Annotated in this window: 55 protein-coding genes (2 of these 55 cut by a window edge); 19 read left to right on the top strand and 36 right to left on the bottom strand. The window is 62.6% G+C overall.

The features are described from left to right. The 7 genes from H620_RS0123905 to H620_RS0123875 all read left to right on the top strand — a co-directional run. Positions 1-31: the final stretch of a sugar ABC transporter ATP-binding protein gene (locus H620_RS0123905; protein WP_027908172.1), read on the top strand. 1523 nt of this gene lie to the left of the window's left edge; only the last 31 of its 1554 coding nucleotides appear in the window; its start codon lies off the left edge, out of view; it ends in the stop codon at positions 29-31. Beyond that, positions 28-1023 (top strand): ABC transporter permease, encoded by a 996-nt coding sequence (locus tag H620_RS0123900; protein WP_027908171.1) that lies wholly within the window; start codon positions 28-30, stop codon positions 1021-1023. Before H620_RS0123905 ends, H620_RS0123900 begins: the two co-directional genes overlap by 4 nt. Positions 1024-1027: 4 nt before the next feature. Continuing rightward, positions 1028-2050, top strand: a complete 1023-nt coding sequence (locus H620_RS0123895) for a LacI family DNA-binding transcriptional regulator (protein WP_023381245.1) — start codon at positions 1028-1030, stop codon at positions 2048-2050. A gap of 9 nt (positions 2051-2059) precedes the next feature. Beyond that, positions 2060-2965 (top strand): ribokinase, encoded by a 906-nt coding sequence (rbsK, locus tag H620_RS0123890; protein ID WP_023381244.1) that lies wholly within the window; start codon positions 2060-2062, stop codon positions 2963-2965. Next, positions 2962-3354, top strand: a complete 393-nt coding sequence (gene rbsD, locus H620_RS0123885) for a D-ribose pyranase (RefSeq protein ID WP_023381243.1) — start codon at positions 2962-2964, stop codon at positions 3352-3354. Before rbsK ends, rbsD begins: the two co-directional genes overlap by 4 nt. A 71-nt stretch (positions 3355-3425) precedes the next feature. Then, positions 3426-4532, top strand: a complete 1107-nt coding sequence (gene zapE / locus H620_RS0123880) for a cell division protein ZapE (RefSeq protein ID WP_023381242.1) — start codon at positions 3426-3428, stop codon at positions 4530-4532. A gap of 12 nt (positions 4533-4544) precedes the next feature. Then, positions 4545-5126, top strand: coding sequence for a DinB family protein (locus tag H620_RS0123875; RefSeq protein WP_023381241.1), 582 nt, complete (start codon positions 4545-4547; stop codon positions 5124-5126). 131 nt (positions 5127-5257) lie between these two features. Here the strand turns inward: H620_RS0123875 and H620_RS0123870 are convergent, their stop codons facing one another. The 4 genes from H620_RS0123870 to trhP form a co-directional block, all read right to left on the bottom strand. After that, on the bottom strand, positions 5258-6256 hold the full coding sequence (locus H620_RS0123870) for an alpha/beta fold hydrolase (protein ID WP_027908170.1): 999 nt from the start codon (positions 6254-6256) through the stop codon (positions 5258-5260). A gap of 75 nt (positions 6257-6331) precedes the next feature. Further along, positions 6332-6769 carry a YqaA family protein gene (locus H620_RS0123865; RefSeq protein WP_023381239.1) on the bottom strand — a complete coding sequence of 146 codons (438 nt, stop codon included), beginning with the start codon at positions 6767-6769 and terminating at the stop codon, positions 6332-6334. Then, positions 6769-7197, bottom strand: a complete 429-nt coding sequence (locus tag H620_RS0123860; RefSeq protein WP_023381238.1) for a DUF411 domain-containing protein — start codon at positions 7195-7197, stop codon at positions 6769-6771. The genes H620_RS0123865 and H620_RS0123860 overlap by 1 nt, the downstream gene beginning before the upstream one ends. A 118-nt stretch (positions 7198-7315) precedes the next feature. After that, complete coding sequence (gene trhP / locus H620_RS0123855) at positions 7316-8650, bottom strand: prephenate-dependent tRNA uridine(34) hydroxylase TrhP (protein WP_023381237.1); 1335 nt, start codon at positions 8648-8650, stop codon at positions 7316-7318. Between the two features lie 130 nt (positions 8651-8780). Here trhP and H620_RS0123850 point away from each other — a divergent pair, with 130 nt between their 5' ends. Next, complete coding sequence (locus H620_RS0123850; protein ID WP_023381236.1) at positions 8781-9845, top strand: AI-2E family transporter; 1065 nt, start codon at positions 8781-8783, stop codon at positions 9843-9845. An 11-nt stretch (positions 9846-9856) separates the two neighbouring features. Here the strand turns inward: H620_RS0123850 and H620_RS0123845 are convergent, their stop codons facing one another. Next, positions 9857-11917: a TonB-dependent receptor family protein gene (locus tag H620_RS0123845; RefSeq protein WP_027908169.1), complete on the bottom strand. Its 2061-nt coding sequence runs from the start codon at positions 11915-11917 to the stop codon at positions 9857-9859. 229 nt (positions 11918-12146) lie between these two features. Between H620_RS0123845 and H620_RS0123840 the strand changes: the two genes are divergently transcribed. From H620_RS0123840 to H620_RS0123835, 3 genes are read left to right on the top strand one after another with little or no spacing between them, the layout of a single operon-like run. Further along, the gene (locus tag H620_RS0123840) at positions 12147-12395 is read left to right on the top strand and encodes a response regulator transcription factor (RefSeq protein WP_023381234.1); all 249 of its coding nucleotides are present in this window, start codon (positions 12147-12149) and stop codon (positions 12393-12395) included. 24 nt (positions 12396-12419) lie between these two features. Beyond that, on the top strand, positions 12420-12782 hold the full coding sequence (locus H620_RS26800) for a head completion/stabilization protein (protein ID WP_371919607.1): 363 nt from the start codon (positions 12420-12422) through the stop codon (positions 12780-12782). Further along, a complete protein-coding gene (locus tag H620_RS0123835) occupies positions 12779-13141 on the top strand; it encodes a hypothetical protein (protein ID WP_023381232.1) in 363 nt (120 codons plus the stop codon). Before H620_RS26800 ends, H620_RS0123835 begins: the two co-directional genes overlap by 4 nt. On the opposite strand, the gene H620_RS0123830 is transcribed toward H620_RS0123835, so the two are convergent. Next, complete coding sequence (locus H620_RS0123830) at positions 13138-13530, bottom strand: helix-turn-helix domain-containing protein (protein WP_027908168.1); 393 nt, start codon at positions 13528-13530, stop codon at positions 13138-13140. The two genes, H620_RS0123835 and H620_RS0123830, sit on opposite strands and share 4 nt — an antisense overlap. A gap of 201 nt (positions 13531-13731) precedes the next feature. Between H620_RS0123830 and H620_RS26130 the strand changes: the two genes are divergently transcribed. Next, positions 13732-14037: an Ogr/Delta-like zinc finger protein gene (locus tag H620_RS26130; RefSeq protein ID WP_238546528.1), complete on the top strand. Its 306-nt coding sequence runs from the start codon at positions 13732-13734 to the stop codon at positions 14035-14037. A gap of 43 nt (positions 14038-14080) precedes the next feature. Here the strand turns inward: H620_RS26130 and nuoN are convergent, their stop codons facing one another. From nuoN to H620_RS0123745, 16 genes are all read right to left on the bottom strand, one after another. Further along, entirely contained in the window at positions 14081-15550 is a 1470-nt protein-coding gene (gene nuoN, locus H620_RS0123820; protein ID WP_023381229.1) for an NADH-quinone oxidoreductase subunit NuoN, read from the bottom strand. Between the two features lie 7 nt (positions 15551-15557). Continuing rightward, positions 15558-17090 carry an NADH-quinone oxidoreductase subunit M gene (gene nuoM, locus H620_RS0123815; RefSeq protein WP_023381228.1) on the bottom strand — a complete coding sequence of 511 codons (1533 nt, stop codon included), beginning with the start codon at positions 17088-17090 and terminating at the stop codon, positions 15558-15560. 40 nt (positions 17091-17130) lie between these two features. Beyond that, positions 17131-18984 (bottom strand): NADH-quinone oxidoreductase subunit L, encoded by a 1854-nt coding sequence (gene nuoL, locus H620_RS0123810; protein WP_023381227.1) that lies wholly within the window; start codon positions 18982-18984, stop codon positions 17131-17133. Further along, a complete protein-coding gene (gene nuoK / locus H620_RS0123805; RefSeq protein ID WP_008096201.1) occupies positions 18981-19289 on the bottom strand; it encodes an NADH-quinone oxidoreductase subunit NuoK in 309 nt (102 codons plus the stop codon). The genes nuoL and nuoK overlap by 4 nt, the downstream gene beginning before the upstream one ends. Before the next feature lie 3 nt (positions 19290-19292). Continuing rightward, entirely contained in the window at positions 19293-19793 is a 501-nt protein-coding gene (gene nuoJ / locus H620_RS0123800) for an NADH-quinone oxidoreductase subunit J (RefSeq protein WP_023381226.1), read from the bottom strand. A 10-nt stretch (positions 19794-19803) separates the two neighbouring features. Next, complete coding sequence (nuoI, locus tag H620_RS0123795) at positions 19804-20352, bottom strand: NADH-quinone oxidoreductase subunit NuoI (protein ID WP_003251442.1); 549 nt, start codon at positions 20350-20352, stop codon at positions 19804-19806. An 11-nt stretch (positions 20353-20363) separates the two neighbouring features. Beyond that, positions 20364-21371 (bottom strand): NADH-quinone oxidoreductase subunit NuoH, encoded by a 1008-nt coding sequence (gene nuoH, locus H620_RS0123790; RefSeq protein WP_023381225.1) that lies wholly within the window; start codon positions 21369-21371, stop codon positions 20364-20366. Beyond that, positions 21368-24082 carry an NADH-quinone oxidoreductase subunit NuoG gene (gene nuoG, locus H620_RS0123785; protein ID WP_027908167.1) on the bottom strand — a complete coding sequence of 905 codons (2715 nt, stop codon included), beginning with the start codon at positions 24080-24082 and terminating at the stop codon, positions 21368-21370. The genes nuoH and nuoG overlap by 4 nt, the downstream gene beginning before the upstream one ends. Positions 24083-24212: 130 nt before the next feature. After that, positions 24213-25577, bottom strand: coding sequence for an NADH-quinone oxidoreductase subunit NuoF (gene nuoF, locus H620_RS0123780; protein WP_023381223.1), 1365 nt, complete (start codon positions 25575-25577; stop codon positions 24213-24215). Continuing rightward, on the bottom strand, positions 25574-26071 hold the full coding sequence (nuoE, locus tag H620_RS0123775) for an NADH-quinone oxidoreductase subunit NuoE (RefSeq protein WP_003251433.1): 498 nt from the start codon (positions 26069-26071) through the stop codon (positions 25574-25576). The genes nuoF and nuoE overlap by 4 nt, the downstream gene beginning before the upstream one ends. A gap of 2 nt (positions 26072-26073) precedes the next feature. Then, a complete protein-coding gene (gene nuoC / locus H620_RS0123770; protein WP_023381222.1) occupies positions 26074-27855 on the bottom strand; it encodes an NADH-quinone oxidoreductase subunit C/D in 1782 nt (593 codons plus the stop codon). 79 nt (positions 27856-27934) lie between these two features. Then, complete coding sequence (locus H620_RS0123765) at positions 27935-28612, bottom strand: NuoB/complex I 20 kDa subunit family protein (protein ID WP_027908166.1); 678 nt, start codon at positions 28610-28612, stop codon at positions 27935-27937. 10 nt (positions 28613-28622) lie between these two features. Next, positions 28623-29036, bottom strand: coding sequence for an NADH-quinone oxidoreductase subunit A (locus H620_RS0123760; RefSeq protein ID WP_011534614.1), 414 nt, complete (start codon positions 29034-29036; stop codon positions 28623-28625). 393 nt (positions 29037-29429) lie between these two features. Further along, a complete protein-coding gene (locus H620_RS0123755; RefSeq protein ID WP_027908165.1) occupies positions 29430-30083 on the bottom strand; it encodes a lysoplasmalogenase in 654 nt (217 codons plus the stop codon). 307 nt (positions 30084-30390) lie between these two features. Next, the gene (gene aceA, locus H620_RS0123750; RefSeq protein WP_023381219.1) at positions 30391-31716 is read right to left on the bottom strand and encodes an isocitrate lyase; all 1326 of its coding nucleotides are present in this window, start codon (positions 31714-31716) and stop codon (positions 30391-30393) included. A 495-nt stretch (positions 31717-32211) separates the two neighbouring features. Then, positions 32212-32976 (bottom strand): secretin N-terminal domain-containing protein, encoded by a 765-nt coding sequence (locus H620_RS0123745; protein ID WP_238346386.1) that lies wholly within the window; start codon positions 32974-32976, stop codon positions 32212-32214. 135 nt (positions 32977-33111) lie between these two features. Here H620_RS0123745 and H620_RS0123740 point away from each other — a divergent pair, with 135 nt between their 5' ends. Further along, positions 33112-34554 (top strand): SulP family inorganic anion transporter, encoded by a 1443-nt coding sequence (locus tag H620_RS0123740; RefSeq protein WP_023381217.1) that lies wholly within the window; start codon positions 33112-33114, stop codon positions 34552-34554. Between the two features lie 111 nt (positions 34555-34665). Here the strand turns inward: H620_RS0123740 and fusA are convergent, their stop codons facing one another. Further along, a complete protein-coding gene (gene fusA / locus H620_RS0123735) occupies positions 34666-36780 on the bottom strand; it encodes an elongation factor G (protein ID WP_023381216.1) in 2115 nt (704 codons plus the stop codon). 73 nt (positions 36781-36853) lie between these two features. Next, positions 36854-37279, bottom strand: coding sequence for a hypothetical protein (locus H620_RS0123730; RefSeq protein WP_023381215.1), 426 nt, complete (start codon positions 37277-37279; stop codon positions 36854-36856). A gap of 207 nt (positions 37280-37486) precedes the next feature. Here H620_RS0123730 and H620_RS0123725 point away from each other — a divergent pair, with 207 nt between their 5' ends. Further along, positions 37487-37789: a hypothetical protein gene (locus H620_RS0123725; protein ID WP_023381214.1), complete on the top strand. Its 303-nt coding sequence runs from the start codon at positions 37487-37489 to the stop codon at positions 37787-37789. Between the two features lie 3 nt (positions 37790-37792). Here the strand turns inward: H620_RS0123725 and H620_RS0123720 are convergent, their stop codons facing one another. Next, positions 37793-39043, bottom strand: a complete 1251-nt coding sequence (locus H620_RS0123720; protein ID WP_027908163.1) for a 2-aminoadipate transaminase — start codon at positions 39041-39043, stop codon at positions 37793-37795. Between the two features lie 423 nt (positions 39044-39466). On the opposite strand from H620_RS0123720, the gene H620_RS0123715 reads away from it, so the two are divergent. The 3 genes from H620_RS0123715 (at position 39467) to H620_RS0123705 (ending at position 42223) form a co-directional block, all read left to right on the top strand. Continuing rightward, positions 39467-40849 (top strand): amino acid permease, encoded by a 1383-nt coding sequence (locus H620_RS0123715; protein WP_027908162.1) that lies wholly within the window; start codon positions 39467-39469, stop codon positions 40847-40849. 107 nt (positions 40850-40956) lie between these two features. Next, positions 40957-41454 (top strand): PaaI family thioesterase, encoded by a 498-nt coding sequence (locus H620_RS0123710; RefSeq protein ID WP_023381211.1) that lies wholly within the window; start codon positions 40957-40959, stop codon positions 41452-41454. A gap of 73 nt (positions 41455-41527) precedes the next feature. Continuing rightward, positions 41528-42223, top strand: coding sequence for a glutathione S-transferase N-terminal domain-containing protein (locus H620_RS0123705; protein WP_023381210.1), 696 nt, complete (start codon positions 41528-41530; stop codon positions 42221-42223). A gap of 113 nt (positions 42224-42336) precedes the next feature. Here H620_RS0123705 and H620_RS0123700 read toward each other — a convergent pair whose 3' ends face one another. Further along, the gene (locus tag H620_RS0123700) at positions 42337-43953 is read right to left on the bottom strand and encodes an inorganic phosphate transporter (protein ID WP_027908161.1); all 1617 of its coding nucleotides are present in this window, start codon (positions 43951-43953) and stop codon (positions 42337-42339) included. A 128-nt stretch (positions 43954-44081) separates the two neighbouring features. Between H620_RS0123700 and H620_RS0123695 the strand changes: the two genes are divergently transcribed. Then, positions 44082-44468 (top strand): DUF488 domain-containing protein, encoded by a 387-nt coding sequence (locus H620_RS0123695; protein WP_027908160.1) that lies wholly within the window; start codon positions 44082-44084, stop codon positions 44466-44468. Beyond that, on the top strand, positions 44458-44889 hold the full coding sequence (locus H620_RS0123690; RefSeq protein ID WP_023381207.1) for a GNAT family N-acetyltransferase: 432 nt from the start codon (positions 44458-44460) through the stop codon (positions 44887-44889). The genes H620_RS0123695 and H620_RS0123690 overlap by 11 nt, the downstream gene beginning before the upstream one ends. A gap of 103 nt (positions 44890-44992) precedes the next feature. Here the strand turns inward: H620_RS0123690 and H620_RS0123685 are convergent, their stop codons facing one another. From H620_RS0123685 to H620_RS0123640, 10 genes are all read right to left on the bottom strand, one after another. After that, positions 44993-45394: a hypothetical protein gene (locus H620_RS0123685; RefSeq protein ID WP_027908159.1), complete on the bottom strand. Its 402-nt coding sequence runs from the start codon at positions 45392-45394 to the stop codon at positions 44993-44995. A 163-nt stretch (positions 45395-45557) separates the two neighbouring features. After that, the gene (locus H620_RS26125) at positions 45558-47012 is read right to left on the bottom strand and encodes a right-handed parallel beta-helix repeat-containing protein (RefSeq protein ID WP_023381205.1); all 1455 of its coding nucleotides are present in this window, start codon (positions 47010-47012) and stop codon (positions 45558-45560) included. Between the two features lie 3 nt (positions 47013-47015). After that, on the bottom strand, positions 47016-48143 hold the full coding sequence (locus H620_RS0123675) for a polysaccharide lyase (protein ID WP_027908158.1): 1128 nt from the start codon (positions 48141-48143) through the stop codon (positions 47016-47018). Further along, positions 48134-49534, bottom strand: a complete 1401-nt coding sequence (locus H620_RS0123670) for an alginate O-acetyltransferase AlgX-related protein (protein ID WP_023381203.1) — start codon at positions 49532-49534, stop codon at positions 48134-48136. Before H620_RS0123670 ends, H620_RS0123675 begins: the two co-directional genes overlap by 10 nt. A gap of 28 nt (positions 49535-49562) precedes the next feature. Further along, the gene (locus H620_RS0123665; protein WP_023381202.1) at positions 49563-50201 is read right to left on the bottom strand and encodes an alginate O-acetyltransferase AlgF; all 639 of its coding nucleotides are present in this window, start codon (positions 50199-50201) and stop codon (positions 49563-49565) included. An 18-nt stretch (positions 50202-50219) separates the two neighbouring features. Then, positions 50220-51314: an alginate O-acetyltransferase gene (locus tag H620_RS0123660; RefSeq protein ID WP_023381201.1), complete on the bottom strand. Its 1095-nt coding sequence runs from the start codon at positions 51312-51314 to the stop codon at positions 50220-50222. A 9-nt stretch (positions 51315-51323) separates the two neighbouring features. Further along, a complete protein-coding gene (locus H620_RS0123655) occupies positions 51324-52751 on the bottom strand; it encodes an MBOAT family O-acyltransferase (RefSeq protein ID WP_027908157.1) in 1428 nt (475 codons plus the stop codon). A 14-nt stretch (positions 52752-52765) separates the two neighbouring features. Then, positions 52766-54220: an alginate export family protein gene (locus tag H620_RS0123650; RefSeq protein ID WP_023381199.1), complete on the bottom strand. Its 1455-nt coding sequence runs from the start codon at positions 54218-54220 to the stop codon at positions 52766-52768. Next, positions 54217-55668, bottom strand: a complete 1452-nt coding sequence (locus tag H620_RS0123645) for an SEL1-like repeat protein (protein ID WP_027908156.1) — start codon at positions 55666-55668, stop codon at positions 54217-54219. Before H620_RS0123645 ends, H620_RS0123650 begins: the two co-directional genes overlap by 4 nt. A gap of 19 nt (positions 55669-55687) precedes the next feature. Then, positions 55688-55728, bottom strand: partial view of a PilZ domain-containing protein gene (locus H620_RS0123640; RefSeq protein WP_027908155.1) — the 3' end only. The gene runs 1123 nt beyond the window's last position; the window shows 41 of its 1164 coding nt (coding positions 1124-1164); the start codon falls outside the window, past its right edge — the gene reads right to left on this strand; its stop codon occupies positions 55688-55690.

Raw genomic sequence — 55728 nt, 5'->3', positions numbered from 1 at the left:
GCACGACGCAGCTCCCAGGACTGATGCATGAAAACCACCCCCCTCGATACCCCGGGCAGCACACCAGTGCGCCGCGGCGGCAGCTACTTCGGCCTGGGCAGTTACCTGGGCCTGGCCGGCGCCTTGCTGGCGATGATCGTGCTGTTCTCGTTGCTGAGCAGCCATTTCTGGTCCTATGCCACCTTCAGCACCCTGGCCAACCAGATTCCCGACCTGATGGTGCTGGCGGTGGGCATGACCTTCGTGCTGATCATCGGCGGCATCGACCTGTCTGTGGGCTCGGTGCTGGCGCTGGCGGCGTCGACGGTCAGCGTGGCGATCCTCGGCTGGGGGTGGTCGGTGCTGCCCGCCGCCTTGCTCGGCATGGCCGTGGCCGCGCTGGCGGGCAGCATCACCGGGGCCGTTACCGTGGCCTGGCGGATCCCCTCGTTCATCGTTTCCCTTGGCGTGCTGGAGATGGCCCGTGGGTTGGCCTACCAGTTCACCGACTCGCGCACCGCCTACATCGGCGATGCCTACGCCTGGTTCTCCAACCCGATTGCCTTTGGCATTTCGCCGGCGTTCATCCTGGCCTTGCTGGTGATTCTGGCGGCCCAGCTTGTGCTGACCCGCACGGTGTTCGGGCGCTACCTGATCGGCATCGGCACCAATGAAGAGGCTGTTCGCCTGGCCGGCATCGACCCACGCCCTTACAAAGTCGTGGTGTTCGCCTTGATGGGGCTCTTGGCTGGTCTGGCCGCGCTATTCCAGATCTCGCGCCTCGAGGCGGCAGACCCCAACGCCGGCTCGGGCCTTGAATTGCAGGTGATTGCCGCTGTGGTCATCGGTGGCACCAGCCTGATGGGCGGGCGTGGTTCGGTCATCAGCACCTTCTTCGGCGTGCTGATCATCTCGGTACTGGCCGCGGGGCTGGCGCAGATCGGCGCCTCAGAGCCCACCAAACGAATCATCACCGGGGCGGTCATCGTCATCGCCGTGGTGCTCGACACCTACCGCAGCCGGCGCGCAACTCGGCGGAACTGAATTTATGGCAACCATCAAAGACGTCGCGGCACTCGCGGGTATTTCCTATACCACGGTGTCTCATGTACTGAACAAGACCCGCCCGGTCAGTGAACAGGTGCGGCTGAAGGTCGAGGCGGCCATCGCCGAGCTCGACTATGTACCCAGTGCGGTGGCCCGCTCGCTCAAGGCACGTAGTACGGCGACCATCGGCCTGCTGGTGCCCAACAGTGTCAACCCGTACTTCGCCGAGCTGGCGCGGGGTATCGAGGATGCCTGCGAGCGCAATGGTTACTGCGTGATCCTGTGCAACTCGGATGACAACCCACAGAAGCAGCGCAGCTATCTGCGCGTGCTGCTGGAAAAGCGCATCGATGGCCTGGTGGTGGCGTCGGTGGGCGAGGACAGCGACCTGCTGCAGAGCCTTGCCGGTGTGCGGACGCCAATGGTCATCGTCGACCGCGAACTGGAGGGGGTCGATGCCGACCTGGTGCGCATCGATCATGAACAGGGTGCCTACCTGGCGACCGTGCACCTGCTCGAACTGGGCCATCGTGATATTGCCTACATCGGCGGCCCCGCGCAGACCGGTGTCAGCCAACTGCGCCTGGCCGGTTTTCGCCGGGCCATGGCCCAGGCGCAGGCGCCGGTGGAGCCCGGCCGTGTCCTGCACTGCGACTTCACCAGCCCCGGTGGCCATGCGGCGGCGGCGACGCTGCTCGATGGCAACCGACCCACGGCGATCTTCGCCGGCAATGACATGATTGGCTTCGGCGTGCTGCGTGCCGCCGCCGAACGCAACATCAACGTGCCAGGCGAGTTGTCGGTGATCGGTTTCGACGATATCGAACTGAGCCGTTATGTGTACCCACCGCTGACCACCGTGGGCCAGTCGATCCGCGAGCTGGGCGAAAGCGCTGCGGCGCTGCTGCTGTCGCGCATCGCCACACCGCGCCTGGGGGCTTCGGAGCAGCGTATCGTTGCACCGCGTATCGTTGCCCGCGAGTCCACCGGGCCACGCCCGGACCTGTTCAATGATTACCGCTAAGGAGCAGCCATGAAGGCCAAGGTAGTGGTGGTCGGTAGCCTCAACATGGACCTGGTGGCCCGCGCCGAACGCCTGCCGCGTCCGGGCGAAACGCTGGCCGGCGAAACCTTTTTCACCGTGCCTGGGGGCAAAGGTGCCAATCAGGCGGTGGCCGTCGCCCGACTGGGCGGCACTGTGGCGATGGTCGGCAACGTTGGCGATGACGCCTATGGCCAGCAGCTGCGCCAAGCGCTGGAGGTCGAAGGTATCGACTGCCAGGCAGTCAAGGTATGCGAGGGCGTTTCCAGCGGCGTGGCGCTGATTACCGTGGATGCCGCCAGCCAGAACTGCATCGTCATCATTCCCGGTGGCAACGGCCTGCTGACGCCACAGGCCGTGCAGCAGTTCGATGGGTTGTTGCAGGCGGCCGAAGTGATCATCTGCCAGCTCGAGGTGCCGGCCGACACCGTGGCCTGGACCCTGGCCCGGGGGCGTGAGCTTGGCAAGACCGTGATTCTCAACCCCGCGCCGGCCACCGGCCCTTTGCCGACACAATGGCTGGCCCACATCGATTACCTCGCCCCGAACGAAAGCGAGGCCCAAGCGCTGACCGGCGTGCCAGTCAGCGACCTCGACAGCGCCCGGCGTGCGGGTGAGCGCCTGGTGCAACTGGGGGTGCGCAAGGTGATCATCACGCTGGGCGCGCACGGGGCCCTGCTGGTTTGCGCGCAAGGCAGCCGGCACTTCCCCGCGCCCAAGGTCAAGGCGTTGGATACCACCGCCGCCGGCGATACCTTCATTGGCGGGTTCGCCGCCGCGCTGGTGCGTGGCCTGACGGAGGATGCCGCCATCGCTTTCGGCCAACGCGCCGCAGCGCTGTCCGTTACCCGCGCGGGTGCGCAGCCGTCCATCCCGTACCTCAAGGAGCTGCCATGAAGAAGACCGCACTGCTCAACATCGCCTTGTCACGCACCATTGCAGGCCTGGGGCATGGCGACATCCTGGTGATCGGCGATGCCGGGTTGCCGGTACCGCCGGGCGTCGAGCTGATCGACCTGGCGGTGACGCCAGGCATTCCGGATTTCGCCAGTGTGCTACGTGCCGTGCTGAGCGAGATGCAAGTTGAGCGTTATGTGGTAGCAGAAGAAATGCTGGACGTGTCGCCACCTGCGCTGGCGGAAGTGGCACGCTTGCCGCTGGAACGGCGTGAGTTGATGCCCCACGAACAGTTCAAACGCCTCAGCCGTCAGGCCAAGGCCGTGGTGCGCACGGGGGAGTGCAAGCCTTACAGCAACATCGCCCTGATAGCCGGCGTCACCTTCTAGCTGTACGAGCCGGCTTGCCGGCGATGAGGCCGTTGCGGACAATGCTCGCTGACCGTCCAGTGCGATGAACCATGCACCCAGATCCGCAAACGCTCTACCAACAGGCCCTTAGCGACCAAGGTTACGTTCCCGACGCTGCCCAGGCCCAGGCTGCCATCGCCCTGCAGGCGTGCTTCGACAGCCTGCGACAAGGCAGACACGCCCAGGGTATCTACCTCTGGGGGCCAGTCGGGCGTGGCAAGACCTGGCTCATGGACCTGTTCCACCGTTGCCTGCAAGTGCCTGCCCGACGGCAGCACTTCCATCACTTCATGGCCTGGGTGCACCAGCGGCTGTTCCAGCTCAACGGCACTGCCGACCCGTTGCATGCACTGGCACGTGAGCTGGCCGGGCAGATCCGCGTGCTGTGCTTCGATGAACTGTTCGTCAGCGACATAGGCGATGCGATCATCCTGGGGCGCTTGTTCCAGGTGCTGTTCGATGAGGGTGTGGTCATCGTGGCCACCTCAAACCAGCCGCCGGACCAGCTGTACCGCGACGGCTTCAACCGCGAGCGCTTCCTGCCGGCGATAGCCGCCATCGAGCGGCACATGAAGGTGCTCTCGGTGGCCGGCGAGCAGGATCACCGCTTGCACCCAGGGGCTGCGCGGCAACGCTACTGGGTGGCCGAGGCGGGCGGCAGCACTGCCCTTGCGCGGGTTTTCGAACAGCTCAGTGCGCACGAGCCAGGCACGGATCAACCGCTGACGCTGGGCAGCCGCCAGATTCACGTGGTACGCCGTAGCGAGCAGGCCATTTGGTGCCGCTTCGCCGACTTGTGCGAGCAGCCCCTGGCAGCCATGGAGTTCATGGCATTGTGCGATCGCTTTTCGGCCATTTTGGTGGAGGGCATCCCGGCCCTGGGTGGAGAGCAACGGGCAGGGCGTATCGCTCGCGGTACCGAAGATGCAGCGGCCCGGGTCGAGGCTGGCGATCGCCAATTGCCGATGCTGTCGCCCAAGGACGATGCGGTGCGCCGCTTCATCGCCCTGGTCGATGAGTGCTATGACCGCAAGGTGGCTTTGTACCTGGAAGCGCAGGTACCGCTCGAAGCACTCTACACTCAAGGGTATCTGGCGTTCCCGTATCAACGGACCCTCAGCCGGCTACGGGAGATGCAACTGCAACGCTTCGCCTGAAGGAGCCGAATCATGGAGCCGCTGTCGCATCATCTGCTGACCCAGGCCTACAACAATGCCTGGGCCAATCACCGCCTGTACAAGGCTTGCCTGCAACTGACCCAGGACGAATTCGTCGCCCCGCGTTGCAGTTTTTTCCCATCGATCAAGTCCACCCTCAACCATCTGTTGACGGTGGACTGGTTCTATTTGCACATGCTCGAATGCGAGCAGCGCGGGGAAACACCTACCCCGGATGCAGAGCGCTTTTTCGAGCCGGAACAGCCGTTCGCCACCTGCGCTGACCTGCATGCCGAGCAAGCCCAGGCAGACCATCGGTTGATCAGCTATTGCCAGGGATTGCGTGATGACCAGTTGGCCCGGTATGTGAACATTGCCCGTCCTCAGCGCATGCAACGCGAGCCTCGGTTGCGCCTGCTGGCGCATTTGTTCGAGCACCAGATCCATCACCGTGGCCAAGTGCACGGGATGCTCAGCAACACCTCGGTGAGACCGCCCCAGCTGGACGAGTTCTTCTGCGAGGAGGAAGCCGGGTTGCGGGCGGAGGATTTTGCCGAACTTGGCTGGACCGAAGCACAGATCTGGAAGAACTGAGCCGCCCGTGGGAGGGGCCTCGCATCGCGAAAGGCCCGCCCGGCAGCCCCACGGCGTAGCGGGCGGAGTGAGAATCCTTGCCGCTCGATCGTGACAGTTAGCCACTCCCACAGGCGTCTGCGTTTACCGGGTCAACGCCCCAGCCATTCGATCAACGCCTTGTGAAACTGCGCCGGCTCCTCGATCTGTGGCGCGTGTCCCAGCCCGGCGAAGGTCACCAGTTCGCCTTGGGGGATCATCTTGGCCACCTGCGGCCCCAGCACTTTGTACTGGCCAAGCTTGGCTTTTACATCCGTTGGCGCGATATCGCTGCCGATGGCCGTGGTGTCCTGATCGCCGATCAGCAGCAACGTCGGCATCTTCAGGTCCTTGAACTCGTGATACACCGGTTGGGTGAAGATCATGTCGTAGATCAGCGCCGAGTTCCATGCCACACGTTCATGCCCAGGCCCTGTGTTCAACCCCACCAGCATCTGCACCCAGCGTTCGTACTCGGGCTTCCAGCGCCCGGCGTAATAGGTATTGCGCTCATACTTGCGCACACCGTCGGCATCGAGCTTCAGCTCTCGTTGGTACCACTGATCGACCGTCCGGTAAGGCACGCCTAGGGCTTTCCAGTCCTCCATGCCAATGGGATTGACCATGGCCAGGCGTTCGACTTGCTGTGGGTACATCAAGGCGTAGCGGGTGGCGAGCATGCCGCCTGTGGAATGACCGAGGATGACCGCCTGCTTGATGCCTAACTGGGCGAGCAGCGCCTGGGTGTTGTCGGCCAGTTGCTGGAAGCTGTACTGGTAGTGGGCAGGCTTGCTGGAGCTACAGAAACCGACCTGGTCGGGCGCGATGACCCGGTAGCCAGCCTGGCTCAGGGCGTCGATGGTGGTTTCCCAGGTGGCGGCGCAGAAGTTCTTGCCGTGCATCAGCACGACGCTGCGGCCATTGGCTTGCCCCTTGGCAGGCACGTCCATGTACCCCATCTGCAGGCGCTGCCCCTGGGAGGTGAAGTCGAAATGCCTGAGCGGGTAGGGGTACTGGAAGCCTTCGAGCTGTTGACCGTAGGTGGGCATTTCAGCGGCGAGGGCCGGGCCCGTCATCAGGCAGGCCAGGGCCAGGGCGGTTGCGCGCAGCATGGGGGCACTCCGTGTAGGGCCATGTAGGAATGGGCGACTGTAGCAGTCGCTTGCCCTGATGAAACGTTAAAGGTGTTACCAGGCGTGAAACCAGCCCAGCGTGATCATCGCCAACACGGTGTAGCGACCGGCCTTGGCCAGGGTCACCAGCAACAGGAAACGCCAGAAGGGTTCGCGCATGATGCCGGCGATCAATGTCAGCGGGTCGCCAATCACGGGCATCCAACTGAGCAGCAGCGACCATTGTCCCCAGCGTTGGTAGCGCTGCTGGGCACGCTCCAGTTGCGCGGCGCTGAAAGGGAACCAGCGCTTCTCGCGCAGGTGCTCGATGGCGCGGCCTAGCAGCCAGTTGACCACCGAACCGAGCACATTGCCCAAGGTTGCCACCGCAAGGAGGGTCGCCCAGGTGTCGGGCTGGCGCAGCAGCAACCCCACCAGCACGGCCTCCGACTGTAGAGGCAGCAGGGTCGCTGCGCCAAAGGCGCTGAGAAACAGCGCCCAGAGGCTGAGCATCAGTAGTTGGCGACCACGGTGTCCTTGCCGTCCTGGGTCACCCCGATGACCTGGTAAGGGTCCTTGTGATCGCCCATTTCCATACCTGGCGAGCCCATGGGCATGCCGGGTACTGCCAGGCCTTTTAGGTCAGTGCGCTTGGCCAGCAGGCGCACCTGCTCGGCCGGCACATGGCCTTCGACGAACTTGCCGTCGATCACCCCGGTGTGACACGACGCCAGGCGCGGTGCGACGCCCAGGCGCTGCTTGACCGCGCTCATGTTCGGCTCGACATGGTCATTGACGGTGAAGCCGTTGTCGCGAAGGTGGCTGATCCAGGCTTTGCAGCAGCCGCAGTTGGGGTCGCGGTAGACGTCGATGGTTTCGGCTGCCTGGGCCAGGCCTGTGAAGGCCAGCAGTCCCAGGGTGATCAAGTGTTTACGCAGCATGAGGGTTCAACTCCTTCTAAGACGCAGCCGCATGCCTGTCATCACAGGCGTCGGTTCCAGGCCCGGCGGTAGGTCAGCAGCATAGCGTAAGCCGCCTCCCGGCGCAGCGCGCACGTCGTCAGCTCGCCTGCTCGTCCTGGCCAAGGTCACGCATCAGCAGGCCGAACGACAATGGGACCTGCTCAGGAATGGGCAGGTACACGATGTGGCCATCCCCCGGCGCCACGTCGATGGCCCGTTGCTGCCGGTTGTTCAGGCGATGGAGGTCGAAATGATAATTGCCACGCGGGGTCATCAGCTCCAGGTGATCGCCTACGGCGAAGCGGTTCTTCACCTTGACCTCGGCCAGCCCATCAACGCGCTCGCCCGTCAGCTCGCCAACGAACTGCTGGCGCTCGGACACCGAGTTGCCTCGTTGGTAGTTCTGGTACTCGTCGTGAACATGGCGGCGCAGGAAACCCTCGGTGTAGCCACGCTGTGCAAGGGATTCGAGGTTGCCCATCAGGCTTCGGTCGAAGGGTCGGCCGGCCACCGCGTCGTCGATGGCCTGGCGATAGGATTGCACCGCGCGGGCACAGTAGAAGTGCGACTTGGTCCGGCCTTCGATTTTCAGCGAATGCACCCCCATGGCGGTCAGCCGCTCGACATGCTGGATAGCGCGCAGGTCCTTGGCGTTCATGATGTAGGTACCGTGCTCGTCCTCGAAGGCGGGCATCGCCTCGCCCGGGCGGTTGCTCTCCTGCAGCAGGAACAGCTGGTCGGTAGGGGTGCCCAGGCCGAGTGTCGGTTCGACCAGTTGCACGATGTCGCCGGTGGCGTTTTCAGTGGCCGGCTGGGCGTCGTACTTCCAGCGGCAGGCATTGGTGCAGGTGCCTTGGTTGGCATCGCGCTTGTTCAGGTAGCCCGACAACAGGCAGCGGCCAGAGTACGCCATGCACAGGGCACCGTGGACGAACACTTCCAGTTCCATCTCCGGCACCTGCTGACGGATTTCCGCGATTTCCTCTAGCGACAGTTCACGGGACAGGATGACCCGACTCAAGCCCAATTGCTGCCAGAACTGCACACTGGCCCAGTTGACCGTGTTGGCCTGTACCGACAGGTGCACCGGCATGTGCGGGAAGTGCTGGCGCACCAGCATGATCAGGCCCGGGTCGGACATGATCAGCGCATCGGGCGCCATGTCGATCACGGGCGCAAGGTCTTTGAGGAAGGTCTTGAGCTTGGCGTTGTGCGGGGCGATGTTGACCACCACGTAAAAGCGCTTGCCCCGGGCGTGCGCCTCCTGGATGCCCAAGGCCAGGTTGGCGTGGTCGAATTCATTGTTGCGCACGCGCAGGCTGTAGCGCGGCTGGCCGGCGTAGACCGCATCGGCGCCATAGGCGAAGGCATAGCGCATGGTCTTGAGGGTGCCGGCTGGGGCCAGCAATTCGGGCTTGGCGAATGAGGTCATGTGCGCACCGGGGCAAAAGCGGCGGATGCTAAGGCTCGGCTCGCGGCTGCGTATTGATTTGAATCAACGCCAGGGTGGCACTTTTCCTGTGATGGCCTGCACTAACAACCAGGACACTCAAGGAATCACCATGAACGAAACCGCCCTCCAGAACAGAGCCCTGGCCGTACTCCTGACGTTGGTGTCGGTCGCTTTCGCGTGGATACTACTGCCCTACTACGGCGCCATCTTCTGGGCGGTGATTCTCGGCATCCTCTTCGCGCCTTTGCAGCGCCATCTGCTGATCCGCTTCGGTCGGCGTCGTAACCTGGCCGCCGCGGCCACTTTGCTGGTATGCCTGATGGTGGCCATCTTGCCGGTGATCATCACCAGCGCATTGCTGGTGCAGGAGGGGGCGGCGTTGTACCAGCGCATCGAGAGCGGTCAACTGGACATCGCCGGCTATGTCGAGCGCGGCCGGGACATGCTGCCCGCCTTCGCCCAGCAAGGGCTGGACAGGATGGGCATGGGTAACTTCGACGGCCTGCGCGAGAAAATCACCAAATGGGCCACCCAGGGCAGTCAGGTACTGGCCAGCCAGGCGTTCAACTTCGGCCAAGGCACCTTCGAATTCCTGATCAGCTTCGGCATCATGATGTACCTGCTGTTCTTCTTCTTGCGCGAGGGGCCGGAGGTGGCTCGTCAGGTACGGCTTGCGGTGCCGTTGCCCGAGCACCAGAAGCGCCGTCTGCAACTGAAGTTCAACCGCGTGGTACGGGCGACGGTCAAGGGCAACGTGCTGGTCGCGATCACCCAGGGGGCGCTGGGCGGATTCATCTTCTGGGTGCTGGACATTCCCAGTGCGCTGGTATGGGCGGTGTTGATGGCGTTCCTGTCGTTGTTGCCGGCGGTGGGCGCGGGCATTGTCTGGGCACCGGTGGCGGCGTATTTCCTGCTTACCGGAGCGATTCTGCAGGGCGCGATCCTGACGGCATTCGGGGTGCTGGTGATTGGCCTGGTGGACAACCTGCTACGACCGATTCTGGTGGGCAAGGACACCCGAATGCCCGATTACCTGATCCTGGTGTCCACCTTGGGCGGGCTGGCGGTGTTCGGGCTCAATGGGTTCGTGATCGGGCCGTTGATCGCGGCCTTGTTCGTCTCCAGTTGGGCGATTTTCGCATCGACCAAGCCGAAGGTGCAGTTGCCGCAGTAGGGCAGGCCGAATTATCGGAAACTGTACGAAACGCCTGCATACACGCTGAAACTTTCGCCGGGTGTGGAGCGGGCCTTGTCCAGTCCTGTGTCGTCGTAGCCTGGTGTAACCGTGGCGGCATAACGTTTGTTGGTCAGGTTGCGCAGGTCAAGCCAGGTTTGCCAGTCCTGCTTGGGCGAATCCCAGCCCAGGCGCGCACCGAGCAGGGCATAGGCATCGGCGGGGTAGCTGTTGGCGTAGTCGACCTGCACCTTCGAGGCCATCTGGGTGTTCACGCCGGCGTAGAAGCCGCCTGGCCAGTCATAACGCAGTTCGGCCTGGTAATAATGCATCGGGATGCCGGGCAGGCGGTTGTCGCCGAACGTGTCGTCATCGCGGTAGTGGAAGTCGCTGAAGGTGTAGGCCTGGCGCAGGCTCAACTTGCCGGTGCCGGATTGTTCCCAGAGGATACTGTCCAATGCGGCTTCGACACCTTGGTGGACCGTGGGGCTGGCGTTGTATTCGGCGGTAATGCCGGGGGCCAGTTCCACTGCCAGCAGTTCGTGACGCACCTGGGCGTAGTACCAGGCCAGCTCCCAACGACCGACTCTCGAGTCGCCACGAGCACCCAGTTCCAGTGTTGTGGCTGTCTGGTTTTGCATCTCGATCGGTTGCGTCTTGGTCGGTGCGCTCCAGATCAGCGACCACGGATGTGGCGGCTCAACCGAGCGGCTGAGGTTGCCATAGACCTGTAAGTCAGGACGAATGTCGTAGCGCAGGCCTACACGTGGTGCATAGTCCCAGTCGTGTTGGCTGACCTTCCCGCCTTCGGCAGGATAGGTCACATCGCTCTCGCGTCGGGTATAGATCATCGCCAGGCCAGTGGTCAGCCAGAGGTCCGGGACCAGCTCCAGGTCGTTGCCGGCATGCAGCACGGTGTCCGAGCCCTGATAGCTGAAGTCGCGCGTGCGCTCGCCAACTATATCGTTCACCCGCGTGAATTGTGATGCGCCGCTGTTGGGCAGGTGTTTGGTGGTGCGCCACCCGATGGTCGTCTTGCTCTCATGGCCGAACAAGGTGTCCCGACGGAAGTAGTTGAGCGTGCCACTGACATCGGTGTAGGCAACCTTCAGGCGCATTGCGCCTTCACGCAAGTCCATCGGGTAGTCGTGATAGACCAGCCCTGCTTCCAGGCGTGAGTCGTCGTCCAGGAAGAAGGTGGTTTTGTTGCCCACCCAGGTGCTGCCCGGCTGCGGACGGCTGTCATTACGTGACAAGTAACCTGGATTGGCAGCCCGCGGATCATGCTTGATCTGCGCTTTGGTCAAGCGGCCGGCCAACGCGTTTTCGGTTTCTCGGTAGCGCAGGTAGAAGCGGGTTTCCAGGTTGGGATTGAAACGGTAGCCGACATTGGCGGCAATCCCCTTGGCACTGCCGCTGCTGTGCTTCTGATAACCGTCGTATTCCGAATCGGTCAGCGCCACGTAGTAGTCCAGGTTACCCAGCACCTGGCCCGAGCTGATATGCCGGTGCTGGTAACCACGGCTGCCAACCTCGTAGCGCACCTGCAGCGGCGCTGCATCGTACCCTGTGTGGGTCACATAGTTGATCGCGCCGCCCAGCGCCAGGGCACCCTGGTCGAAACCATTGGCGCCGCGCAGCACTTCGGCCCGGCTCAGCCACAGGGGTTCGAACAGTTCGTAGGGTGTGCCGCCGGGACCGGTCAGGGGCAGTCCGTCGAACATCGTGTACACCCCGGAGCCATGTGCCCCCGGTGCACGGTTGATGCCTGAACCGCGAATCGACAGCTTGATGCCATCGTTGCCCGCCGACTGGGCGAATACCCCAGGCTGGTAAGCCAGCACATCCTGATTACTGGCCACCCGGCCCTGACCAACACGCTGCATGTCCACCAGGTTGCTGGCCCCCGGCACCGCCTGCAGGCGTTCGCGGGCGTCGTCCAGCTCGCTTTGCTGCTCGTCATTGATCAGCACCTCGCCCAGTTCAACGGCTGGAGCAGCAGTGGCTTGCTGGCTGAGGGTGAAAGCGGCCAGCAGGCCAAGGCAAGACGAAAGGGGCAAAACGGGGCGCATCCTACAACTCCAGGCGAAAAGCGAACAGGCAACCGCGTTGTGACGAAAGAAATACCGTCCAGAGCACGGGGAATTTCAGTTAATTGCACCGCGCCAATGGAAGACGGTTGTGTAGGAAGCGCGTTTACAAACCCCGCGAGTGGAGCCAGCACATCGCCCTTCGTAAGGTGGGCCCATGGCGACAGCACATCCGGCTGTCGCAACTGGCGATTACTTGTGGAGTTCAATGATGAAAACCAACGTACGGCAGGAACCAGAACATGCTGCGGACACACCGATTCGCCTGACGCCCCGCGAGCATCAGGTCCTGCTGTGGTGTGCATACGGCAAGAGCTCGTGGGAGATCGGTCGAATTCTGCAGTGCAAGGAGTCGACGGTGAATTTCCACGTGTCCAATATCCTGCGCAAATTCGATGTCCCCACGCGTGTAGCGGCTGTGATCAAGGCCATACGCTACGGCATGTTGTCCGAGCAGTGAGGGCGGATCATGTCATCAGAGCGTATGGAAGATTTACCGCCGCCACCCGCGTTGCCTGTCAAGGGGGCACGTTTTCCCGATGGCGATGATCCTTTTTGGCCACGCATCGAACTGTGTTCGCTACGAGAGCGCTTGCGCCTTGGCGGTCAGGTGAGCGAGGCGCGCCTGGCACTGGCGGCTCGCTGTGCGGCGATCAACGCTGCTTCGGAGTTCGCGCACTGGCGCGCCGTACTGCGAGGGCGTGGCTACAAGCGTCTGGAGGACGTAGCAGGGCATGACCATGGAAGGGCGTTGTCGGTCTGCTATCGGCGTTTCGTCGAGGCCGCCGTGATGCGTACTCTTTATACCAAGCCCGGCGGGCAGGTGGTGTGGAGAACGCCATCATGAGCGAACGCTACCTGCTGGAGGCGGCCAGCGCGGCTTTTCGTGAGGTGCTCAATACAGAGGGCAGGGCGCTGTTCGGTGCGTTGCTGGGAGCTTTGCTGGTCAGTGCCGCGCGAGATCGCTTGATCATCGTCTCGCGCAAGCGCCTGTCGACCCGCAAGCAGATGCTGCTGGTGTTTCTGACGCTGGGCGTAGGCTATCTGTTCGAGCCGTTGTTGCATTCCTTGGTGCCCATGTTGTCACGCGGCATGGCCGCCTTCGTGGCGGCGGTGGTGGTGATTCCGATCAGCCTCAAGGTCATGGTCTGGCTGGATTCTGTGGACCTGCGCGAGCTGCTTCAGCGCTGGCGCCGTCGTGGCTAGCCTTCGATTGGAGTGGGCATGCGCAGCGTCAGCTCGCGCACCTGGCGCTCCAGTTGGTGGATTCGTTGCTTGTCTTCGATCTGCAATTGAATCGCCTGGCGATCGGCAACTGAAAGCGCGCGAAGACGCGCGAGCATGTCGCTCTCCCAGGTCTCGTTTGCCAAGCCCGACGGGCCGTCCTGGTACTCACCCAGCAATAGCCAGTCGAGCGAGCAGCCGCGCTGGCGGGCGATGTCTATGCATAGTGCGTAGGGAATGCTGCCACGCACCTTCCAACTGCTCAGGGTCTGCGGGCTTACCGCAAGGGCCCTGGCCAGCTGCACATCGGTCTCCGAGCCGGTCAGCAGCTTGAGACGTGCCAGCACTGATGCAAATAAAGGGCTACTCATAACAAATATCCACGACTGGTTTAACGACGTTACTTGGGCTTAAACTACTTGTTACGAATAGTAGCCCTGCATTTTGAGGAGATATCCTGACATGAGGAGCAGCATGATGAAAAACCCTTCCTTTTCCGTAGTCAATACTGATGCACTTGGGGGTGCATTCTTACAGCATATCTGTGCAATTAGCGCATGCAGGTATTTGGCGTGAGTACATACAAGCTGGTCTGTCCTCACTGCAACAGTCGAATGCGCATCCGTACCAGCGAAGGACGGCACATTTTCCTGCGTATCGCGTACCTGCAGTGCACCACCGAGGCGTGTGGCTGGTCAGTGAGAGCCGAGTTCGAAATGACCCATGAGCTGTCACCCAGCGGCATGCCGAACCCTGAGGTCCACCTGCCATCGGCCGGCACTGAACTGCGCAAGTCGGCACTCAAGGATGGCAGTGCGGCCTCGCCCGAAAACCTTCGATCGGCCAAGCCCGTTCAGATAACTACAAAACGCAGATAAAAAAACACCCCGCATGTGCGGGGTGTTTGTTTTACCGGTTCGGTCAGCCGAGCAGTTGCAGGCCGGCTTGCTGAACCAGTTCCAGCAGCGGCTGCGGGTACACGCCGAGCACGAAGGCAAGCAGGGCGATTGCCAGCAGCATGACGCCGCCGGTGCGTTGTTCCCACTTCAGCGGGGCATCGTGGCGACGCAGGTTAGGCTCCACCAGGTACAGGGTGACCATGACGCGCAGGTAGTAGTACACGCCGATGGCGCTGCCCAGAACCAAGGCACCGACCAGCCACCACAGTTGCGACTCGACGCCGGTGGCAATGATGTAGAACTTGCCGATGAAGCCGGCAGTCAGCGGGATACCCGCCAGCGACAGCATCATCACAGTCAGCACCGCAGTCAGGTACGGACGGCGCCAGAACAGGCCGCGGTACTCGTAAAGGGCATCGGCGTCACGGCCGCCGTAAGGCGAGGACATCAGGGTGATCACACCGAAGGCGCCCAGGCTGGTGATGACGTAAGTGACCAGGTACACGCCCATGGCTTCCAGGGCCAGGCCCTTGCTGGCCACCAGCGCGATCACCAGGTAACCGAAGTGGGCGATGGACGAGTAACCCAGCAGACGCTTGAGGTTGCTCTGGGTCAGCGCCAGCAGGTTACCGATGAGGATCGAGGCGACCGCGATCACTGCCAGGACGGTGCTCAGGACGCCGCTGCTGGCAGCAGGGGAGAGCATGAACAGGCGCACGACCACGGCGAATACCGCGACCTTGCTGGCGGTGGCCAGGAAGGCCGCTACCGGCGCCGGGGCGCCTTCGTATACGTCCGGGGTCCACAGGTGGAACGGAACCAGCGACAGCTTGAAGGCCAGGCCAACCAGCATCATGCCCAGGCCCAGTTGGGCCACCAGGCTTGGCTTGCCGGTAGCAGCCAGGGCCTTGCCGATCAGGTCGAAGCTCAGGCTGCCAGCGTCGGCGTACAGCAGGGCCATGCCGAACAGCAGGAAGGCCGAACCTGCGGCCGACAGCACCATGTACTTGATACCGGCTTCCAGCGAACGCTTGTTGAAGAAGGCATACGCTACCAGGCCGTAGACCGGCACCGACAGCAGCTCCAGGCCGATGAACAGGCCAGCCAGGTGGTTGGCGCTGACCAGCACGAGGCCACCGAGGGCCGACATCAGCAGCAGCAGGTACAGCTCTTCACGGTTGCCCGGGAAGCCCTTGGAACCCTCGCCCAGATAGGCATGGGCGAGGGTTACGCAGGCCAGTGTCGCCACCAGGATGATCGCCATGTACAGGCAGGCGAACTTGTCGATGGTGACCAGCGAGGTGACCGCCAGCGGCGCGACTTTCAATGCTGGCAGGATCGATAGCAGGGCCAGGTTCAGCCCCACGGTGGACAACAGGAAGGTCTGCGAGTGATTGCGCTTCCAGGCGATTGCCAGCATCACCACCACCGTGGTGATGGTGGTGATCAGCATCGGCGCCAATGCGATGAAGTGTTGAGTGGTGAATTCCATAGCGCTCTTACCGGGCCGAAGCGAGTTGAGTGAAAGCGGAACCGAGCCACTGCTGCACACCGCTCATGGTGGCGGCAGAGGTGTCGAGGAACGGCTGTGGATACACGCCCAGCAGGATCAGCAGCACCGCCAGACCCACGACCATGACCAGCTCGCGACCGTCCATGCCAGCCAGGACGGCGTCGGACTTGGCCGGGCCGAAGTAGGCGCGGTGGATCATGATCAGCGAGTAGACCGAGCCGAACACCAGGCCGGTGGTGGCGATCACGGTGATCCAAGGCACATGCACGAAACTGCCGATCAGGATCAGGAACTCGCCGACGAAGTTGCCAGTACCTGGCAGGCCCAGGGAGGCGGCGGCGAAGAACAGGCTGATCGCGGGCAGGTAGGCGATGCGGTGCCACAGGCCGCCCATCTCACGCATGTCACGGGTATGCAGGCGCTCGTACAACTGGCCGGCCAGGATGAAGAGTGCGGCGGCCGACAGACCGTGGGCCAGCATCTGGATCACCGCGCCCTGCAGGGCTTGCTGGCTGCCGGAGTAGATACCGATCAGCACGAAGCCCATGTGCGAAACGCTGGAGAACGCGACCAGACGCTTGATGTCGGTCTGGGCAAAGGCCAGGAAGGCACCGTAGAAGATACCGATCAGACCCAGGGTCATGGCGATGGGCGCGAACTCGGCCGAGGCGTTCGGGAACAGCGGCAGAGCGAAGCGCAGCAGGCCGTAGGCCGCGGTCTTCAGCAAGATACCGGCCAGGTCCACGGAACCTGCGGTCGGTGCCTGGGCGTGTGCGTCAGGCAACCAGGAGTGGAACGGTACCACCGGCAGTTTCACCGCGAAGGCGATGAAGAAGCCCAGCATCAGCAGGTACTCGGTACCGGCTGGCAGTTCGGCCTTGAGCAGGTCGCTGTAGTTGAAGGTGATCACACCGGTGTTGGTGTAGTTGACCAGCACCAGGCCCAGGATCGCCACCAGCATGATCAGGCCGCTGGCCTGGGTGAAGATGAAGAACTTGGTCGCGGCGTAGATCCGGGTCTTCTTGCCGTCCGCGGAGCTGTGACCCCAGAGCGCGATGAGGAAGTACATCGGCACCAGCATCATTTCCCAGAAGAAGAAGAACAGGAACAGGTCCAGGGCCAGGAACACACCGACCACGCCGCCCAGGATCCACATCAGGTTGAGGTGGAAGAAGCCGACGTGACGCTGGATCTCTTTCCAGGAGCACAGTACCGACAGCACACCGAGCAGGCCGGTGAGCAGGATCATCAGCAGCGACAGGCCATCCAGGGCCAGGTGGATGCTGATGCCGAAGCGCTGGATCCACTGGACCTTGTATTCCAGTGCCCAGGCAGGCTCGGCGCCCGGAGCGGGGGCCAGGGTGTAGTCGCCGGTGCCCCACAGCCACAGGCCGATGCCGAGCAGCAGGGACATGGTCAGCAGTGCGATCCAGCGCGGCAGGGTGGCGCCGAAGCGCTCACCCAGCCAGCACAGGAAGCCGCCGATGAAGGGGATCAGGATCAGCCAAGGCAAAATCATGACGGGTTGGTTTCCTTTGGCAAAGTCGCAAGATTCATAGTCATACCGCGGCCACTACCACGGCGCCGATGACCAGCACGGCACCGACGGCGATCGAGGCGGTGTACCAGCGCAGCTGGCCGGTCTCGGTCTTGCTCATGGCGACGTTGCCGCCACGGGCCATCCGAGGAATCAGGCCGATGCTGCGGTCAACCGGGTCCTTGCGCAGGATGTGGCTGATCAGCAGGTAAGGTTTGACGAAGAGCTTGTCGTAGATCCAGTCGAAGCCCCAGGCGGCGAACCACCAGGCCGACAGGACGCGGCCGATGCCGCTGTTGGCGATGGCCGAGACCAGGCGACGCTTGCCCAGGAACAGCACCGCGGCCAGCAGGATGCCGGCAATGGCGATGGCGCCCGAGGTGATTTCCAACGCGTGCTTGGCTTCACCACCGGCGTGGCCGGCACTTTCAGGCAGAACGCCAGCCAGCGGCGGGTGGATCCACGCGCCGATGAAGGTCGACAGCACGATCAGCACGCCCAGTGGCAGCCAGTGGCTGATGCCGTGGCCAGCGTGGGCTTCGGTCTTGGCTTCGCCGTGGAAGGCGATGAAAATCAGGCGGAAGGTGTACAGCGAGGTCATGAACGCACCGACCAGCCCGGCATACAGCAGGCCGGTATTGCCACTGGCGAAGGCTTCCCAGAGGATCTCGTCCTTGGAGTAGAAGCCCACGGTCAGGATCGGCAGGGCCGCCAGGGCAGCACCACCCACCACGAAGCTGGCGTAGGCCAGCGGCAGCTTCTTCCACAGGCCGCCCATCTTGAAGATGTCCTGCTCGTGGTGGCAGGCAACGATCACCGCACCCGAGGCAAGGAACAGCAGGGCCTTGAAGAAGGCGTGTGTCATCAGGTGGAAGATTGCCGCGTCCCAGGCGCCGACGCCCAGGGCCAGGAACATGTAGCCGATCTGGCTCATGGTCGAGTAGGCGAGGATACGCTTGATGTCGGTCTGGACCAGGGCTGCGAAGCCCGCCAGGACCAGGGTGACGCCACCCACTACGCCCACCAGGTGCAGGATGTCCGGTGCCAGCAGGAACAGGCCGTTGGTACGGGCGATCAGGTAGACGCCCGCGGTCACCATGGTTGCCGCGTGGATCAGTGCCGATACCGGGGTAGGGCCAGCCATCGCGTCCGCCAGCCAGGTCTGCAGCGGCAGCTGGGCCGACTTACCGACCGCACCGCCCAGCAGCATCAGGGTGGCCAGGACCATCCAGGTGTCGCCCGCCTGGAATTTCTGCGGAGCCAGCACCAGCAGTTCCTGCACGTTCAGGGTACCCAGCTGGGCGAACAGGATGAACAGGCCGATGGCCATGAACACGTCGCCGATACGGGTGACGATGAAGGCCTTCAGTGCCGCGTTACCGTTGTTGCGGTTGCTGTAGTAGAAACCGATCAACAGGTACGAGCACAGGCCCACGCCTTCCCAGCCGAAGTAGATGAACAGCAGGTTGTCGCCCAGAACCAGGAACAGCATGCTGGCGATGAACAGGTTGGTGTAGGAGAAGAAGCGCGAGTAACCGGCTTCACCGCGCATGTACCAAGAGGCGAACAGGTGGATCAGGAAGCCGACACCGGTGACCACGCCGAGCATGGTGACCGACAGGCCGTCCACGTACAGGGTGAAGTTCGGCGCGAAGCCGTCCACCGACATCCACTGCCACAGCAGCTGGCTGTATGCGCCGCCTTCAGGCGGGGCAACGTTGAATTGCCAGATGACATAGGCGGCCACGGCGGCCGACAGGCCCACCGAGCCAACGCCGATCAGCGCGGACAGGTTCTCCGAGAACCGCCCGCGCGAGAACGACAGCAGCAGGAAGCCGATCAGGGGGAAGACGAAAGTCAGGAAGATAAGGTTCATCCGCGCATCTCACTGGCAGCATCGATGTCGAGAGTGTGGAAGCGGCGATACAACTGCAGCAGAATGGCCAGGCCAATGCTGGCCTCGGCGGCTGCCAGGCTGATCACCAGAATGAACATCACCTGGCCGTCGGGCTGGACCCAACGGGCACCGGCGACGATGAACGCCAGGGCAGAGGCGTTCATCATGACTTCCAGGCTCATGAGTACGAAAAGGATGTTGCGGCGGACCATCAGGCCAACCAGACCTAAGCAGAACAGGATCCCGGCTACCGCCAGGCCATGCTCAAGAGGGATAGCACCCATGATTTACTCCTTCGCCTCGTTGCGGCCCAGGTGGAAGGCGGTGACGGCTGCGGCGAGCAGCAGCATCGAGGCCAGTTCGACAACCAGCAGGTACGGCCCGAACAGGCTGATGCCCACGGTCTTGGCGTCCACGGTGGTGCCGCTGATACCGGCGCCGCTCGGGGCGACGAACAGCACGTAAAGCAGCTCCAGCAGCAGCAGGGCAGCCAGGATTACCGGCCCGGCCCAGATACCGGGCTTGAGCCAGCCCCTTTCCTGGGCGACCGACGCCGGCCCAAGGTTGAGCATCATCACCACGAACACGAACAGCACCATGATGGCGCCGGCGTAAGCGATCACTTCCAGTGCGCCGGCGAACGGCGCACCCAGGGCGAAGAAGATCATTGCCACGGAAATCAGCGAAATGATCAGGTAGAGCAGGGCGTGCACGGGGTTGGTGCCGGTCACCACCCGAAGGGTGGAGACCACGGCGATCCCGGATGCGAAGTAGAAAGCGAATTCCATCTTTCTGTCCTTATGGGAGCAAGCTCTTCACGTTGATCGGCTCGGCTTCGTTCTGTGCAGAGCCTTTCGGCTTGCCAGCGATGGCCATACCCGCAACACGGTAGAAGTTGTAGTCAGGGTTCTTGCCGGGGCCGGAGATCAGCAGATCTTCCTTCTCGTACACCAGGTCCTGACGCTTGAACTCGGCCATTTCGAAATCCGGAGTCAGCTGGATCGCGGTGGTCGGGCACGCCTCTTCGCACAGGCCGCAGAAAATGCAGCGCGAGAAGTTGATGCGGAAGAACTCAGGGTACCAACGCCCGTCCTCGGTCTCGGCTTTCTGCAGCGAGATGCAGCCAACCGGACAGGCCACCGCGCAGAGGTTGCACGCTACGCAGCGCTCCTCGCCATCGGGGTCGCGGGTCAGGACGATGCGGCCGCGGTAGCGCGGCGGCAGGTACACAGGCTCTTCTGGGTATTGCAGGGTGTCGCGTTTGCGGAACCCGTGGGAGAACACCATTGCCAGGCTGCGCAGCTGGGTGCCGGTGCCCTTAACGATGTCGCCGATATATTTGAACATGGGTCAAATCCTCACTGGGCCGCGACGGCTGGCGTGTTGTAGAGCACGATCGCAGCGGTCACCAGCAAATTGATCAGGGTCAGCGGCAGGCAGAACTTCCAGCTGAAGTCCATCACCTGGTCATAGCGCGGGCGCGGAATCGAAGCGCGCAGCAGGATGAACAGCATGATGAAGAACGCGGTCTTCAGGGCGAACCACAGGAATGGAACCTGTGGCAGCAGGCCGAATGGGCCGTGCCAGCCGCCGAAGAACAGGGTCACCAGCAGTGCCGAGATCAGGATGATGCCGATGTACTCACCGACGAAGAACATGCCCCATTTCATGCCGGCATATTCGATGTGGTAGCCGTCGGCCAGTTCCTGTTCCGCTTCCGGCTGGTCGAACGGGTGACGGTGGGTCACGGCGACGCCAGCGATGAAGAAGGTGCAGAAGCCGAAGAACTGCGGAATGATGAACCACAGGTTCTGGGCCTGGTATTCAACGATGTCGCGCATGTTGAACGAACCTACCTGAACCACCACGCCCATCAGCGCCAGACCCAGGAACACTTCGTACGACACGGTCTGTGCCGACGCACGCAAGCTGCCCAGCAGGGCGTACTTGTTGTTCGACGACCAGCCGGCGAACAGTACGGCATACACCGAAAGCCCGGCCATGGCGAAGAAGAACAGCAGGCCGATGTTCAGGTCCGCCACGCCCCACAGCGGGGTGATCGGGATGACCACGAAGGCGATCAGCAGGGCACTCATGGCCACGACCGGCGCCAGGGTGAAGATCATGCGATCGACGAAGGGCGGGTTCCAGTCTTCCTTGAAGAACATCTTCAGCATGTCGGCGGCGATCTGGAACATGCCGAACGGGCCGACACGGTTAGGACCGTAACGGTCCTGCCACCAGCCCAGCAGGCGACGCTCGACGAAGCTGAGCAGCGCGCCGCAGACCACCACCGCGAGCAGGACCACGATGGCCCGGACCACGGTGAGGATCACATCGATCACTTCGGGGGTGAACCAGCTCATTGTGCTGCCTCCTGCAGACCTTCGACGGATGCACCGAAGATGGCAGGCGGGATGCCGGCCAGGCCTTTGGGCAGGGCAACCAGGCCAGCGCCCAGTTCTTCATTGATACGCAGCGGCAGGCGCAGCGAAACACCGGCAACGGTCAGGCTCAGCAGCGCGCCTTCGTTGACGCCCAGGCGATCGGCTTCGGACTTGGCCAGGGCCACGTAGGCAGCTGGGATACGCTCCTGCACCGGGGCGGCGCGCGACGAGCTTTCCTCGCTGCCGAACAGGTGGAAGAACGGTACTGCGGTCCAGGTGCCACGGGCCGGATTGAAGGCGCCCGGAATGGTGGTGAACCAGTTGAGCTTGTCACCTTGCGGCTCGATCAGGCGTACGCCAGGGTCACCCGCGCGCAGGTGGCCACCGACCTCGTCCTGGAACTTGTTCCAGGCTTGCGGCGAGTTCCAGCCCGGCGACCAGGCGAACGGCACCTGTTGGCGCGGTTCGGCCGACCCCGAATAGCCTTCCATGGAGAAGGCGAACGCGGTGTCCTTGTCCTGCGGGGTACGTGGCTCATGCACGCTGATGTTGGCGCGCATGGCGGTACGGCCCGAGTAGCGCAGCGGCTCACGCGCCAGCTTCATGCCCTTGATGCGGAATGCGGCCGAAGGTGCGGCGTTGACGATGCCGGCCAATTGCGGCGCGGCTTCGGCGCAGGCGCTGGTGACGTGGTCCAGTTGGGTCCAGTCGACCGGCTTGTTCAGCAGGGTGGCACGCAGGGCGTGCATCCAGCGCCAGCCTTCGTGGATCTGGATGCTGCTGTCCAGGTACTGCGGGTCGAACACCTGGAAGAAACGCTGGGCACGGCCTTCCTGGCTGACCAGGGTGCCGTCGCCTTCGGCGAACGAGGCCGCTGGCAGTACCAGGTGGGCGCGGTCGACGGTGGCGGTCTTGGAGTGGTCGGCAACGATGACCACCTTGGCGGCGGCCAGGGCGGCATCGACCTTTGCGGCCGGTACGCGGGTGTACAGGTCGTTTTCCAGGACCACGATGGCATCGGCCTTGCCGCTGATGACGGCATCCAGGGCAGCGTCGACGGACTCACCGCCCATCATCGCCATGCCCAGGCTATTGGCCTCGGGCACCACCAGGCTCAGCGAGCCGTTCTTCTCGCGCAGCTTCAGGGCCTTGGCGATGTTGGCGGCGGCTTCGATCAGCGCCGGGTCGGCCAGCGAGGTACCCGCGACCACCAGTGGACGCTTGGCCGCGACCAGGGCGTCGGCGATGCGCTGGGCCAGGGCTTGTGCTTCCTGGTCCAGACCGGCGACGGCTGGTGCGCTCGGGTCGATGGCGTGGGCAACGGCGAAGCCGATGCGGGCCAGGTCGGCCGGGGCGGCATGCACGCACTCTTCGGCGACGTCGTCCAGCTTGGTTTCAGCCAGCGAAGCGATGAACAGCGGGTACAGCGCGTGCTGGCCGATGTTCTTCACAGCAGCATCCAGCCAAGGCTGCACTTTCATGGCCTCGGCCATGGCTTCGGCCTTGCCCTTGGTGGCCTGGCGAACGGCCAGGGCAACACGGGCGGCGGTCTGGGTCAGGTCTTCACCGAGCACGAACACTGCGTCGTGGTCTTCGATGTCGCGCAGGGTCGGCACTGGCAGCGGGCTGTTGTTCAGCACGTTCAGGGCCAGGCGTACGCGAGCCAGTTCACCCGCTTCCATACCCGAGTAGAAGTAGTCGGCGCCGACCAGCTCACGCAGCCCGTAGTTGCTTTCCAGGCTGGCGCGTGGCGAGCCGATGCCGACGATGGTACGGCCGCGCAGCAGGTCGGCGGCCTTGTCCAGGGCTGCGTCCAGGCTCAGCTTGGTGCCATCGGCCAGCAATGGCTGGCGGGGACGGTCCTTGCGGTTGACATAGCCGTAGCCGAAGCGGCCACGGTCGCACAGGAAGTACTGGTTGACGGAGCCGTTGAAGCGGTTCTCGACCCGACGCAGTTCGCCATAGCGCTCGCCCGGGCTGATGTTGCAGCCGCTGGAGCAACCGTGGCAGATGCTCGGGGCGAACTGCATGTCCCACTTGCGGTTGTAGCGCTCGGAGTGGGTCTTGTCGGTGAACACACCGGTCGGGCAGACCTCGGTCAGGTTGCCGGAGAACTCGCTTTCCAGCACGCCGTCTTCAACGCGACCGAAGTACACGTTGTCGTGGGCGCCGTACACGCCCAGGTCGGTGCCGCCTGCGTAGTCCTTGTAGTAGCGCACGCAGCGGTAGCAGGCGATGCAGCGGTTCATCTCGTGGGCGATGAACGGGCCGAGGTCCTGGTTCTGGTGGGTACGCTTGGTGAAACGGTAGCGGCGCTCGTTGTGGCCGGTCATTACCGTCATGTCCTGCAGGTGGCAGTGACCGCCTTCCTCGCACACCGGGCAGTCGTGCGGGTGGTTGGTCATCAGCCACTCGACGACGCTGGCGCGAAACGCCTTGGACTCTTCATCGTCGATGGAGATCCAGGTGCCGTCGGAGGCAGGGGTCATGCAGGACATGACGATACGACCACGGGTGTCGTTTTCGTCGGTGTACTGCTTGACCGCACATTGCCGGCAGGCGCCGACGCTACCGAGCGCCGGGTGCCAGCAGAAATAAGGGATGTCGAGGCCGAGCGACAGACAGGCCTGTAACAGGTTGTCTGCACCGTTGACTTCGAGCGCTTTGCCGTCTACGTGGATAGTGGCCATGGTTCAAAGTTCTTCGTTGGCCCGCGTGAGCAGGCGTGGCTAATGGAAATCGGTGGGCCCGCGGCTCGCGTCAGGACTGCGCGTGCCTGCAAGGCCAGCGGGTGGCACGGACCACCCGCGTTTCATCTTGTTATGCGCCGACCACAATCGGCTTCGCCAGGTTCGGGCGCAGGGCGTCGGCAGCGCTTGCTGGAGCGACACCGGCCTCGAATTCCGAGCGGAAGTATTTGATGGCACTGCCCAATGGCTCGACGGCACCCGGTGCGTGGGCACAGAAGGTGCGGCCCGGGCCGAGGAAGTTGACCAGCCCCAGCAGGGTCTCGATGTCTTCGGCGCGGCCCTGGCCTTTTTCCAGCGCGCGCAGCATCTTCACGCTCCACGGCAGGCCGTCACGGCAGGGGGTGCACCAGCCGCAGGACTCGCGGGCGAAGAACTCTTCCATGTTGCGCAGCAGCGAGACCATGTTGATGCTGTCGTCGACCGCCATGGCCAGACCGGTACCCATACGGGTGCCTACCTTGGCGATGCCGCCGGCGTACATCTGCGCATCGAGGTGCTCGGGCAGCAGGAAACCGGTACCGGCACCGCCTGGTTGCCAGCACTTGAGCTTGTAACCGTCGCGCATGCCCCCGGCGTAGTCCTCGAACAGCTCACGGGCAGTGACGCCGAACGGCAGTTCCCACAGGCCGGGGTTCTTCACCTTGCCAGAGAAGCCCATCAGCTTGGTGCCGTGGTCTTCGCTGCCTTCACGGGCCAGCGACTTGTACCAGTCGTTGCCGTTGGCGACGATCGCCGGAACGTTGCACAGGGTCTCGACGTTGTTCACGCAAGTCGGCTTGCCCCACACGCCAACGGCGGCAGGGAAGGGCGGCTTGGAGCGCGGGTTGGCGCGGCGGCCTTCCAGCGAGTTGATCAGTGCGGTTTCTTCACCGCAGATGTAGCGACCGGCACCGGTGTGCACGAACAGCTCGAAGTCGAAGCCCGAACCGAGGATGTTCTTGCCCAGCAGGCCGGCGGCCTTGGCTTCCTCGATGGCGCGGTTGAGGTTCTTCGCCGCGGTGGTGTACTCGCCACGCAGGAAGATGTAGCCGCGGTAGGCCTTCAGGGCGCGGGCGCTGATCAGCATGCCCTCGACCAGCAGATGGGGCTGTTGCTCCATCAGCATGCGGTCCTTCCAGGTGTTGGGCTCCATTTCGTCCGCGTTGCACAGCAGGTAGCGGATGTTCATGGATTCGTCTTTGGGCATCAGGCCCCACTTCACGCCAGTGGGGAAGCCTGCGCCGCCCCGGCCCTTGAGGCCGGAGTCCTTGACACTTTGCACGATGTCGTCGGCGGACATTTCTGCCAGCGCTTTGCGGGCAGCGGCATAGCCGTTCTTGGCCTGGTACTCGTCCAGCCAGATCGGCTCGCCGTCGTCACGCAGACGCCAGGTCAGCGGGTGGGTTTCGGCCGAACGTGCGATACGGTTGGCCGGGCCGAAGGAAGTAATGGTCATACGTAACCCTCCAGCAGTTTGGAAACGCCAGCCGGCTGAACGTCGCCGAAGGTGTCGTCGTCGATCATCAGCGCCGGGGCCTTGTCGCAATTGCCCAGGCAGCACACGGGCAGCAGAGTGAAGCGGCCGTCGGCGGTGGTCTGGCCCAGGCCGATGCCCAGCTCGCTCTGGATCTGGCTGACCACCGACTCATGACCGCCGATGTAGCAGACCATGCTGTCGCAGACGCGGATGATGTGGCGGCCGACCGGTTGGCGGAAGATCTGGCTGTAGAAGGTGGCTACACCTTCCACGTCGCTGGCCGGGATGCCCAGCACTTCGCCGATCGCGTGGATGGCACCGTCCGGCACCCAGCCACGTTCCTTCTGGACGATCTTCAGGGCTTCGATGGACGCCGCGCGCGGGTCCTCGTAGTGATGCATCTCGTGCTCGATGGCCGAGCGCTCGGTTTCGCTCAGGGCGAAACGGTCAGTCTGGATAAGCGTGCTGTTCATGCTTAGCGGTCCACGTCAGCCATAACGAAGTCGATACTGCCCAGGTACGCAATGAGGTCGGCGACCATGCTGCCTTTGATCACCGAAGGGATCTGCTGCAGGTGCGGATAGCTCGGGGTACGGATCCGGGTGCGGTAGCTCATGGTGCCGCCATCGCTCGTCAGGTAGTAACTGTTGATGCCCTTGGTCGCCTCGATCATCTGGAACGACTCGTTGGCCGGCATGACCGGGCCCCACGAGACTTGCAGGAAGTGAGTGATCAGGGTCTCGATGTGCTGCAGGGTGCGCTCTTTCGGTGGCGGCGTGGTCAGCGGATGATCCGCCTTGTACGGGCCTTCCGGCATGTTGCGCAGGCACTGGTCGATGATGCGGATACTCTGGCGCATCTCCTCGACACGGACCATGCAGCGATCGTAGGCATCGCCGTTGTGGGCCAGCGGTACTTCGAACTCGAAGTTCTCGTAGCCGGAGTAGGGGCGGGCTTTGCGCAGGTCGAAGTTGCAACCGGTGGCACGCAGGCCGGCACCGGTCGTGCCCCACTCCAAAGCTTCCTTGGTGTTATAGGCGGCAACGCCGATGGTACGACCACGCAGGATGCTGTTCTGGAGGGCGGCCTTCTCGTATTCGTCCAGGCGCTTGGGCAGCCATTCGACGAAGTCCTTGACCAGTTTGTCCCAGCCGCGCGGCAGGTCGTGGGCGACGCCACCGATACGGTACCAGGCCGGGTGCAGACGGAAGCCGGTGATTGCCTCGATCACGGTGTAGGCGCGTTGACGGTCGGTGAAGGTGAAGAACACCGGGGTCATGGCGCCGACGTCCTGGATGTACGTACCCAGGAACAGCAGGTGGCTGGTGATACGGAAGAATTCGGCCAGCATCACGCGGATGGTGTCGACTTTCTGTGGCACCTTGATGCCAGCCAGCTTCTCTACCGCCAGTACGTACGGCAGGTTGTTCATCACCCCGCCGAGGTAGTCGATACGGTCGGTATAGGGGATGAAGCTGTGCCAGGACTGGCGCTCGGCCATCTTCTCGGCGCCACGGTGGTGGTAGCCGATGTCCGGTACGCAGTCGACGATTTCTTCGCCGTCCAGTTGCAGGACGATACGGAAGGCACCGTGTGCCGAAGGGTGGTTCGGGCCGAGGTTGAGGAACATGTAGTCCTCATTGGCGCCGTGACGCTTCATGCCCCACGCTTCCGGGTTGAAGCGTGCCGATTCCTCTTCAAGCTGTTGCTTGGCCAGGTTCAGGCTGTACGGGTCAAATTCGGTGGCACGGGCCGGGAAGTCCTTGCGCAGCGGGTGACCTTCCCAGGTCGGCGGCATGAGGATACGCGACAGGTGCGGGTGGCCGGCAAAGTCGATGCCGAACATGTCCCAGACTTCGCGCTCGTACCAGTTGGCGTTGGGCCAGATGCTGGTGACCGACGGCAGGTTGAGGTCGCCTTCGCTGAGCGAGACCTTGATCATCACGTCGCTGTTACGTTCCACCGACAGCAGGTGGTAGAACACGCTGAAGTCGGCGGCCGGCAGGCCACGGCGCTGGGTGCGCAGGCGCTCGTCGACGCCGTGCAGGTCGTACAGCATGCTGTACGGCTTGGCGACGTTGCGCAGGAAGGTCAGGACTTCTTTGAGTTGGGCACGGTTCACCCACAGGACCGGCATGCCGGTGCGGGTTTCCTGGGCGACGAATGCGTCGGCGCCAAAACGGTTGTGCAGTTCGACGACCACATCCTGGTCGTCAGCCTTGTAAGGCGGAATGTAAATAGCGGTGTCCGCTGTCATGGTCTCGGTCGCTTTGAGTCAACGTAGAGAATGAAGCCAGGCCGCCGGCTCCTTCGGGAGCGGGCGGCAGGTCGCTGGATCAGACTTCGTCGGGGCTGCGCAGGTTGGTTACCGCGATACGCTGTTCGCGACGCAGGTCTTTCTCGGCGGGCATCTCGGCACGGTAAATGCCTTGATCACCAACGACCCAGGAAAGTGGGCGTCGCTCCTGGCCGATCGACTCCTGCAGCAGCATCAAGCCTTGCAGGAATGCTTCGGGGCGCGGCGGGCAGCCAGGCACGTACACGTCAACGGGGAGGAACTTGTCGACCCCCTGAACGACCGAGTAGATGTCGTACATGCCACCGGAGTTGGCGCACGAACCCATGGAGATGACCCACTTGGGCTCGAGCATCTGCTCGTACAGGCGTTGGATGATCGGCGCCATCTTGATGAAGCAGGTACCGGCGACGACCATGAAGTCGGCCTGACGCGGCGAGGCCCGGATGACTTCGGCGCCGAAGCGGGCGATGTCATGGGGTGCCGTGAAGGCCGTGGTCATTTCCACGTAGCAGCAGGACAGGCCGAAGTTGTACGGCCAGAGGGAGTTCTTGCGACCCCAGTTGACCGCGCCACGCAGCACATCTTCAAGCTTGCCCATGAAGATGTTCTTGTGGACCTGGTCCTCTAGCAGTTGATCGGTGACGGTTTCCCGTTCACCGACCGGGTACTGCTCGTTGGGCGCATCCGGATCGATTCTGGTGAGATTGTATTGCATTGCCAAAGCCTCATTGTTTCAGCTTCGCTTGCCGCTTGCGGCGACCTTCGGGAGCCCAATCAAGTGCCCCGACGCGCCATAGGTAGACAAGACCAGCCAACAGAATTGCTATGAAAACGAGTGCTTCGACGAATCCGGTCCAGCCGCTTTCGCGGACGGACACAGACCATGCATACAGGAATAGGGCTTCGATATCGAAGATCACGAACAGCATCGCGACCAGATAGAATTTGGCGGACAGGCGCAGACGGGCGCTGCCGACGGGCAGCATACCGGATTCGAAGGGTTCGTTCTTGGCGCGACCCCAGGCCTTGCTACCGAGCAGGCTGGACAGGCCGAGCATGAAGGCACACAGGCCGACGACACCCAGAAGGAAGATGGCAAAGCCCCAGTTGTGGGCGATGAGTCCTGCCGAATCGGACATGCTAGAAATCCTTATACACAGAGACCCAGCTCTGCAGTCTGAAATTAAGTAGAGCGGCGACTTGGCGTCGCAGGTGCAGTGACCAAATGTCGCAGCTGAATCAATCGGGCTGATTTTATGGGTAAACCCGATGCAAGTAAAATTTCTGTGGCAAATTTATTCGTAGGATTAAGAACAACAAGCGTTCGTAACTGGCTGAAAGCCTTGAAATTCGGGCATTGCATGCGGTTTTGTTAATTATGTTTCTTGCGGCTGGTAACGAATCACAAACTTCGAAATGATAATTGATATCATTTGAACTGTTACCCTGTAATTTGGCTGTTCTGCGCCTGGTAAAGTTCATTGGGCGATTCCCCCTACTTGCAAATGCGAAAAACGTTTGTTCTAGCAGCTTCAAGCGCCGCTTGCACCGCTCTGGGTCAATACTTTGTCGGTTGGGCGATGGCCGACAGATGAGGCGATCGCCCATTGGCCGAGCCAGTAGGTGAGGATGATCAGGTACGGTGCGGCGGCAGACGGGCTAACGAAGCGGTCGATGCCGATCAGGCTGTCGGAGAACACGAACAGGCCAGCACCGAGCGCGGCCAGGCCACCGCAGGCCAGGGCGCGCCAGAGCATGGTGCTGATGGCCAGGGCGTAGAACGCAACCGGGATCAGCAGCGAGCCCAGGCCGTGGTTGGCGAGCACGCCGAACAGGGTGATGCCGGTGAGGGCGCTGAACAGGAGAGTGGCTAGGGCGGGGCGCAAGGTTTGGCCGCAATAGGCGCGTAGGTAGGCCAGGTGGGCACAAAGAAATGCGACCAGGCCGAACACGAACAGGTCGGCGGGAATGGCCAGCAGGATGTCTCCGAGTATCGAGAATGCCAGGCCCAAGGTGATTCGGCGGCGATAAGGTGTGGCAGGGGCGCTACGTAGCCAGGCGATCAGGGCCAGCACGGGTATCGGTTTGGCCAGCAGGGCGAGCAGGGTGTTGTCGCTGGCCAGTGCACATATATAGAGGGCGGCGGCGATCAGGGCGAGCATCATCAGGTGGCTTGGACGAGGCATGAGCGGTCCTTGCGGCTGGGCTGCCTCAAGCATAGACCTGTTTTGGGGGTTTGTGGGTGATGCTTGTGGGGTGTTTGGGGTGTGGGGCATGGGTATGGCGAACGGGAGGCAGCGCCTGTGAGATCGAGCGCCGCCCGCGCGGCGCATCGCGAGCAAGGCTCGCTCCTACGTTTGTTTACGGCCAATAACGCCTGTGACAGGCGCGCGACCGATCTACGCAACACCGCAATAACCAAGGCCGGTGCAGGCAAAAACAAAAGCCCGGGGCTTTCACAAGCCCCGGGCTTTATTCAGCGGCAACCCACTATCAGTGGAACTGCTCTTCCTCGGTCGAACCGGTCAGTGCAGTCACCGACGAAGCGCCACCCTGAATCACGGTGGTCATGTCGTCGAAGTAGCCAGTGCCCACTTCCTGCTGGTGCGCGACGAAGGTGTAGCCTTTGCTGGCGTCGGCGAATTCCTGTTCCTGCAGCTTCACGTAGGCCGTCATGTCGTTGCGGGCGTAGTCGTGCGCCAGGTTGAACATGCCGTGCCACATGTTGTGGATACCGGCCAGGGTGATGAACTGGTGCTTGTAGCCCATGGCCGACAGTTCGCGCTGGAACTTGGCGATGGTCGCGTCGTCCAGGTTCTTCTTCCAGTTGAAGGAAGGCGAGCAGTTGTACGACAGGATCTGGTCCGGGTACTCCTTCTTGATCGCTTCGGCGAAGCGGCGCGCTTCTTCCAGGTCTGGCTTGGCGGTTTCGCACCAGATCAGGTCGGCGTAAGGCGCATAGGCCAGGCCGCGAGCGATGGCTTGGTCGAGGCCGGCACGGACCTTGTAGAAGCCTTCACGGGTGCGCTCGCCGATCACGAACGGCTGGTCGTACGGGTCGCAGTCGCTGGTCAACAGGTCAGCGGCGTTGGCGTCGGTACGGGCCAGGATGATGGTCGGTACGCCCGAAACGTCGGCGGCCAGACGTGCGGCAACCAGCTTCTGTACGGCTTCCTGGGTTGGTACCAGTACCTTGCCACCCATGTGACCGCACTTCTTCACCGAGGCCAGCTGGTCTTCGAAGTGAACGCCGGCAGCGCCTGCCTCGATCATGTTCTTCATCAGCTCGTAGGCGTTCAGTACGCCGCCGAAACCGGCTTCGGCGTCAGCTACGATGGGTGCGAAGTAGTCGATGTAGCCGTCGTCGCCTGGGTTCTTGCCGGCTTTCCACTGGATCTGGTCGGCGCGACGGAAGGCGTTGTTGATGCGCTTGACCACGGTCGGTACCGAGTCGACCGGGTACAGCGATTGGTCAGGGTACATCGACTCGGCCGAGTTGTTGTCGGCGGCTACTTGCCAGCCGGACAGGTAAATGGCCTGGATGCCTGCTTTTACCTGTTGCACTGCCTGGCCGCCGGTCAGGGCGCCCATGCAGTTGACGAAATCTTTTTCTGGGCGGAAAGAGGGGTGGGCACCTTCGGTGACCAGCTTCCACAGTTTTTCTGCACCCAGGCGGGCCAGGGTGTGCTCCGGTTGCAGGGAGCCACGCAGGCGAACGACATCAGCGGCGGTGTAGGTACGGGTCACGCCTTTCCAGCGCGGGTTCTCGGCCCAGTCTTTCTCGAGGGCTGCAATTTGCTGTTCGCGTGTCAGTGCCATGGAAATAAACCTCGTCGCATCGATCTTGGGGTAATTGTGCTGATGCTCGGGCAGCGATCAGAAGCCTGGCGGCGGTCCTGCTCGGCGGGGATTGCGCGGCTGACGAGGAAGGCTCGAAGAGGAAGGGGGCTGCAGCGTGGGCAAGGTGCGGCGGGCAGGTTGGCTCGTGGATGCCTTGCTGCGGTGCGACATGGCTTGCCGGGTGACTGCGGTGATGCGCTTCCGTCCCTCGGGACAACTTCTTCGTTGCAGTCGCAATCCCGTCGAACCGCCTTGTGGGCCGTATGGACACGAAGCGCCTCTAGGGGTGGGAGGAGCGCGCTTCGAAGACCCTTGCCAGGGCCTCTGATTAGCGGGAGCGAGGCCATCATGCCCTTGGGAAAAAGTGCCTGTCAAATGTTTTGTAGTGCTTTTTTCCACTTACTACATCTTTGGTCTAATGCGACTTGCTGGTCAGTTTCAAGGCCTTTGGTCGAGGCCTTGATTTGCCTGGGATCAGTCCAGAAGGTCGACTTTGACACGCAAAGTCATGTTTTCGCCGCGCTGGGTGCTGTAAGTGAGGGTTGACGGGTTGCGTTCGGACTGGCTGTCCTGGTTGAAGCCCGCCAGTGTGATCCACTCTCCGAGCTTGCCAGTGACTGTCGTGTCGGTGCTTTGAACTTTCACTACATCGGCGCGTTCCTGGCTGATGCGGTCATTATTGGTGCTGATTTGCAGACGAACCGTGTCGCCGCTCACGCTTGGCGTCACGTAGAAACCTTGGGTGACGTTGCGGTATTCAGTGTTGCTCTGGAAGCCGCCGTAACCATCGGTGCTGGTGCTGGTCACCGGTATGCTCTGGCCGATCTGGATCAGCGCGGCCTTGCCTTCGCTGGCCTGGATCTGCTGCATGCCACCCTCACGGTTGGCGGTGCCGTACTGGATGATTCGGGCGTTGCCATGGTTGTCCTGGAAGTTGTGGTCGGTGTTGTCGACGCTGATCAGCAGGCGCTTGGGCGCTGTGTCCAGCTGCTGCAGCAGCGAGCGCAGGTCGTCGATGCGCTCGGGGCTGGCGTTGACGATCAGCTTGTTCTCGAAGGCGCTGACCGTGCCGTCCCTGCCGAGAAAGGACTGGGCAGTGGGCAGGAGTTCGGCGCTGCTGCGATGCTGCAGCGGCAGCACTTCGGTGGCGGCCTGGGTGGTGAAGCTTGCGGCCATCAGCAAGGAGGTAATGAGGGGGCGTAGCGGCATGTCCATGATCTCCGCGGGTGGAATGTTCATGATGGCAAATTTGTTCGCGTTGTGCCGGGTCTGGGTCACAGGTTCTGCGTGGTGGTGGCTGCTGTAGGACAAATTCCGTAACATCGCGCTCCTTGTGTTTTGCATCGCCCTCAAGGGCACCGCCGTAGGATTGCCATGAAGCCCGCTCGACTCCGCGCCGACATACTCGCCGGCCTGACCACCTCTTTTGCCCTGGTGCCCGAGTGCATCGCCTTTGCCCTGGTGGCCCACCTCAATCCGCTGATGGGGCTGTACGGTGCTTTCATCATCTGCACCCTGACGGCGCTGTTCGGTGGCCGTCCTGGCATGATTTCCGGCGCAGCGGGTTCGATGGCCGTGGTGATCGTCGCCCTGGTGGTACAGCATGGTGTGCAATACCTGCTGGCCACCGTGCTGCTCGGTGGGGTGGTGATGATCCTGTTCGGCGCGCTGCGTCTGGGCAAGCTGGTACGCCTGGTGCCCTATCCGGTAATGCTGGGCTTCGTGAACGGTCTGGCGATCGTCATCGCCCTGGCGCAGCTCGAGCACTTCAAGCAGGGCGAACATTGGCTCGCTGGCGCACCGCTGTACCTGATGATCGGCCTGGTGGCGCTGACCATGCTGGTGGTTTACGTCTTGCCCAGGTTGACCCGCGCCGTGCCGCCGGCGCTGGTTGCGATTCTCGGTGTCGGCTTGCTGGTGTACCTGCTCGATCTTCCCACCCGCACCCTCGGCGACATGGCGCACATTGCAGGTGGCCTGCCGCAGTTGGCCCTGCCAGATGTACCGTGGAACCTGGACACCCTGGAGATCGTCGCCCCCTATGCCGTGCTGATGGCCATGGTTGGCCTGCTGGAAACCCTGCTGACGCTGAACCTCACCGACGAAATCACCGAGAGCCGTGGTTTCCCGGATCGGGAGTGCGTGGCCCTGGGCGCGGCCAACATGGTTTCCGGGTTGTGCGGTGGCATGGGCGGTTGCGCGATGATCGGGCAGACGGTGATCAATTTGAGTTCCAACGGCCGTGGCCGACTGTCCGGCGTCGTGGCGGGTGGCATGATCCTGTTGTTCGTGCTGTTCCTGTCGCCTCTGATCGAACGGATTCCGCTGGCGGCGCTGGTCGGGGTGATGTTCGTGGTGGCCCAGCAGACCTTCGCCTGGGCATCGTTGCGGGTGCTGAACAAGGTGCCGGTGAGCGATGTCCTGGCGATCATTGCGGTGACGGTGGTCACTGTGCTCACGGACCTGGCCATGGCAGTGTTGTTCGGCATCGTGATCGCGGCAGTCAATTTCGCCTGGCAACATGCGCGGGAGCTGTATGCCGACAGCCATGACGACGGAGAGGGCGGCAAGCGCTATCAGGTGCACGGCACGTTGTTCTTCGCCTCCACCACGCCGTTCCTCAACCAGTTCGACCCGGCCAATGACCCGGCCAAGGTGACCCTGGACTGCCAGCACCTGAGCTTCGTCGACTACTCGGCGGTCGCAGCGTTGAAGACCTTGCGCGAGCGCTATGCCAAGGCGGGCAAGCAACTGCGGGTGGTGCATCTTTCCGAGCGTTGCAAGAAGCTGCTGAAACGGGCTGGGGAGCAGGACTGACGGCCCAACCCGTGAGAGCGGCCTGGCGCCGCCAAAGGGCCGCAACGCGGCCCCTGGGTTGGAGCAACGACACACGAATTGCCTGGGCTGCCCCGGCAATGAGACGGCGGCTCAGGAGTCCCCGCGGCTCTTCTTCACTATGCCATCGGCAATACTCGCCGGTGCCTCGGCATATCGGGTGAACTCCATCGAAAAACTGGCCCGCCCCTGGGTCATCGAGCGCATCGAGGTGGCATAGCCGAACATCTCGCCCAAAGGCACTTCCGCCCGTATGACCTTGCCCGCAGGGGTCTCGTCGCCGTCCTGGATCATTCCACGGCGCCGGCTCAAGTCACCCAGAATGTCGCCCTGGTACTCCTCGGGCGTAACCACCTCGACCTTCATCACCGGCTCCAGCAGTACCGCGCCGCCTTTGTGCGACAACTGCTTGGTAGCCATGGACGCGGCGATCTTGTAGGCCATCTCGTTGGAGTCGACGTCGTGGTATGAGCCGTCGAATACCGCAGCCTTGAGGTTGATCAGCGGGTATCCGGCCAGTACACCGTTCTTCATCTGCTCCTCGATGCCTTTCTGGATGGCAGGGATGTATTCACGGGGTACCACGCCGCCAACGATTTCATTGACGAACTCGAGGCCTTCCTTGCCCTCTTCGCCTGGGGCAAAGCGGATCCAGCAATGGCCGTACTGGCCACGCCCACCGGACTGGCGCACGAAGCGGCCTTCGATCTCGCAGGTATTGCGGATTTTCTCGCGGTAAGCCACCTGCGGCTTGCCGATGTTGGCTTCGACGTTGAACTCGCGGCGCATGCGGTCCACGATGATGTCCAGGTGCAGCTCGCCCATGCCGGAAATGATGGTCTGGCCGGTTTCTTCGTCGGTTTTGACCCGGAACGAAGGGTCTTCCTGGGCCAGTTTGCCGAGGGCGATGCCCATCTTTTCCTGGTCGGCCTTGGTCTTGGGCTCGACGGCCACGGAAATCACCGGGTCTGGGAAGTCCATGCGTTCAAGGATGATCGGCTTGTCCATGTCGCACAGGGTGTCGCCGGTGGTGACGTCCTTCATACCGATCAGTGCCGCGATATCACCGGCGCAGACGTCCTTGATCTCGGCGCGTTGGTTGGCGTGCATCTGCACCATGCGGCCGATCCTTTCTTTCTTGCCTTTGACCGAGTTGAGCACTGCATTGCCTGAACTGAGCACGCCGGAATATACCCGGGCGAAGGTCAGGGTGCCGACGAAGGGGTCGGTGGCAATCTTGAAGGCCAGGGCCGAGAACGGTTCGTTGTCATCGGCATGGCGTTCCAGGTGCTTCTCCTCATCGTTCGGATCGGTGCCCTTGATCGCCGGGATTTCCGAGGGGGCGGGCAGGTAGTCGATGACCGCATCGAGCATCAGCGGTACCCCCTTGTTCTTGAACGATGAACCCAGGATGGTCGGGACGATCTCGTTGTTCAGCGTGCGCTTGCGCAGGCCGGCCTTGATTTCTTCGGTGGTCAGCTCTTCGCCTTCGAGAAACTTCATGGTCAGCTCGTCATCCGCCTCGGCCGCCGCTTCGACCATGCGTGCCCGCCACTCGTTGGCCAAGGGCAGGAGTTCTGACGGAATCTCCTCTTCGCGATAGCTGGTGCCTTGGTCGGCTTCGTTCCAGTAGATGGCCTTCATTTTCACCAGGTCGACCTGGCCGATGAAGTTTTCCTCAGCACCGATGGCCAGCTGAATGGGTACCGGGTGGTGGCCCAGGCGCTGGTCGATCTGCTTGACCACGCGCAGGAAGTCGGCGCCCTGTCGGTCCATCTTGTTGATGTAGGCCAGGCGTGGGACATGGTACTTGTTGGCCTGGCGCCACACCGTCTCGGACTGTGGCTCGACGCCATCGGCGCCGCTGAATACCACGACCGCGCCATCGAGCACGCGCAGCGAGCGCTCGACTTCGATGGTGAAGTCGACGTGGCCGGGGGTGTCGATGATATTGAAGCGGTACTTGTGGGCGAACTGCTTGGTCGACCCCTGCCAGAAGGCGGTGGTGGCAGCCGAGGTAATGGTGATGCCGCGCTCTTGTTCCTGGGCCATCCAGTCCATGGTGGCGGCGCCGTCATGCACCTCGCCCATCTTGTGGTTGACCCCGGTGTAGAACAGGATGCGTTCGGTGGTGGTGGTCTTGCCGGCATCCACGTGGGCGACGATGCCGATGTTGCGGTACAGCTCGATGGGCGTTGTACGGGCCATGACGGACTACCTGCGGATGGGCGGATTCTCCCAAGGTAGCAGACCGGAAGAATCCTGCTTTACCGCCGGGCCATCAATCGGCCTGGGCTTGCAGCATCCACTGGCCGTCGACTTCCCGGGCCAGGCCGCTGGCAGGCAGCAGGGCCAGCAGGCGGGCGTGCAGGCTGGGCTCGGTGAAGGTCTTGAGCGTGGTCAGATCCAGCACGCCGATGGGGGGCAGGTCGGCCTTGGTGTAGGACAGCCAGGCTTTCTTCAGCACTTGAAGCACGTCACTGCCCGCGGTACTGGCGAAGCGGCGATGCAGTTGGCGGCCTTCGAGGGTGAACGTGTGCTGGTGGCTATAGGTGCTTGGGTCGTTGCCCTCGGAGCAGCGATGGCAGCGGCACGAGCCCTCGCCGAAAGCATTGCGCAGGTAGCTGTTGAAGTCCACGACGGGCTTGAGGGTCAGGCGTTTGTCGACCTCGAACAGGTCGGCGATCAGGGGGTGTTCGGCGCTCACGCTAAATCCTCGGGTGGTGGGGCATGTATCGGCGGGCACCCTAACAGATCGGGGCCTTCAGATCACCTGTTGCAGGTCTGGCCTAGTCGCTGGCAAGCGGTTCCCGCCTGGACCGCAGATCGTGCTGAAGTCGGGCAGTAGAGACAACCGGTAACGGCTACCGTACTCTACGCGCCCGCCTACATCCATCAATCGAGGTAACCCCGTTTGAGCAACAAGTACCCGTACATCGCCACCATCACTGTCAGCGCCGAAGATCGTGGCGGTGACGTCGAGGCGTCGGAAAACCCCAACATGCGTGTCGGTCTCGAAGCCGTGACCGAAGTGCTGAAGAAGGTGCATTTCGTCGGTACGCTCGCGGCCCCGGAAAAATCGGCCACGCATATTTGCGTGACCCTGGAGAATGGCCTGACCTACTATGGCCCTATCGTCAACGGCCATGCCGAGCTCGAAGGCGGCTGGATCGCCTTCGAGTCGGACATGCTGACCCCCGCTGAACTGGGCTTGTAAGCCTCAGGCCAACTCGGCCAGGCACTGCTCGAGGATATCCAGTCCTTCCTCGAGCACTTCGGCCTCGATGGTCAATGGTGCCAGCAAGCGAATGATGTGCCGCGCCTTGCCGCTGGGCATCAGCAGCAGGCCTTTGGCCCGGGCTGCTTCGATCACTTTGGCCAGCCGGGTTGGCGCAGGGTTGCCGTCGGAATCGACGCATTCGATCCCGCGCATGGCGCCCACGCCGGTCAGGCGGCCGATGCACCCACCCAGACCTGCCGCCTTCCACTTCTCGAATCGACGAACGATGGCCTGTTCCTGACGCTCGCCCCAGGTGGCGATGTTCTCGTCGGTCATCTGCGCCAGGCTGGCCAGGGCCGCCGCACAGGCAATCGGGTTGCCCGAGTAGGTGCCGCCCAGGCCACCTTTGGGTAAGGCCGCCATCAGGTCCTGCCGTCCGACCACCGCGCCCAGCGGCATGCCGCCGGCGATGCTCTTGGCCAGCAGCAGCAGGTCTGGCTCCATCCCTAGTCGCGGGAAGGCAAAGCGCTGGCCGGTGCGACCGAAGCCTGACTGAATTTCGTCGATGATGATCAAGATCCCCCGTTCGTCGCAGAAGCGCCGCAAGGCCTGGGCGAATCCGGGGTCGAGGGCGAGGAAGCCGCCTTCACCCTGAACCGGCTCGAAAATGAATGCAGCCACGTCTTCGACCGCCAGTTCGACACTGAACAGGCGGTCCATGGCCTTGAGTGCCTGCTCGCAGGTCACGCCGGTGTCGACGCTGGGGTAGGGCAGGTGATAAACCGGGCCGGGCAGCTCACCTACCCGTTGCTTGTAAGGGGCGACCTTGCCGTTGAGGTTAAGGGTTGCCAGGGTGCGACCGTGGAAGCCGCCGTCGAAGGCGATGATGGCGCGCTTGCCTGTGGCACCGCGGGCGACCTTGAGGGCGTTCTCCGCCGCTTCCGCGCCACTGTTGGTGAGCATGCCGGCCAATGGGTAGCTGACGGGTACGAACTGGCTCAGGCGCTCCATCAGCGCCAGGTACGGCCCATGGGGGGCGGCGTTGAAGGCATAGTGGGTCAGGCGCGCGGCCTGCGCTTGAATCGCCTCGACCACGGCCGGGTTGCAGTGGCCCAGGTTGAGTACGCCGATACCGCCGACGAAGTCGATATAACGTTTGCCGTCCGTGTCCCAAACTTCCGCATTGCGGCCATGGGAAAGTGTGATCGGATGAACGATGGCAATGGACTGGCTGATACTTTCCTGAGGCATGGGCACGCAAACCTTTGTTCAATTTTCCCCCTATCCAAGCGTGCAAAGGTGTGAGACCGCAAACGAATTATTGGATTGCGATCATTCCATGGATTCGTGAACTGGCGGATTCGCTAGCCTCTTTAGGGCAACGGTGAAATGGATCGTGCTATCTGCCGTTTGGGCGCTGTGGACTGGTACCGAGCAGAAACGTCAGAAGTTCATTCTCAAATGGAATCATGTGTTTCGAAAAGGTCGTTTGTTGACCCACGCCGATGGATTGATACTGGCCTGGAACAACGTTGACAACCGGTCGTGCGAAGAGGAGGGAAATATCCGCTACCGGCGCCTTCACAACAACAAGAACGAGCACTACGGACTTACCAGAATTCTGCTCCAACTTTCAGCCGCCCTTGCGGCGGCCAACCCATTCGAGGGTTCTCCATGGCTTCGCTACACAACAAGAAACAGCGTTCCTTGCAGCACGGCCTGACCTCACGTCAGGTGTCCATGATCTCCATTGCCGGCATCATCGGCGCAGGCCTGTTCATCGGTTCCTCCAATGCCATCGCCACCGCTGGCCCGGCGATTCTCATTTCTTATGCCATGACTGGCCTGCTGGTGCTGCTGGTGATGCGCATGCTGGGTGAAATGGCCATCGCCAATCCTAACAGCGGCTCGTTTTCCACCTATGCTGGCGAGGCCATCGGCCCTTGGGCGGGCTTCACCATCGGCTGGTTGTACTGGTGGTTCTGGGTGCTGATCATCCCGGTCGAGGCGATTGCCGGCGCGGATATTCTCCATGCCTATTTCCCGGGCGTGCCGTCATGGCTGTTCGCGTTCCTGATCATGGTCGTGCTGTCGGGCACCAACCTGATCAGCGTGAAGAACTTCGGCGCCTTCGAGTACTGGTTCGCGCTGGTCAAGGTGCTTGCCATCATCGCCTTCATCGTGGTGTGCAGCCTCGCCGTATTCGGCGCCTGGCCGCTGGCCGAGGTGTCTGGTGTCAGCCGCTTGTGGGACAACGGTGGCTTCATGCCCAACGGTTTCGGCACTGTGCTCGGTGGCGTGCTGATCACCATCTTCTCGTTCTTTGGTGCCGAGATCGTCACCATTGCAGCTGACGAGACGGCCAATCCGAAAGACAAGATCCGACGCGCCACCAACTTGGTGGTTTACCGCATCGCAATCTTCTACCTGGCGTCGATCTTCCTGGTGGTATCGCTGGTCGCCTGGAACGATCCGGGCCTGAAGGCAGTGGGTTCGTTCCAGCGGGTGCTGGAGGTACTCAACGTGCCGGGCGCCAAGCTACTGGTCGACGTAGTGGTACTGGTGGCCGTGACCAGCTGCATGAACTCTGGCCTCTACACCGCGTCACGGATGCTGTATTCCCTGGGGGCCCGTGGCCAGGCGCTTGGCATCACCAAGCGTGTCTCCGGCTCGGGTGTTCCAACCGTTGCGGTCATTCTCTCGACCCTGGCTGGCTTTGCGGGTTGCTTCGTCAACTATGTATTCCCCGGCAAGGTGTTCGGCTTCCTGTTGTCCACCACGGGCGCCATCGCCTTGCTGGTGTACCTGGTGATCGCCGTCTCGCAGTTGCGCATGCGTGCCCGTGCCGAGCGCGAAGGCCGTCCGCTGGAACTGAAGATGTGGCTGTTCCCATGGCTGACCTGGCTGGTGATCGGCACCATCGTCATGGTCCTGGGCTACATGCTGCTCAGTGATGCCTACCGTTACGAGACGCTGATGACTGCCGGGGTGACGCTGTTCATCCTGCTGGTGTCGCTGACCCAGCGTCGGGGCAAGGTAGTCGCTCAGACGGCGTGATCCTCCAGGGGGCGCGGTGCGCCCCCGTTTTGCGATTGGCGCTGACAGATTCGAGCGTTACCATCGAGGCAGGCATTTCTTCCCATTCCAACAAGCACAGGAAGCGCATGAACGACCAGACCCTTTCCCTTCAAGCCCTGGCCGCGCCGGACGGCACCTGCTATGGCTGCGGTTGCGCCCACCCCAGCGGCCTGCACGTGCAAAGCCATTGGGACGCCGATGGCATTCATCTGTCGTGCCGGCACACACCTGACAGCACGTTCAGCGGCTGGCCCGGCCTGGTCTACGGTGGCCTGTTGGCCATGCTGGTCGACTGCCATTCCAACTGGACCGCCATGGCCTATCACTACCGTGCCGAAGGTCGCGAGCCGGGCAGCTTGCCGCGCATCGACTGCGTCACCGGCACGCTCAACCTCACCTACCTCAAGCCGACCCCGATGGGCGTGGAGTTATTGCTCAAGGCGCGTGTAGAGGGCGAGGTGGGACGCAAGAGCCGCGTGATCTGTGAAGTCTGGGCTGGCGATGTGCTGACAGTGACCGCTGATTCGGTGTTCGTACGAGTCGATACCGACAAGCTCAAGCTCAAGGCCCACGGACAGGCTTGAAGGCCACGGGATGATGGTCAGCCGACCGCGATGCCTCTAGAGTGGCAGGACCATTCCCCAGGCAAGGTTGACCATGACCGATCTGAGCGCATTCCCGATCACTCAAAAGTGGCCCGCGAAACACCCTGAGCGGCTGCAACTGTATTCGTTGCCCACCCCCAACGGCGTCAAGGTGTCGATCATGCTGGAAGAGATCGGGCTGCCGTACGAGGTGCACAAGGTCAACTTCGACAGCAACGACCAGCTCACTCCCGAGTTCGTTTCCCTGAGCGCCAACAACAAGATCCCAGCGATTCTCGACCCGAACGGTCCGGGCGGCCAGCCGCTGCCGCTGTTCGAATCGGGGGCGATCCTGCAGTACCTGGCGGAAAAGTCCGGCCAGTTGCTCAGCGACGACCCGGCCCGCCGCTACCAGACCCTGCAATGGCTGATGTTCCAGATGGGCGGCATTGGTCCGATGTTCGGCCAGGTGGGCTTCTTCCACTTCTTCGCGGGCAAGGAATACGAAGACAAGCGCCCTCGCGACCGCTACGTCAACGAATCGAAGCGCCTGCTCGGCGTGCTCGACCGACACCTGGAAGGGCGGCAGTGGATGGTGGACGAGTACAGCATTGCCGATATCGCCATCTTCCCCTGGGTGCGCAACCTGGTGGAGCGCTACAACGCCCGGGAGCTTGTGGGGTTCGATGAGTTCAAGGAAGTGCAGCGTGCGCTGGCTCGGTTCCTCGAACGCCCAGCGGTGCAGCGTGGGCTGAAAATTCCGGGTTGAAGTATTTGAATGGACGGGTAACGGCGTCGTCTTGACTGTACCGGCGTCATCGCCGGCAAGCCGCCGCCTACAGGATCTGCGCTGTCCGTGTGGGAGGGGCCAGTGCCCCGGATTCAGAACACGTGGCTCAGAATCCAGTACAGGCACCCCGCCAGCAACATGGCCGCCGGCAGTGTCAGCACCCAGGCCATCAGCAGGTTGATCAGGGTGCGTTTCTGAATGCCCGAGCCGTTGGCCACCATGGTCCCGGCTACCCCTGAACTGAGCACATGGGTGGTGGATACCGGTAGCCCGAACATGTCCGCAGCACCGATGGTGCACATTGCCACCACCTCGGCCGAAGCGCCCTGGGCGTAGCTGAGGTGGGTCTTGCCGATCTTCTCGCCCACCGTCACCACGATCCGCCGCCAGCCCACCATGGTGCCCAATCCTAGCGCGATGGCCACGGCCACCTTGACCCACAGCGGGATGTAACGCGTGGCATCGTCCAATTGGCCTTTGAACATCTGTACCTGGCTGCGGGTGGCAGCATCGAAGGTGGCCAGGCGGTGCTTGTCGAGCAGGCGAATGGCTTCGCTGGTCAGGTACATGTCGTTGCGCACGTTGGCCATGGCCTCGGCTGGCACGCGCTTGAGCGACCCATAGCCTTTGACTTGCTCGCCGATCATACCGGTGAGTGCTGCCAGGGCGGGCACCAGTTGCGGGTTGGTCCTGGGCTCGGCAATGAACGCAGTCAGCACCCGGCGCGGATCGGCCGGCGCTGGCTGCGGGTCGCTGCGTACCAGCGCCTGGCGCGTCACTTCAGCGACAGCGGAGAACTGCAAGGCCTGCTCGTTCGGCATGGTCTTGTTCAGGGCGTACGCCATGGGCAATGTGCCGACCAGAATCAGCATGATCAGCCCCATGCCTTTCTGACCATCATTGGAACCATGGGCGAAGGACACGCCGGTGCAGGTCAGGATCAACACGCTACGGATCCACCAGGGCGGTGGGGTCTGGCCTTCCGGTGCCTGGTACAGCGCCCGGCGCTTGACCAGTGCGCGCAAGGCCAGCAGGAGCAATGCCGCGCAGGCGAAACCGACCAGCGGGGAAAAGAGCAGGGCATAACCGACCTTGCTGGCTTGGCTCCAGTCGATACCACTGGTGCCATCGCGGCCATGCATCAGGGCGTTGGCTACGCCCACGCCGATGATCGAGCCGATCAGCGTATGTGACGATGAGGCCGGCAGGCCCAGCCACCAGGTGCCAAGGTTCCAGATGATCGCCGCCAGCAAAAGGGCGAACACCATGGCGAAGCCAGCCGAAGATCCGACCTGTAGTATCAGCTCCACCGGTAGCAAGGCAATGATGCCGAAGGCCACCGCGCCACTGGAAAGCAGCACCCCCAGGAAGTTGCACAGCCCAGACCACACCACTGCCACTGGCGCAGGTAAAGAGTGGGTGTAGATCACGGTGGCTACAGCATTGGCGGTGTCATGGAAACCGTTGACGAACTCGAAGCCTAGAGCGATCAGCAAAGCCAGGCCCAGCAGCAGAAAGGGGGTGACAGTGGTGATGATCGTACCGCTGGCGGTGACGTCCTGTCTCAGGCTCCAGGCGGTATAGGCGATGCCCGCCAATAGCAGGCCAAAGAACAAGGTCAGGGTGGCGCGCCCAGGCTTGTGGGATAATTGTGGGCGGGCGTCGCGCTGGGCCAGGTGCGTCTGGGTGGCCAGTGACGGGGTTGCCATGGGGGCTCCGGTTGGCGTTGGGCGAAGTTGCCGAGGCCCCTGAGCATAGAAACAATTCGGGACGCTAGACTGATCTTTGTCAAAGAACTCGCTAGGCCAGGGACGAACGGTCAGCGCAGGAGAAACCCATGATTCACTGCAAGCGTGTCTACGATGCGGCGCAGGCAAGCGATGGCCAACGTGTGCTGGTCGACCGCCTGTGGCCGCGCAACAAACGCAAGGATGACCTGCAGGGAACCTGGTTGCGCGAGGTCGCGCCTTCCGTCGAGCTGCGCCAGGCATTCCATCGGGGTGAGCTGGATTTTGCCGTTTTTAGCCAGCGCTACCGGCAAGAGCTGGCGGCGCATCCCGAGCATTGGTACCCCTTGCTGGACCTGGCGGCCAAGGGGGACCTGACTCTGCTCTATGCCGGCAAGGACACGCGCCACAACAACGCACGGGTGTTGGCGCAATGGCTGGAGGATGAACTGGACCGACATGGGCCGGCAAGCTCGCCGGTGTGCTATGGCCATTGAACTGAAAGCCGCGACCGACGCCGATCGTACGTTCGCGCGCGATCTGACGCGGCGGGCGATGTTGCCGTACTACCGCGAGTTCGACTTGCTGTGGATCGAGGAAGCGTTCGACCAGGCGTGGGCCTGGCGCGAGCAATGGCTAGTGGTGGAGGGGGATACCGTACTGGGGTTCTGTAGCCTGAGCCAGGACCGGCAGGCGCTGTTCATTCGCGAACTGCACCTGTCGCCAGAACATCGCGGCCGGGGCGTGGGGAGTTGTGTGCTGGAGCAACTGGCCGACTGGGCGTCGCTGCGGCATTTGCCATTGTTGAGGTTGATGGTATTCAGGAGTAATCCGGCGCGATACTTATACTTGCGCCATGGCTTTCTAAAAGTCGGGGAGGCGGATTGTTTTTGGCAACTGCAGCGAGAAATAGACTAACGTAGCGGGTTCGCTGAAGCGCCGGCTACGTTAGTGAAAGCGAGAGCGCTGATAGGTTATGAGACGAAGGCCTCCAAGGTTGATTGGAAGGCGTCTTGGTGTATCAGTCAGTTACTCGGAGTGTTGTCTTAAATCGACCGGTGACCGTTTCTTTCTTATCGTCTTCTAGTGGATAGCTCACGTCGATCCTCCCCCATACCTTTTGACCCACTCGTTGAATAATGTGTACCTCGCCTTGAGTGGCTATGATTCGGCCATTTGGTGGGTAAAGGGTTACATCTAGTTGATCTGGGACTACCCAGTTGCCGTTGGTAAAGCTTGCGGTCCTCGTCTCGATAGCGACCACATAATTGCCTGAGGCTAAAGAGAAGGTGCCTTTGATCAAGGTGCTGTGGGAATCGAATTTGTCTGTTTCATATTTTAAGCCCGTGCTTTTGAATTCGATAACAAATCGGTTTTCGATCCATTTTGTCTCTTCGATCCATTGTGTATCAGTATTGCTCATTGTTAAGTCCTCGATTTTTGAGTGAGGCTTAAATGTAGCGAAAGAAGTATCCAAGGGGTACTGGTAAAAATGATAGGGCGCGCTCTTATATGCCGTGTGACCTTTTCATGTGGGCGAGTTTGAAGGTGGCATAGAAAAGGCGAAGCCCCGCACATGCCTGGACTCACTGTTGCTGCACCTGCACCGTCGCCCCCTGACGAACCGTAGCGTCGAGCAACTGCCCCTGCACCGGCAGCAGATCCCCGATCAATAAATTCTGCAACAAGGGCTTACCTTCGAAACGGTTAGCGCCCATCACGACATCCCGCATCCCCTCGACCCGTACCAGTGCCTTGCCGACCTGGCCCAGGCGATTGCCACTGAGTACCAGCGGCCCTGCCAGCGGTGTGGCATTGCGCAGGCTGACGGCATACTCCTGGGTATTGCCGATGCGGTTGTCGAGCAGTGCCAAGGCGCTGACTTCGCTGGCATCCACCGCGCTGCCTTGGCTACTGGCCAGCAGGTTATCTTCGACGACCAGCGGGGCAGCGGTGGTGGGTGCCAGGTTGCGTAACTGGATGCCATTGCCTCGGCTGTCACCCATGCGATTGCCGGCCAGCAGCACCGCGCCCTGTTGTTCGCTGACTTCGATGGCCGCCTTTGCCGCACCCAGAATGAGGTTGCCATCGACCTGGGCGCGGGTCTGGCCACGCAGGCGCACGCCGCTGTTGTTGTCGATGCCGCGTAGCTGGTTGTCCTGCAGTTTGACCTGGCTGTCACGCACGTCGATGGCGTATTGCTGCGACTTTTCGAACTGGCTGGCGGTGATGGTCGCCTGGCTGTGCTGCAACTCCACCGCGCTGGACATCTCGCTGAAGTGGCTGTCGCGGATGATCACCGTGGCGGCAGGTGTGTTCGCGGCTTGCTGGGCACTTAGGGCAGTGGTCAGTCCGCGGGACAGGTTGGCGTTGTAGCCCAGGCGCTTGAGGGTCGAACCAATCACCTGGGTATGGCTGCCGGCCCAGGCCACCACGAACGGCCGCCAGGCGCGGTCGGTGTTGCCTGGTCGGTCACCGGCCAGGCTTTGCAGGCTGGACTGGTTCAACCCCAGCCATCCCTGGTTGATCAGCGCTGTGCCCGAATGGCTCGACAAGTAAAGGCGGGTGCCCTCCAACACCAACCCGGCGTCGGCACCGATCATCAGCGGGTAGCTGAGCAGGTAACCGTCCTTGTAGCGCCTCAGGATGCGCGTATCGTTCAGCGCATCGTGCAACTGCGCCAGGGTGATGCTGCCCGCGCGCACCAGCACTACCTGAGGATGATGCGCCTGGTAGCCGGCGATGGCGCGGAACAGGCCGTTGTTGACGAATGGCTCGAAGGGCCAGCTGCCGGCCTGTGACGAGAACATCGGTTGCAGACTGACACTAGCGCGGCCCGCCGGGCGCGGGCGTTCTGCCTGATGGAACGTCACTGCCTCGCGCACCTGCTGGCGCAGTTGGTCGACCTTGTGCGTGCGTTGCTCCTGGGTCAGTGTGGTCAAGGTGTAGTTGACCGTCAGCGTCTGGCTGGCGGCCTGGGCAGTGCCGGCCAGGCCCAAGGTGACCAGGCAGGCGAGGGGGAAGCGGGCGAGGGCAGTCATGGGTCAGTTCCTTGATCCGGGCAATGAGGGGTAAAACGGTTTGATAGGGCCGCCGAGCTGGCTGTAGTTGTCCACATCGCCGTCTTCGCTGTCGTACAGCTGGCGCGCCAGGGCGTGGCCGGGATTGCGCTGCAGGAACGGGATCAACCAGGCCAGTTTGTACGGCGCTACATCCGCCTGGGACTGGCCTTCGAGTTCGGGCAGGTCGCGTGGGTCAAGCACCGTGCGAGCGGCGAAGTTGGCCAGAAGGTCCAAGGTCTGTTGGTCGTCGGCGCTCCACGGCAGGCCGTTGACGCGCGCCGATTCAGCCAGCAATACCAGGGGTACCAAGGCGTACTGGCTGTAGGTGGCGGCAAGCTTGGCCCGCGCCACTTCCAGCGGCAGGTAGGCGTAGCTGCCATCGCGGGAACGCACCGCCTGGGCCAGGCCACGACGTAGGTTGCCGTCGGCCCACTGGATGAAGTCGTCGCGCCCGACCAGCATGCCGGTGGCGGCTACGGCCCAGGCAGCCCAGTAGTCGTGGTTGTTGAAGTACACGCCTGGGGCATCGCGGCGTGGGTCGTACTCGTGGATCACCAATTCGGCCAGGCGAGTGAACCACGACTGCTGAGCCTCGCTCAGTCGCACCTTGCCGTCACTGGCTGACTGGGTCAGCAGCACGGTTCCGGCCATTGCCGCCAAAGCCCATTTGCGCGCGGCCATGCCTGTGCCGCTGGCATCCGGGTTGAGCAGTGCGCCGGCTTCGGCCCAGTCTTGCAGCCATTGGTCTTGGCAGGCCAGGGCCATGTTGGCGTCCTGCGGCTTTTTCGCCCGCTGGAAACGCTTGCCGGCGTAGATCAGCCCGCCGACGAACTGTTTGACCTGCTTGCCGATGCGTTCGCTGCCTGCATCGGGGCTGCTGCGCAGGGTCGACTTGCTGACGTCGCGCTGGTCGTACTTGCTCTGCAGGCGCAGGCTGCCGGTATAGGGCGGCGGAGGCTCCTTGCTGCAGGCCAGGGTGTGGTAGTCGGCGATCATGGCCGCTTGTGGCGTGGGATGCGCAGGCCAGATCGACTGGGCTGCCTGAGCCTGGGGGGGGAGCAGGGCCAGGGGAAGCAGCGAGGCAGCCCCGATGAGCATCTTCAAAGACACAGACGAGTCTCCACCTCGGTGGCCGCAGTGCCCGCCTTGGTCGGTTCCATGAACACCGACAGCAAGTTGGCCCCGGCAAACGCTGGGTCCTTACTCAGTTCCAGGTAGTACTGCCCGCCGCTGACGGCTGCCTCGCGACGGAACCACACCTTGTCGCGCGCGCCATTGTCGTAATAGACGATGATGTAGAAGTCCTTGATGTTCTTGTCGCTCAGGCGGATGTCGAGAAACCCCTTCGAACCACTCAACGACTGGCGCGAACTGCCCGCGTTGCTCAGCAGCTCGATGCGCTCGCCAACCTTCAGCGCCGGGTGTTGCAACTTCGACCCCAACACTTGCCTGTTGGCCGAGCAGCCGCCCTGAACCGCCGGCACCAACTGGCGATACATCAACGGCGAATCAAGCCGGTAGTTGGCCGGCAGTTCCCAGACGATCAACTTGGGCGGGGCCTTGGGGTCGTAGTCTTCCGACAGCAGGTACGCCAGCAGCGAGCCGTCCTCACCGACACCCGGCAGGGCATAGTTGAGTACATCCACACTCAGGTATTGCTTGAGGTAGCCGTCGAAATTGAACTGCTTGCTCTCGTCTTCACGTGCAGCGGCGTTGCTGTCTCCCACCAGGATCACTTGCGGGTCTGGCGCTTCGTCGAACAGCGCATCGGCGCTGTCGGCCACCGGGATGGTCTGGAAGCCGCGCACGTACTGGAAGCCATAGTTGTTGCCACAGATGTTGCTCAGCGCCAGGTTCAGCGTGCCATCCTTGGGCACCATTACCCCAGGCTCGGTGCGATACTGCTTCTTGGTCAACTCGCCGTAGAACGGTTGGCGGCGGATCTCTTCGGCCATCAGTCTGGCAGTGGCTTCGGCGCCGGCCGGGGTCCAGTGGTGGTCGCGGCGGAAGAAGTACTCGCCCTGAGGCGGCTGCTGCACCAGTTGCATCATCGGCGCCACCACCGCACCGCCCTGGCGCAACTGGCCAAGGTAGGCACTGAGGTGGGCGCTGGCCTGGGCATAGTCGAAACCGTGCAGTTGGCCTTCGAGCAGTTTGTCGCGGTGCATCAGCCCGCGGGTGGGCTGGACCGCCATGGCCACGTGGATGCCCTGGCGCTGGAAGGCCTGCATCAAGCGGGCGAACTCCGGGCGCATAGGGGCGGGAATGCCGAAGTCGTTGGTCAGGTCCACCGCCGAGCGGAATAGCCAGCGGTCCTTGCCGGGTACGATTTCGCGCATCAGCTTCATGCGCCCCTCGGTGTAACGCTGTGGGTCGCTGAGCGCCGGGCAGACCATGCACCGCAGGTTCTCACAGCCGGCTTTTGGCGCCTGTGCGGCCTGGCCAGGCAGGCTCAGCAGGGCCAGGGCTGCGCTTAGAGACACACTTACTAGGGTCTTCATGTACCTATCCATCCTTGCAGCGTGGGCGTCACTCGGTGGGGTCGATGCTGTTGGCCTGGGTCATGCTGCGGTAGCCGTTGCCCTGGGGCAGCAGCACATAGCTGTACGAGCGACCCTTCTTGAGGAACTGATCGTCGAATTCCGCCACCTTCTGATCGGCGACATAGGCGGCGAAACCGATCTTGAGCTCGTTGACCATGCGGCTGCCGGTCTGGCCGTTGGCCAATGGGTCGACGACCACGTGCTTGCCGTCCTCGGTCTTGAGCGCCGCTTGTGCCGGTGTGAGGTTGTAGAAGGCGATCTGTGCCTTCTTCGGCTCGTTGACGTATTTGTCGGCGATCAGCTTCAGTTGCTTGCCGTCGTAGATCACGGTGCTGGCGGCGTTGGCCTTCAGCTGCGGCTCGATGGATTGCCCGCCGACCGCGATCTTGTGGCTGCCGGCTGAGGTGAAGCGGTAGCCACTGAGCTGGCCGGGCGCAACCTTCTGCGGGTTGACCTTGCCGCTCAACGTGACGTCGATGCTGCGGTCCGAGAGGTTCAGCACGCGGACGAAGGCCGAATCGGCAGGGGCTACTGCATCGTACAGGTCGGCATTGCCTTCGGCGGTGTAGCCCGCCTGGCTGGCGGTGGCCAGGACAACGGCGGTAAACAGGTGAGCAGGTTTCATCAGGTTCTCCTTGATTCGTCAGAAATGCTGGGGCACGGCGCTGCGGCTGAGCGCGCCGGGACGGTGGGCGAGCAAGGTGCGAAGGGGGAATTCCCATACCACCGTTTCGATCTGTGGGTTGGCCAGTTGATCGCTTGCCAGGAACTGGTTCATGGCTTCGAACGGGCCGCGGGCCTCGACGGCGATGCTCAGCAGGTCGCGGTTGAGTGCCTCCTTGAGAAAGCCGACGAAGTTCCAGTCGTCGATCTTGCTGTAGCTGGTGCCTACCAGCAGCAGGCTCTGCTCCTGCTCGGCGAATAGGTCATCGCTGCTTTGTTCGGCCTTGAGGGTTTCGTACAGCTTGATCGGGTTGGCTCCGAACTGCGGCGCCAGGCGAGCATGGTCGAACTGGATGTAGTTCATCAGGTCGCCCTTGATGCTTTTCTCCCCGGACGGGTGCGAGAGGTAGACCTGATCACCCAGCAATTGCGGACGTTGACGTGCCAGTTCGTAGGCGGCCAGGCGCGCACCTTCTGGGCTCCAGTGGGTGTCGGATTTCAGGAACAGCTTCGGGCCGCCAAGGTTGGCCAGGAACGCGCTGCGCAGCGGCACCACGTCCAGCTGGTGTCGTTGCAGCTCGCTTACGAAACGGTCGTACAGGCCGGTCACCCTGGGGTCGAACGCATGCTCGGCGTGCGCTGCATACACATCCAGCTTCATTGGCAGCGGCAGTACCACCAGTTGTTTGCCGTGTTCGGCCAATTGCGCGCGGACCTTGACGATCTGCTCCAGCTGGCCCGTCAGGTTGGCGTCCAGGTCATTGGGCACGCGGTATTCCTGGTTGGTGTAGAGCCAGCCATCCTTGCCCAGCACCACGCCTTTGGTACCTTCGCCGAACAGCTGGAACTGCGCGTCGGCCCACAGCGTCACGGAGGGGGCTCGCAGGAAGAAGCGCTTGTCGTACACCTGCTCGAACTTGCGTAGCAGCTTGCCGTCGACGAATAGGTTCCAGGCATCGCTTTGGGTGCGGGCGAAGCTGAACACCGGTGGCAGCGAGTAGACGAACATCGCCCCGAGTGCCAGCGCGAACAGAATGCCATTGGCCTTGCTGGCCGAATTCATCACCGGATACATGGCCGTCTCCTAGAACTGGAAATACAGGAAGGGCGAGAACGAATTGGCCGCCAGGCTGCTCAGCGCCAACAGGAAACCGCCCCACAGCAACACGCTGTGCAGCGCGCCGACATGGCGCATGAAGTACCCCGTCTTGTTGCCAGCGTAGAAGCGCACATTGTTGATGCCCGCCAGGACCAGCCAGGCCAAGGCCACCAGGGCGAAGGCCATGGCCATTTTCGAGGCGCCGAGCACGTACAGCTCCAGCGAGCCGAAGCCGTTGAAGCCGAACAGCGCTTTGTAGATGTCGATGCTGTGGCGCAGGTCCATGGTGAAGAACAGTGGCATGCTCAGCACGATCAACAGGCCGGTGCGCAGGTTGCGGCCCAGGTGGTATGGGGTGCTGACTTTGGTCGCCAGGTTGAACTTGCGTTCCAGTACCATGCCAACGCCGAAGAACAGTCCCCAGCAGATGAAGGCGAAGCTCGCCCCGTGCCACAACCCGGACAGCAGCATGGTCCAGATGAGCGCCGGCAATGCGCCGGCCACGCGCTTGCGTACCAGGGGCATGTACACATAGTCGCGCAGGAAGTGCGCCAGGGTCATGTGCCAGCGCGACCAGAACTCGGTGATGCTCTGCGACACATAGGGCTGGTTGAAGTTTTCCGGGAAGCGAAAGCCCATCATCAAGGCCAGGCCCAAGGCCATGTGGCTGTAGCCAGCAAAGTCGAAGTACAACTGCAGGGTGGAGACCACCAGGCCGAACCAGGCGTCGCTGAACTGCAGGGTGCCTTCGCTGACGAACAGCGCGTTGATCGGCGCCAGGCGGTCGGCGATCAGTACTTTCATGATGAAGCCGAGCATGAAGCGGCACACGCCCAGCGAGAACAGCTCCAGCGAATGGGTGCGTTCGCGCAGCTGCGGCGCCAGTTGGCTGTAGCGCAGGATCGGTCCGGCCACCAGGTGCGGGAACAATGCGACGAAGGCGGCGAAGTCGATGAAATTGCGCGTCGGCGTGGCGTCCTTGCGGTAGATGTCGACGATGTAGCTCAGGGCGTGGAACACATAGAACGAGATGCCCAGGGGCAGGAAGATGTTTTCCAGGGTCCAGGTGTCGATGCCCAGTGGCGCCAGCAGCAGGGCCAGCACTTCGGCGCCGAAGTTGGCGTACTTGAAGTAGCCCAGGGTCGAGAGGTTGCCGGCTACACCGATCCACAGCAGACGAAGCGCCCAACGTTTGTCCGCCGCGTCGAGGCGCGCCTTGATGCGCAGGCCGAACCAGTAGTTCCAGTAGGTGATGCCGACGAACAGCAACAGGAAGTCCGGTCGCCACCAGGCATAGAAGAGGTAGCTGGCGACGACGATCACCGTCGAGCGCCACTGCGCCCTGGCCAGGAAATACACGGCCAGGAACAGCGGCAGGTAGAGAAACAGGAACACGTTGGAGGCGAAGATCATGGCGCTGCCCGTCCTTAGTAACTGATGACCACGCCGACGCTCAGCTGGTAGTCGTCGCCGGTTGCCAATGCACTGCCGGCATTGAGGTAACTGGCGCTGACCAGTGCGTTGACATCCAGGTGCTTGCCGTCGAGTGCCAGCGGAAACATCTTCCAGTAGTAATTGAGGTCGACCATCTGCCCGACATTGCGGCCATTGCCATTGCTGCCCTGGGCGATTGCACGGTTGCGCTCGGCCCGTTGGTCGCCGTTCATGCGGATGGGCAAAGTGCCGTCTTCATCGCGCAGGTCGAGCTGGGTCACGCGCAGGTCCAGGGCGCTGCGGGGAGTGGGCTTGGTCTCGACGGCGATGCCGTAGTAGCTGAGATTGCGCAGGTCCAGGGCAACGAACGAGCTGGTCAGGCGCGTGCTGTAGGACCCGCTGCGGGTGATGCGATCCGACTGGATGGCATTGAGGCGAAAGCCATCGTTCTCGTCGCTTGGCTTGTCGGTGAGGCCGCCGCGCAATGCGATACGTGGCGTCCAGGGCAGCGTGTCGAAGCGTTTGCCGACCTCACCCAAGGCGGCCCAGCCCTTGCTGCCGTGGCCAGTTGTGGTCGTGCCATTGCCGTCGGTGTTGTCCATCTTGCCATCCAGGGCGGCCAGCTCCAGGTGGTAGTCACTGAGCGCCGGCAGGCCCAGGTTGTCGCCCTTGAAGAACAACCCGTAGCGCAGGCCCTTGAAGTCGTAGCGGTCTTCGGCGTCGTGGCCGCTGTGGTCGTTCTCGTGCATCAGGCGCACGCCGGCCTGGTTGTTCGGGCTCCAGCGGTAGGCATACTGACCCATCACGTAGGTGGTGCGCGCTTCGCTATCGGCAAGGCTGTTCACATCGGTGTTGTAGTTGTGAAACTTCTGGCCAACGGCGATGAACGCCTCGGAGAACGTGTCCTGGTAGTTGAAGCGCAGCGATTCCAGGCTGTCGTCCCACCAGATGCCGTAGTCGTCGTAGAAGCGCTGCCGGCCAAGTGACGCGGAATACCGCGGGTCGTCGCCGATCAGGTTGCGCTTGACGTACAGCTCGCGCAGCTCGGCGTACCAGCCCTCGGGCTGTTCGCGTTCGCTGCTGTTGGTGGCTTCGTTGGTCAGGTTGCTCGACTCGCTGGAGTCGTAGTTGAGCCACAGGCGGCCGTAGACCATCCATTTTGCCCAGCGCTTTTCGGGCGAATACCAGGCAAATGATGGCTCGTAGCGCAAGCTGTAAAACATTTCGCGATCGCTGCCGACTTGCGAGTCTTCCGGGCCGTAGCCGGTCTGCACGGTGAGTTTGTTGAAGAATTCCGAGGTGATCAGCGGCTCGCTGCCATCGGCTGCGGCAACACGCACCGGCGCGTTGCTGTCGGCTTCGGGGCCGGTGATTTCTTCGGCGGCCAGGACCACGGACAGCGGCGTCAGGGTGAGCAGGGCAGCGAACAGGGGATGGTGGGTTTTCACAGCGTGGCCTCCTTCAGCAGATCGTTGCGCGCGGCCAGGGCACGCTCGATGTCATCCTTGGGTAACGTCTTTTCCAGGCGTCGGACCAAGCTACGGGCGCTGCGCTCGCCGAGGTCTAGCGCGATCCGCGCATAGGTGTAGGCCTTGACCGGGTCATGGCAAAGGGCGCGGCCATAGGCGTGCAACGTGGCCATGCGGTACCAGGCGGCGGTCGAGCCCTTGGCAGCCTCTTCCTGGAACAGCGCCAGGGCTTTGTCCTGGTCGGGTTGGTCCTGCACGCCCTTGCTGTAGTAGTCGGCCAGCAGCAGGCCGGCACCGGGATACTGGCTGGCGCGCAGTTCGTCGATCAGGGCCCGGGCCTTCTCCGGGTCCAGGGTCAGCCAGTTGTTGACCATGTAGAACGAGGCCTGCAACGCCTTGGCCCGCATCGGCTCGCGCAGGCGGACTTGATCGATCAGCGCCTGGGTTTCCTCGGCGTTGTGCTCGGTGGGGTTGGAGATCATGAAGTTGGCCTTGGACACCATGGCCGGGACGAAGCCCCTGGCGACGGCCTCGTCACGCCAGCGTTGCACCTGTGCGGTGGCGATCGCCAAGGCATCGGCCTGGGCTTTGTCACGGGCCTGCTGTTCGGGCGTCGGTGCGACGGGCGGCGTGTCAGGCTCGCGGCTCTGACGTTCGATACGGTCGGCTTCCTGCTCGGCGCGCTGAACACTGGCGATGTTGTCGAGCAGCGAGGCGATACGGTGCACGATATCGACTGGTAATTGACTGCGCTGCGCCTCCAGTGAAGTGGCGAAAGCCGGGAACAGTTGGTCTTGTCGATCACCGAGGAAGGCGTAGTAGCGGTCGATCGCGCGCGCATCGAAGCGCACGGCCTCGCGGTACCAGCGTTCGGCCGCGCCCTGGTCGCCCTGGCGCTCGGCAAGCACCGCCCGGTACAGCTGCGGGCGGCAGTTGAGCAAGCACGAGCGCTCGTAAAGTTCCAGCAGTTCCGCCGCCTGGTCGACGCTCACCAGTTGCGGATAGGTGAGGAACACTTCCAGTGTGGTACTGGCGTTGCGTGGGTCGAGTGTGCTCTGGTAGCGGGTCAGGGCGCGCTCGAACCATGGCCGTTGTGCTTCGCGAAGACTGGGGGTGCGGTCGATCAGCCGGGCCAACGAGGCCAGTGCCGGAACCATGCCTTGGCCATCGCCGAACGCGGTGTGATAGAGCGCAACCACCTCCTGACGGCTGACATCCTCGCGGCTGGCCAGGACATCGCCCAGCAGCAGCGTACTGGCCAGATCACCGCGCCGTGCCAGTTCACGCAAATCGGCGCTCACATCGGCGCTGGGATCCTTGAACAGGGCATAGCGCACCTGCTCCAGGCTCTGGCCGGCAGTCGCGCTGCCCGCACAAGCCAGGGTGAGACTGGCCAGCAGCAAGCGCGTGGGCGTCATCAGGGTCATGGCATTGTCCTCGACAGGCTCAATTGGCACGGCCAAAGGGCAGGCCAAGGTACAGGTCGA

Source organism: Pseudomonas taiwanensis DSM 21245, from assembly GCF_000425785.1.
GTDB lineage: Bacteria > Pseudomonadota > Gammaproteobacteria > Pseudomonadales > Pseudomonadaceae > Aquipseudomonas > Aquipseudomonas taiwanensis.
The sequence above is the reverse complement of the archived record's forward strand: the minus strand, read 5'-3'. Positions and strand labels throughout refer to the sequence as shown.

What these genes read in the sequence shown, in the direction of transcription:
- nuoG (WP_027908167.1), bottom strand. Translation starts at nt 24,082, where the DNA reads ATGGCCACTATCCACGTAGACGGCAAAGCGCTCGAAGTCAACGGTGCA.
- H620_RS0123875 (WP_023381241.1), top strand. Translation starts at nt 4,545, where the DNA reads ATGGAGCCGCTGTCGCATCATCTGCTGACCCAGGCCTACAACAATGCC.
- nuoF (WP_023381223.1), bottom strand. Translation starts at nt 25,577, where the DNA reads ATGACCATTACTTCCTTCGGCCCGGCCAACCGTATCGCACGTTCGGCC.
- nuoK (WP_008096201.1), bottom strand. Translation starts at nt 19,289, where the DNA reads ATGGGTGCTATCCCTCTTGAGCATGGCCTGGCGGTAGCCGGGATCCTG.
- H620_RS0123745 (WP_238346386.1), bottom strand. Translation starts at nt 32,976, where the DNA reads ATGAACATTCCACCCGCGGAGATCATGGACATGCCGCTACGCCCCCTC.
- H620_RS0123860 (WP_023381238.1), bottom strand. Translation starts at nt 7,197, where the DNA reads ATGCTGCGTAAACACTTGATCACCCTGGGACTGCTGGCCTTCACAGGC.
- H620_RS0123845 (WP_027908169.1), bottom strand. Translation starts at nt 11,917, where the DNA reads ATGCGCCCCGTTTTGCCCCTTTCGTCTTGCCTTGGCCTGCTGGCCGCT.
- aceA (WP_023381219.1), bottom strand. Translation starts at nt 31,716, where the DNA reads ATGGCACTGACACGCGAACAGCAAATTGCAGCCCTCGAGAAAGACTGG.
- H620_RS0123690 (WP_023381207.1), top strand. Translation starts at nt 44,458, where the DNA reads ATGGCCATTGAACTGAAAGCCGCGACCGACGCCGATCGTACGTTCGCG.
- H620_RS0123760 (WP_011534614.1), bottom strand. Translation starts at nt 29,036, where the DNA reads ATGTCCGATTCGGCAGGACTCATCGCCCACAACTGGGGCTTTGCCATC.
- H620_RS0123715 (WP_027908162.1), top strand. Translation starts at nt 39,467, where the DNA reads ATGGCTTCGCTACACAACAAGAAACAGCGTTCCTTGCAGCACGGCCTG.
- H620_RS0123900 (WP_027908171.1), top strand. Translation starts at nt 28, where the DNA reads ATGAAAACCACCCCCCTCGATACCCCGGGCAGCACACCAGTGCGCCGC.
- nuoI (WP_003251442.1), bottom strand. Translation starts at nt 20,352, where the DNA reads ATGTTCAAATATATCGGCGACATCGTTAAGGGCACCGGCACCCAGCTG.
- H620_RS0123835 (WP_023381232.1), top strand. Translation starts at nt 12,779, where the DNA reads ATGAGCGAACGCTACCTGCTGGAGGCGGCCAGCGCGGCTTTTCGTGAG.
- H620_RS0123670 (WP_023381203.1), bottom strand. Translation starts at nt 49,534, where the DNA reads ATGAAGACCCTAGTAAGTGTGTCTCTAAGCGCAGCCCTGGCCCTGCTG.
- H620_RS0123665 (WP_023381202.1), bottom strand. Translation starts at nt 50,201, where the DNA reads ATGAAACCTGCTCACCTGTTTACCGCCGTTGTCCTGGCCACCGCCAGC.
- H620_RS0123710 (WP_023381211.1), top strand. Translation starts at nt 40,957, where the DNA reads ATGAACGACCAGACCCTTTCCCTTCAAGCCCTGGCCGCGCCGGACGGC.
- nuoE (WP_003251433.1), bottom strand. Translation starts at nt 26,071, where the DNA reads ATGAACAGCACGCTTATCCAGACTGACCGTTTCGCCCTGAGCGAAACC.
- zapE (WP_023381242.1), top strand. Translation starts at nt 3,426, where the DNA reads ATGCACCCAGATCCGCAAACGCTCTACCAACAGGCCCTTAGCGACCAA.
- nuoC (WP_023381222.1), bottom strand. Translation starts at nt 27,855, where the DNA reads ATGACAGCGGACACCGCTATTTACATTCCGCCTTACAAGGCTGACGAC.
- H620_RS0123865 (WP_023381239.1), bottom strand. Translation starts at nt 6,769, where the DNA reads ATGCTCAGCCTCTGGGCGCTGTTTCTCAGCGCCTTTGGCGCAGCGACC.
- H620_RS0123830 (WP_027908168.1), bottom strand. Translation starts at nt 13,530, where the DNA reads ATGAGTAGCCCTTTATTTGCATCAGTGCTGGCACGTCTCAAGCTGCTG.
- rbsK (WP_023381244.1), top strand. Translation starts at nt 2,060, where the DNA reads ATGAAGGCCAAGGTAGTGGTGGTCGGTAGCCTCAACATGGACCTGGTG.
- H620_RS0123720 (WP_027908163.1), bottom strand. Translation starts at nt 39,043, where the DNA reads ATGCCTCAGGAAAGTATCAGCCAGTCCATTGCCATCGTTCATCCGATC.
- H620_RS0123660 (WP_023381201.1), bottom strand. Translation starts at nt 51,314, where the DNA reads ATGTATCCGGTGATGAATTCGGCCAGCAAGGCCAATGGCATTCTGTTC.
- fusA (WP_023381216.1), bottom strand. Translation starts at nt 36,780, where the DNA reads ATGGCCCGTACAACGCCCATCGAGCTGTACCGCAACATCGGCATCGTC.
- H620_RS0123765 (WP_027908166.1), bottom strand. Translation starts at nt 28,612, where the DNA reads ATGCAATACAATCTCACCAGAATCGATCCGGATGCGCCCAACGAGCAG.
- H620_RS26125 (WP_023381205.1), bottom strand. Translation starts at nt 47,012, where the DNA reads ATGACTGCCCTCGCCCGCTTCCCCCTCGCCTGCCTGGTCACCTTGGGC.
- nuoH (WP_023381225.1), bottom strand. Translation starts at nt 21,371, where the DNA reads ATGAGCTGGTTCACCCCCGAAGTGATCGATGTGATCCTCACCGTGGTC.
- H620_RS0123645 (WP_027908156.1), bottom strand. Translation starts at nt 55,668, where the DNA reads ATGACCCTGATGACGCCCACGCGCTTGCTGCTGGCCAGTCTCACCCTG.
- H620_RS26800 (WP_371919607.1), top strand. Translation starts at nt 12,420, where the DNA reads ATGGAAGATTTACCGCCGCCACCCGCGTTGCCTGTCAAGGGGGCACGT.
- trhP (WP_023381237.1), bottom strand. Translation starts at nt 8,650, where the DNA reads ATGACCTCATTCGCCAAGCCCGAATTGCTGGCCCCAGCCGGCACCCTC.
- H620_RS0123700 (WP_027908161.1), bottom strand. Translation starts at nt 43,953, where the DNA reads ATGGCAACCCCGTCACTGGCCACCCAGACGCACCTGGCCCAGCGCGAC.
- H620_RS0123755 (WP_027908165.1), bottom strand. Translation starts at nt 30,083, where the DNA reads ATGCCTCGTCCAAGCCACCTGATGATGCTCGCCCTGATCGCCGCCGCC.
- H620_RS0123655 (WP_027908157.1), bottom strand. Translation starts at nt 52,751, where the DNA reads ATGATCTTCGCCTCCAACGTGTTCCTGTTTCTCTACCTGCCGCTGTTC.
- nuoN (WP_023381229.1), bottom strand. Translation starts at nt 15,550, where the DNA reads ATGGAATTCACCACTCAACACTTCATCGCATTGGCGCCGATGCTGATC.
- rbsD (WP_023381243.1), top strand. Translation starts at nt 2,962, where the DNA reads ATGAAGAAGACCGCACTGCTCAACATCGCCTTGTCACGCACCATTGCA.
- H620_RS0123685 (WP_027908159.1), bottom strand. Translation starts at nt 45,394, where the DNA reads ATGAGCAATACTGATACACAATGGATCGAAGAGACAAAATGGATCGAA.
- H620_RS0123840 (WP_023381234.1), top strand. Translation starts at nt 12,147, where the DNA reads ATGAAAACCAACGTACGGCAGGAACCAGAACATGCTGCGGACACACCG.
- H620_RS0123705 (WP_023381210.1), top strand. Translation starts at nt 41,528, where the DNA reads ATGACCGATCTGAGCGCATTCCCGATCACTCAAAAGTGGCCCGCGAAA.
- H620_RS0123870 (WP_027908170.1), bottom strand. Translation starts at nt 6,256, where the DNA reads ATGCTGCGCGCAACCGCCCTGGCCCTGGCCTGCCTGATGACGGGCCCG.
- nuoJ (WP_023381226.1), bottom strand. Translation starts at nt 19,793, where the DNA reads ATGGAATTCGCTTTCTACTTCGCATCCGGGATCGCCGTGGTCTCCACC.
- nuoM (WP_023381228.1), bottom strand. Translation starts at nt 17,090, where the DNA reads ATGATTTTGCCTTGGCTGATCCTGATCCCCTTCATCGGCGGCTTCCTG.
- nuoL (WP_023381227.1), bottom strand. Translation starts at nt 18,984, where the DNA reads ATGAACCTTATCTTCCTGACTTTCGTCTTCCCCCTGATCGGCTTCCTG.
- H620_RS0123695 (WP_027908160.1), top strand. Translation starts at nt 44,082, where the DNA reads ATGATTCACTGCAAGCGTGTCTACGATGCGGCGCAGGCAAGCGATGGC.
- H620_RS0123850 (WP_023381236.1), top strand. Translation starts at nt 8,781, where the DNA reads ATGAACGAAACCGCCCTCCAGAACAGAGCCCTGGCCGTACTCCTGACG.
- H620_RS0123895 (WP_023381245.1), top strand. Translation starts at nt 1,028, where the DNA reads ATGGCAACCATCAAAGACGTCGCGGCACTCGCGGGTATTTCCTATACC.
- H620_RS0123740 (WP_023381217.1), top strand. Translation starts at nt 33,112, where the DNA reads ATGAAGCCCGCTCGACTCCGCGCCGACATACTCGCCGGCCTGACCACC.